General features: G+C 64.6%; 30 protein-coding genes, 3 tRNA genes and 1 pseudogene. 14 read left to right on the forward strand and 20 right to left on the reverse strand.

What is annotated here, in order from left to right:
• The 7 genes from PHI64_RS15110 to PHI64_RS15140 all read right to left on the reverse strand — a co-directional run.
• Window positions 1–9,199 (reverse strand): cadherin domain-containing protein (locus PHI64_RS15110; protein ID WP_299884264.1); only part of this gene is annotated, 9,199 nt, incomplete at its 3' end.
• A 4-nt stretch (window positions 9,200–9,203) separates the two neighbouring features.
• Window positions 9,204–10,109, reverse strand: a complete 906-nt coding sequence (locus PHI64_RS15115; RefSeq protein ID WP_299884265.1) for an efflux RND transporter periplasmic adaptor subunit — start codon at window positions 10,107–10,109, stop codon at window positions 9,204–9,206.
• A gap of 4 nt (window positions 10,110–10,113) precedes the next feature.
• Window positions 10,114–12,060 carry a preprotein translocase subunit SecA gene (locus PHI64_RS15120; RefSeq protein WP_299884268.1) on the reverse strand — a complete coding sequence of 649 codons (1,947 nt, stop codon included), beginning with the start codon at window positions 12,058–12,060 and terminating at the stop codon, window positions 10,114–10,116.
• Window positions 12,057–14,135 (reverse strand): PqqD family peptide modification chaperone, encoded by a 2,079-nt coding sequence (locus PHI64_RS15125; protein ID WP_299884270.1) that lies wholly within the window; start codon window positions 14,133–14,135, stop codon window positions 12,057–12,059. The genes PHI64_RS15120 and PHI64_RS15125 overlap by 4 nt, the downstream gene beginning before the upstream one ends.
• Window positions 14,136–14,205: 70 nt before the next feature.
• On the reverse strand, window positions 14,206–15,564 hold the full coding sequence (locus PHI64_RS15130) for an HlyD family efflux transporter periplasmic adaptor subunit (RefSeq protein ID WP_299884272.1): 1,359 nt from the start codon (window positions 15,562–15,564) through the stop codon (window positions 14,206–14,208).
• 241 nt (window positions 15,565–15,805) lie between these two features.
• Window positions 15,806–15,882: transfer RNA gene (locus tag PHI64_RS15135), tRNA-Arg, on the reverse strand.
• Between the two features lie 86 nt (window positions 15,883–15,968).
• Window positions 15,969–16,045, reverse strand: a tRNA-Arg gene (locus tag PHI64_RS15140).
• 161 nt (window positions 16,046–16,206) lie between these two features.
• Here PHI64_RS15140 and PHI64_RS15145 point away from each other — a divergent pair.
• The 11 genes and pseudogenes from PHI64_RS15145 (at window position 16,207) to PHI64_RS15195 (ending at window position 30,200) form a co-directional block, all read left to right on the forward strand.
• The gene (locus PHI64_RS15145; protein WP_299884274.1) at window positions 16,207–17,187 is read left to right on the forward strand and encodes an NADPH:quinone oxidoreductase family protein; all 981 of its coding nucleotides are present in this window, start codon (window positions 16,207–16,209) and stop codon (window positions 17,185–17,187) included.
• 114 nt (window positions 17,188–17,301) lie between these two features.
• A pseudogene (locus PHI64_RS15150) lies at window positions 17,302–17,412 on the forward strand (IS30 family transposase); the annotation flags it as partial.
• Window positions 17,366–17,746, forward strand: coding sequence for a recombinase family protein (locus PHI64_RS15155; protein ID WP_299884276.1), 381 nt, complete (start codon window positions 17,366–17,368; stop codon window positions 17,744–17,746). The pseudogene PHI64_RS15150 and the gene PHI64_RS15155, both read left to right, overlap by 47 nt.
• Window positions 17,747–17,889: 143 nt before the next feature.
• Window positions 17,890–18,723 (forward strand): SMI1/KNR4 family protein, encoded by an 834-nt coding sequence (locus PHI64_RS15160; RefSeq protein WP_299884279.1) that lies wholly within the window; start codon window positions 17,890–17,892, stop codon window positions 18,721–18,723.
• 344 nt (window positions 18,724–19,067) lie between these two features.
• Window positions 19,068–20,027 carry a LysR substrate-binding domain-containing protein gene (locus PHI64_RS15165; RefSeq protein WP_299884281.1) on the forward strand — a complete coding sequence of 320 codons (960 nt, stop codon included), beginning with the start codon at window positions 19,068–19,070 and terminating at the stop codon, window positions 20,025–20,027.
• Between the two features lie 285 nt (window positions 20,028–20,312).
• Entirely contained in the window at window positions 20,313–23,609 is a 3,297-nt protein-coding gene (locus PHI64_RS15170; protein WP_299884283.1) for a PAS domain-containing hybrid sensor histidine kinase/response regulator, read from the forward strand.
• Between the two features lie 128 nt (window positions 23,610–23,737).
• Window positions 23,738–25,825 (forward strand): formate dehydrogenase subunit gamma, encoded by a 2,088-nt coding sequence (locus tag PHI64_RS15175; protein WP_299884285.1) that lies wholly within the window; start codon window positions 23,738–23,740, stop codon window positions 25,823–25,825.
• 9 nt (window positions 25,826–25,834) lie between these two features.
• The gene (gene fdhF / locus PHI64_RS15180; RefSeq protein ID WP_299884287.1) at window positions 25,835–28,687 is read left to right on the forward strand and encodes a formate dehydrogenase subunit alpha; all 2,853 of its coding nucleotides are present in this window, start codon (window positions 25,835–25,837) and stop codon (window positions 28,685–28,687) included.
• Window positions 28,688–28,694: 7 nt separating this feature from the next.
• Entirely contained in the window at window positions 28,695–28,919 is a 225-nt protein-coding gene (locus PHI64_RS15185; RefSeq protein WP_299884289.1) for a formate dehydrogenase subunit delta, read from the forward strand.
• 96 nt (window positions 28,920–29,015) lie between these two features.
• Window positions 29,016–29,441, forward strand: coding sequence for a YbaN family protein (locus tag PHI64_RS15190; protein WP_299884291.1), 426 nt, complete (start codon window positions 29,016–29,018; stop codon window positions 29,439–29,441).
• Between the two features lie 57 nt (window positions 29,442–29,498).
• Entirely contained in the window at window positions 29,499–30,200 is a 702-nt protein-coding gene (locus PHI64_RS15195) for a VIT family protein (protein ID WP_299884293.1), read from the forward strand.
• Between the two features lie 424 nt (window positions 30,201–30,624).
• On the opposite strand, the gene PHI64_RS15200 is transcribed toward PHI64_RS15195, so the two are convergent.
• The 5 genes from PHI64_RS15200 to PHI64_RS15220 form a co-directional block, all read right to left on the reverse strand.
• Window positions 30,625–31,242 carry an MBL fold metallo-hydrolase gene (locus PHI64_RS15200; protein WP_299884295.1) on the reverse strand — a complete coding sequence of 206 codons (618 nt, stop codon included), beginning with the start codon at window positions 31,240–31,242 and terminating at the stop codon, window positions 30,625–30,627.
• A 9-nt stretch (window positions 31,243–31,251) separates the two neighbouring features.
• Entirely contained in the window at window positions 31,252–31,572 is a 321-nt protein-coding gene (locus PHI64_RS15205) for a cyd operon YbgE family protein (RefSeq protein ID WP_299884297.1), read from the reverse strand.
• The gene (gene petA / locus PHI64_RS15210; RefSeq protein ID WP_299884299.1) at window positions 31,559–32,188 is read right to left on the reverse strand and encodes a ubiquinol-cytochrome c reductase iron-sulfur subunit; all 630 of its coding nucleotides are present in this window, start codon (window positions 32,186–32,188) and stop codon (window positions 31,559–31,561) included. Before petA ends, PHI64_RS15205 begins: the two co-directional genes overlap by 14 nt.
• A 308-nt stretch (window positions 32,189–32,496) precedes the next feature.
• Entirely contained in the window at window positions 32,497–32,979 is a 483-nt protein-coding gene (locus PHI64_RS15215; protein WP_299884302.1) for a hypothetical protein, read from the reverse strand.
• Between the two features lie 142 nt (window positions 32,980–33,121).
• Entirely contained in the window at window positions 33,122–33,457 is a 336-nt protein-coding gene (locus PHI64_RS15220) for a cyd operon YbgE family protein (RefSeq protein ID WP_299884304.1), read from the reverse strand.
• Between the two features lie 363 nt (window positions 33,458–33,820).
• Here PHI64_RS15220 and katG point away from each other — a divergent pair, with 363 nt between their 5' ends.
• Entirely contained in the window at window positions 33,821–35,995 is a 2,175-nt protein-coding gene (gene katG / locus PHI64_RS15225) for a catalase/peroxidase HPI (protein ID WP_299884306.1), read from the forward strand.
• Window positions 35,996–36,072: 77 nt separating this feature from the next.
• On the opposite strand, the gene cydX is transcribed toward katG, so the two are convergent.
• Genes cydX through cydP form a run of 4 tightly spaced genes read right to left on the reverse strand, consistent with a single transcriptional unit; the run spans window position 36,073 to window position 39,095 of the window.
• A complete protein-coding gene (cydX, locus tag PHI64_RS15230; protein ID WP_299884308.1) occupies window positions 36,073–36,189 on the reverse strand; it encodes a cytochrome bd-I oxidase subunit CydX in 117 nt (38 codons plus the stop codon).
• 24 nt (window positions 36,190–36,213) lie between these two features.
• The gene (cydB, locus tag PHI64_RS15235) at window positions 36,214–37,353 is read right to left on the reverse strand and encodes a cytochrome d ubiquinol oxidase subunit II (protein ID WP_299884310.1); all 1,140 of its coding nucleotides are present in this window, start codon (window positions 37,351–37,353) and stop codon (window positions 36,214–36,216) included.
• Window positions 37,354–37,369: 16 nt separating this feature from the next.
• A complete protein-coding gene (locus tag PHI64_RS15240; protein WP_299884312.1) occupies window positions 37,370–38,923 on the reverse strand; it encodes a cytochrome ubiquinol oxidase subunit I in 1,554 nt (517 codons plus the stop codon).
• Complete coding sequence (gene cydP, locus PHI64_RS15245; protein ID WP_299884314.1) at window positions 38,913–39,095, reverse strand: cytochrome oxidase putative small subunit CydP; 183 nt, start codon at window positions 39,093–39,095, stop codon at window positions 38,913–38,915. Before cydP ends, PHI64_RS15240 begins: the two co-directional genes overlap by 11 nt.
• A 186-nt stretch (window positions 39,096–39,281) precedes the next feature.
• Between cydP and PHI64_RS15250 the strand changes: the two genes are divergently transcribed.
• Entirely contained in the window at window positions 39,282–40,613 is a 1,332-nt protein-coding gene (locus PHI64_RS15250; RefSeq protein ID WP_299884316.1) for a sigma-54-dependent Fis family transcriptional regulator, read from the forward strand.
• Between the two features lie 59 nt (window positions 40,614–40,672).
• On the forward strand, window positions 40,673–41,332 hold the full coding sequence (locus tag PHI64_RS15255) for a hypothetical protein (protein WP_299884318.1): 660 nt from the start codon (window positions 40,673–40,675) through the stop codon (window positions 41,330–41,332).
• Window positions 41,333–41,350: 18 nt separating this feature from the next.
• Here PHI64_RS15255 and bla read toward each other — a convergent pair whose 3' ends face one another.
• From bla to PHI64_RS15275, 4 genes are all read right to left on the reverse strand, one after another.
• Window positions 41,351–42,247 (reverse strand): class A beta-lactamase, encoded by an 897-nt coding sequence (bla, locus tag PHI64_RS15260; protein ID WP_299884320.1) that lies wholly within the window; start codon window positions 42,245–42,247, stop codon window positions 41,351–41,353.
• A gap of 16 nt (window positions 42,248–42,263) precedes the next feature.
• Window positions 42,264–44,216, reverse strand: coding sequence for a helicase-related protein (locus PHI64_RS15265; protein WP_299884322.1), 1,953 nt, complete (start codon window positions 44,214–44,216; stop codon window positions 42,264–42,266).
• A 170-nt stretch (window positions 44,217–44,386) separates the two neighbouring features.
• Window positions 44,387–44,480, reverse strand: a tRNA-Ser gene (locus tag PHI64_RS15270).
• Window positions 44,481–44,526: 46 nt separating this feature from the next.
• Window positions 44,527–45,756: an aspartate kinase gene (locus PHI64_RS15275; RefSeq protein WP_299884324.1), complete on the reverse strand. Its 1,230-nt coding sequence runs from the start codon at window positions 45,754–45,756 to the stop codon at window positions 44,527–44,529.
• Window positions 45,757–45,769 lie beyond the last annotated feature (13 nt).

A 45,769-nucleotide genomic window follows, 5' to 3' on the forward strand; every position in this document is an offset into this window, starting at 1 on the left:
TGTGCTCTTCCGATCTCGTCACGGCAATCGCCTGGGTGTCGGTGCTGCCCTGATTGTCGGAGACCTGGACGATCACGTCGTAGACGTTGTTGCCGCCGGCATCGGTGGGCGCTTCGAAATCGGGGGCGACGAGGAAGCTGAGGGCGCCGGTTGCGCTGTCGATCTGGAAGTGGGCGGCATCGGCACCGCCGATGATGCTGTAGGTCAAGGTCTGTGCAGGCTGATCGGCATCGGTTGCCGTCACGGTCATTACGGCCGTGGTGTTCTCGGCGACGCTGGCCGTGTTGCCGCTGGTGATGACCGGGGCGCTGTCATTGACCGATGTGACCGTCACGGCAATCGCCTGGGTGTCGGTGCTGCCCTGATTGTCGGAGACCTGGACGATCACGTCGTAGACGTTGTTGCCGCCGGCATCGGTGGGCGCTTCGAAGTCAGGGGCGACGAGGAAGCTGAGCACGCCCGTGCTGGTGTTGATCTGGAAGTGGGCGGCATCGGCACCGCCGATGATGCTGTAGGTCAAGGTCTGTGCAGGCTGGTCGGCATCCGTGGCGGTGACTGTCGTTACGGTCGTGGTGTTCTCCATGACGCTGATCGATGCGGTGCTGCCACCGCCATTGCTGGTGATCTCGGGGGCGTTGTCGTTGGCCGGGGTGATGGTGACGGAGAGGCTCTGGGTGCTGGTGAGGCCGGCCCCGTCGGCAACCTGCACGGTGACTTCGTAGGTGTTGTCGGCATTGGCGTCGGCCGGTGCTTCGAAGTCGGGTGGGGTGTCAAAGCTCAGCACGCCGCTCCCGGCGTCAATGTTGAAAAGTGCGCCATCGGCACCGCCGACGATGGCGTAGCTGAGGGTCTGGACGGGCTGGTCGGCGTCGGTGGCGGTCACCGTAGTGACTACGAGCGTGTTTTCGGCGTGGTTGATGGCGGCTGTCATGCCTCCGCCGTTGCTGGTGATCTGCGGCGCGTTGTCGTTGGCCGGGGTGACGCTGACGGACAGTGCCTGGGTGTCCACGCCACCGCTGCCATCCGACACCTGGACGATCACCTCATAGACATTGTTGCCGTCTGCATCCGTGGGGGCCTCGAAGTCGGGTGCGCTGAGAAAACGCAGTACGCCGGTATTGCTGTCGATGGTGAATTTTCCGCTGTCGCTGCCCCCGGCAATACTGAACACGGCCACCGGTCCGTCGGGGTCGGAGGCGGTGACGGTGGTGACGACAATCGCGTTTTCTTCCACGCTCTGGGTCGCCGTGGCGCCGCCGCCATTGGAGGTGATCAGGGGGGCATCATTCGCCGGTATGAGGGTGATCGTTCCGCCTGTGATGGCACTGCTGCCGCCGTCGCCGTCCTCGACATAGGCAAGCAGATGGCGGACGACCTCCGAGGGTGCATCGGAGACGTTCTGGTAGGTGATGTTGCGTGCTACAGACTGGACCGCGGCTTGGGTGGCGTTGGCGTTGAAGCTCACGACGAAGGGCACCGAGCCGTTCTGCCCTCCGCTCCAGCTGCCGATCTGTACGCCGCCGAAGCTCACAGTGTTACCGCTCACCCCGATCTGCCCTGTGCCGTTGCCTTCATTGCGCAGGGCAATGCGGTCTTCCATCTGCCCGCCGGAAGCGAAGTACACCACCAGCCGGCCGCCATCGAAGTCGGCAGAGTCGGGGTCGGTCACACTTGCCGTAGGTGCGACGATCACCGCGCCCGCATTCTCGGCGTAGTCCAGATTGCCGGACAGGAAGTTGAAGGACGGGTCGTCGTTGACGTTGGTCACACTGACGCTGATGGCCTGGCTGTCAGTGCCGCCAAAGCCATCGCTGGCGCGCACGATTACCTCGTAGAGGTTGTCGCCATTGGCGTCGCCCGGGTTTTCGAAATCGGGTGCAGCAGCAAACTCAAGCAAGCCGGAACTGGCGTTGATGGTGAAGAGGCCGGCATCGTTGCCACCAACAATGCTGTAGGTGATGGGCTGGGCCACCCCGTCGGGGTCAATGGCTGTCACCGTCGTCACCACCGTCGTGCCCTCGGCTACGGCGACCACTGCGCTGCTGCCCCCGCCGTCGCTGACGATCACTGGCGGATTGGTGGGAATGCTGGCGGAGAACTCCGAGGTTTCGATGAAATTGCTCGACGCGTCCAGGCGGGTGGCCGTGGATGAGATCCAGTACTGGCTTCCCGCCGGCAGAGCGCCGGCGTAGGTCGGGCTGAAGGTGGCGTTGCCGCTGGCATCGGTCAGTACGTCGACGAAACCGATGTAGCTGCGCCCTTCCCCGTAACCAGAGGCATGGGGGCTGGGATTGGCGAAGAACTCGATGCGGAAGCGGGTATTGGCCAGGCTGTTGAGGGTGCCGGACAAGGCGATGTCGCTGCCAGTGAGCAGCGCCGACACCAGCTCGGGCGTGTTTTGCAGGTTGTTTGCACCTACGTCCGCATCGCCCGGATCGTTGGCAGTGACCCAATCGCCCTCCAGATCGATGCCCAGGGAGCTGCTGCCGTAGATGGAATTGCCGATGATGACGACGCCGGTAGCACCATCAGACAGGCTCACTCCGGGGTGGAGCGGCCCGGAGTTGGCGATGATGTTGCCCTCACCCGGGTTGGATCCCCCGATCATCACTGTGGAGGCCTGGGAGACATGGATGCCCTGCCTACCGTTGCCCTGAGCGGTCACACCATCAGCAGCCACGCCGATCCAGTTACCGCGCACCACGGTTCCGGTTACGGTGGAGCCGTAGATTCCGATACCCTGCAGTGTGTTGCCGGAGATGATGTTGCGGCCCCCGGGCGTGGCATCTCCAATGACGGTATTGGTCGCCCCATCCCACACCTGGATGCCTTCCTCTCCGTTGGCGACGATGGTGTTGCCGTAAATTAAGGTGCCGTCGCTCGCCGTTTCCACCAGCACGCCATCACCGGCATTCCCGGAGATCAGATTGCCCCCACCGGTGCTCAGGCTGCCGATGGTGTTGCCCGACACACCCGCCAGCACTACGCCGCTTCCCCCATTGCCGATGTTGGCCGTGCCGGCTGCATTGGTGCCGATGTAGTTACCCGAGACCGTATTGAAGGCGGTGGTGGTGCTGTAGATCCGCACGCCAGCGCCGGCGTTGCCGGAGATGACATTACGCTCGGCAGGGGTAGTGCCACCGATCAGGTTATTCCTTGCCGATCCTGCAATCGATACCCCGTCACCGCCGTTGCCGAGGTCAACGCTGCCGGTATGGTCCAGGCCGACGTAGTTGCCCTGGATGATGTTGTTGGTGGCGATTGCGCCGCTCACCTCCAGGCCCTTGCCGGTATTGCCGGAGATGATGTTGCGATCCGCTGCCGAGGTGCCGCCGACGAGGTTGTTGCCCGACTCCAAGATGAACAGGCCGATGCCATTGCCCGCTGCGCTTCCTCCGCTCAGGTCGGTGCCCAGGTAGTTGCCGGCTATCGTGATGGAAGAAACCTGGTTGACGTGAATGCCGTACAGGCTGAAGTTGCCGATGACCAGCCCTCGTACACTGCTGCCGCTGCTTCCCAGCTTGAACTCCAGGCCCGTAGCGCCAGCGCCGGTTGCAGCACCATCGAGCATTACCAAGGGCGTACCGGCATAGCCTGTCTGGGAAGTGCCCTCGATGTGGATGACGGAATTGATTGCGGGCAGCACGCTGCTCAGGTGAATGATCTGCGGCCCGGAATCGATGGCGAAGGTGATGGTGTCGGCGCCAGCCGAGTTGTTGGCGGCGAGAATGGCCTCACGCAGCGAAATCTTGCCGTCGCCCCCCATGTCGGCGAGCAGTGCGGTGATGCTGGAAGTGTCGCCGTCGGCGATGTCGACGGCGGTGGTGACGACCAGCTCGTTGACCACGTCGTTGACGGTGACCGTGAGGGTCTGCGTGTCTGTCAGGCTGCCATCACTGACCTGGACGACAACCTGGTAGACATTGTTGGCATCGGCGTCGAGGGGGGTTTCGTAGTCGGCTGCCGAGATGAACTGCAGTACGCCAGTGTTCGGATTGATCGCAAAGAGGGCTGCGTCGGCGCCGCCAATGATGCTGTAAGTCAGGGGGCTGAAGGGAATGTCGCTGTCGGTGGCCGTCACCGTGGTCACTGCAGTGCTGTTCTCTGGTATGGAGATCGAGGCGCTGCTTCCGCCGCCATTGCTGGTGATCACTGGTGCGTTGTCGTTGACCCCGGTGATGGTGATGGCGAAGCTCGCGGCCGAGGCGCTGCCCGCTCCATCATCCACGGTGAAGGAGAAGCTGTCGGCGGTGTTCTCGCCGCCGCCATGGGTGTAAGTGAGCAGCTTGTTGTCCACGTCGGCCTGGGTGAACGTGCCGCCGGCGCCCAGTGCCACGCCGTTGCGGTACAGCGTGCCCACCGTGGGTGTGCTGCCCAGGGTGTAGACCAGCTGGGCGGCGGTGTTGTCCACGTCGGTGGTACGCAGCATGGCGTTGGTGATGATGTTGCCCACCGAGCCTTCGGCAAAGGTGGCGCCGGTATTGGTGACGAGGGTCTGCTCATCATTGACGGCGGTAACGGTCAGGGCGGCGGTATCGGTAGCGCTCGAAAAGGCGGTGGAGCCGCCATTGGTACTGGTGTTGGCCAACCCGCCGTTACTGCCGATGGTCCTGTCCCAGGCCCGGAAGCTCAGGGCGTTGGCAATGCTGCCGTTGAAGTTGCTGGCGGGAGCGAAGTACACCCGGGTCTGGGTGTCGGCGGCGAGCAGACGCGCACTGGCCGTAGAGGGCGTCCCCAGAGCGTTCCAAGTGCTCCCGCCATTGATCGTGTAATACCAGGTGCCGGAGGCGGCATTGGCGCCGATCACCGCCATGCCGGTGCTGGCACCGGCATCGGGGTCGGAAACATTGTCCCAGCCGCCGCCACCCGTAAAGTCCACGAGCGCCGAGACCAGGGTACCGACGGCCCCCACCGGTGCGCCGGCGTCTTCGGCAACCGGTGCCAGGACGACCGCCGGCGTGGCGTTGAGGATGGGGGCTTCATTGACGTTGGTGACGGTAACGGCAATGGCCTGGGTGGTGGAGAAGGTGCCGTCCGAGACCTGGACGATTAGCTCGTAGATATTGTTGGCGTCGACGTCGCCCGGCGCTTCGAAGTTGGGGGGAGCGATAAAACCGAGTACACCGCTGCTGCTGTCAATCGAGAAGCGCGCGGCATCATTCCCCCCGGAGATGCTGTAGCTCAATGTCTGGGCGGGCAGATCGGCATCGCTGGCGGTGACGGTGGTGACCGCAGTGGTGTTCTCCGCAATGCTGATATTTGCTGTTGCGCCGCCACCGTTGCTGGTGATCACCGGGGTGTTGTCATTGACCGGGGTGATGGTGACGGAAATCGCCTGGGTGTCGGTATTGCTGCCATCCGACACCTGTACGGTTACCTCATAGACATTGTTGGCCCCGGCGTCGGTGGGTGATTCATAGTTGGGGGCTGTTACGAAACTGAGCTGCCCGGTGCTGCTGTTGAGGGAGAAGCGGGCCGAATCCGCGCCGCCAATGATGGTGTAGGTAAGTGCGGGTGCGGGCAGGTCCGCGTCGGTGGCGCTTACCGTGGTGACGACGAGGGTGTTCTCGGCCAGGCTGATGGCCGCTGTTGCGCCGCCACCATCGCTGGTGATCACCGGTGTGTTGTCATTCACCGGGGTTACCGAGACGGCGATGGCCTGGGTGTCGCTCAGGAAGCCGTCGCTGACCTGCACAATCACGTCGTAGACGTTATTGGTGCCCGTATCGGTGGGCGCTTCGTAGTTGGGGGCGGTAATGAAACGCAGGGCGCCGGTGGTAGCGTTGATGCTGAATTTGGCCGAATCCGCGCCCCCCACGATGCTGTAACTCAACTCTGCGGCGGGGCTGTCCACGTCGGTTGCAGTGACTGTGGTCACCGCCGTGCTGTTCTCTGCGACGTTGACGCTGGCGGTGGCGCCGCCACCGTTGCTGGTGATGGTCGGTGCAACTGGCGCGGTGTACGAAATGATCAGATAGGGGCGCAGGCTGACCGTGGCGTATTCCGATGACGCGAAGGTCCAGTTGTCGGCGCCAGGGCTGGCCGAGGCCATCAGCCAACCCTGGTTGGCGCCGTTATCGGCCCACACCTGCACCGAGCTGGCCAGCCCGTTGATGGTGTTCCAGCCGGATACGCCGGCACTGAAGGTGGTCAGGGGCGAGCTGGCGGCCTCGCTGCCGTTCATCTGCACGCCAGAACCCAGGCTGCTCCAGGTTGAAGCCTCCGACCATGCCCCGAACATGGTGTACAGGGACACGGTGTCTGCAGCGTCCCGGTTGGTAACGTAGAAAGACAGGGATGCCGAGTTGATGGTGGCGCCGAAAGGGATCTGCCCTGCCCCGTTGCCAAACATGCTGTCGAAGCGGAGTAGCGCCTGGTTGACCGGCGAACCGTCGTCCACGATCACGGTGGTGGCGTTGCCGAAGCTGGTGCCGGTGGCCCCGTCGCTGACATAGGTGTCGACGGTGCCGGTGTAGCCGGCCACATCCTGCTGGAAGCGCACTGCACCTACCTGGATGGCGATGCTGTCGTTGGCGCTGAGGGCCCCACCGTTACCCGTGTTGCCCAGATCGCTGGTGGTGATGCTGAGGCTGGCTGCGCCGTTATAGCCCGCGGTGGGCGCATACGTCAGGCCTTCCAGGGCCGCGTTGATGTTGGCCAGACTGCCGGTGAAGGTCATCGTGCCGTCTGCCGTTCCGTCGCCGACGGTGAAACCCAGGCCGGTGACACGGCTCAGACTGAGCCTGCCGTTGGTGACGCTCAGGCTGACCTGCAGGTTGCTGCTGCCCGCGTCCACGTCGCTGATCGAGATGGGGTTGCCGTTGGCCGATGAGAAGATCAGGGATGTGCTGATGGGGGTGCTCTGGGGGCCCGGAACAGTGTGGATGGGGGCATCGTTCTGGGCCACGACGGCGATGGTGATGGTGGCTGGGTCGCTGGTCCAGCCGGTGCCGTCGGAGAGGGTCAGGCTCAGGGTTCGGCTGAGGGTTGACGGTGCTTCACTGGTATCGCGGTAGGTCACCGCCCTCACCAGGGCCTGGGTGGCGGCCACGCTGGCGTTGGCATTGAGGGTCACGGTGAGGGGCGTGCTCCCATTGCCGAACACCCCGCTGAAGGTGCCGATGAGCACTCCGCCGTAGGTGACGTTGGCCCCGGAAACGCCGATCTGCCCGGCGCCGACGCCATCGTTGCGGATGCCCAGCTCATCTGTTGCCGTGCCGTTGGTGGTGAGCTGAACGATCAGCTGGCCACCGTTGAAAACTGTGGTGTTGGGGTCGGTCACCGTGGCACTGGTGTCAGACAGGGGGGCAGCGTTCTCCACATAGGTGGCGCTGCCGGTGGACAGGGTCAGTACCGGCGGGAAGCCATAGGTGTAGCGCTGCATGAATACGCCGTCACCATCTCCGCTGCCGTTGCCCTGCCAGGCGATCACCATGCGGCCGTTCTGGTTGGAGATGATGCTGGGCGAATGCTGGTCACCTGTGGTGGTGGTGTTGACCTGCGTTTCGGCTGTCACGGGGTTTCCTGATGCATCGTAAAGACGCATGTAGACCCCCTCCAGGTTGCCGTCCTGGGCGGTGCTCTGCCAGGTGACCGCAAAGCTGCCGCCGCCTGTCATTGTCACCACCGGGTTCTGCTGGGCATTGGCGGTGGTGGTGTTGATCCGGAACTCGCCTCCCTGGGCGCCGCCGCTGCTGTCGTAGCGCTGGCCGTAGATCCCCTGGAGGCTGCCATCCTGGGCATAGCTTTCCCAGGTAATGACGAAGTTGCCGCTGCTGTCCATAGCAACGGTGGGCAGGTTCTGGTTGTCCGCCGTGGTGGTGTTGACATGGAACTCGCCACCCTGGGCCACGCCGCTGGCGTTGTAGCGCTGGGCGTAGATGCCGTCGCTGGGGCCCTCCTGGCCGTAGCTCTGCCAGGTGATGACGAAGTTGCCCGCCGAGTCCATGGCGACGCTGGGGGCTATCTGGTCGTAAGCGAGGGTCGTGTTGACCACGAACTCGGCGCCCTGGGCTACGCCGTTTGCGTTGTAGCGTGTGGCGAGCACCCCCCAGCTGTTGTTGCCCGAGGCCCAGGCCTGGTAAGTGACCACGAAGTTGCCGTTGGCATCCATGGCCACAGCAGGTGCACGCTGGTCATCTGTGGTCAGCGTATTGACGCGGAACTCGCTGCCCTGGGCCACCCCACTGGCGTTGTAGCGCTGGGCATAGATGCCGTAGTTGCTGCCGTCCTGCCCCATGCTCTCCCAGACCACGACGAAGTTGCCGTTGGCTGCCATGGCCACCTGGGGGTTGCGCTGGTTGTCAAAGGTGTAGGTATTGACCCGGAAAGCGTTGCCCAGGGCTGCTCCGCTTACGTCGTAACGCCGGGCGTAAATGCCCTGGCCGCTGCCATCGGCGCCGGAACCGTCGATCCAGACGACGACATAATTGCCGCTGCTGTCCATGCCCACAGTCTTGCCGGACCAGTGGTTGCCCTGGCTGCCGGTGGTGTTCTGGTTGACCAGGGTTTCGCTGCCCTGGGTGACGACACCGAGTACGCCCTTCCACTCGGCTTGCAGGCTGGCAGAGGCGAACGGCTGGGCTTCGATGCCGCCGGTCTGGCGTTCCAGGTCCCAGTCGCCGCCAAGCAGCGTACTGCCGGTGGCGTCGATACTGGCAGCCACGTCGGCTCCGGTCAGCTGGCTGAGGGTGGTGACGAGGGCCTCTCCGTTGCTCCCTGCGGCCACCTCACAGCCATAGAGGAGCAGGTCGCCGCTGTCCACGAGGGCGTCTCCCCAGCCGGCAATCTGGTCGGCCCGCTGCAGCAGCACGCCCATGTCCAGCCGGCTCGCGCCGAGCTCGATCAGGCCCTCGCTGCCGTGCCCCACCAGGTGCACCGCGGCCACGTCGTGATGCCCGGCCAGCGTGTCGGAGATCTTGGTGATCCCGTCCTCGTTCTGGTCGATGACGATGACTTCCAGGTCCCTACCCGCCTGGCGTTGGGCTTCCAGGTCATCGAGCAGGAGTTGCAGGTCAGGGGTCCGGGTATCCACGAACACCAGCTCGACACCGCTCCCCTCTGTGGTGCCGCCGTCACTGCCCTGCTCAAACCCCACCAGGGCCGAGACAAGCGCAGGGGACGGAAGCGGGTCCGCAGAATAGAGAATGCGCTGTTCGAAGGTTTCGATCAGCGCCCGGTGTCGATGATGGCTGTCCATGGTATCAGGGGCGCGGCTTTGGTCGCACCGTACTGAGCGTGGACTCCAGGCGCAGGCCACCCTGCAGGCGGCGTTCGGCGGCAGGCACGGATGGGGTCGGCTCGGCAAATGTGATCCTGCAACGCAGGCCGGCCGGCAGCCGGTTGTTGGGGTTGGGCAAATGCAGGCGCACCCGGAAGGTATTGCTGGCTGCATCAACCACCTTGTCTACCAGGGTCACTGCAGCTTCTTGGGGCGGGGTGTTGGGCAGGTCCGGCGCCACGCTGGCCAGATCGCCGGCCCGGATGCTGCCGAAGCGCGCGGCGGGAACAATCACCTCGACCCGCAGCGGGTCGATACGGGCGATCTTGAAGATCGGCTTTTCCTCGACGCGCTCGCCCTGGGCGAGGTAGCGCTCCACCACCACCCCATCGAAGGGGCTGCGGATGCTGCGCAGCCCGACCTGGGCCTGGGCTACGCCCAGTTCGCGCCCCCACACCCGCTGCTGCTCCCGGGCCTGCTGGAATTTCTGCTCACTGACCTGCAACTCGGTGCGAGCCTGATCAAGGGCCTGCTGGGCCAGGAAATTGCGCGCTACCAGGTCTTCGGCCCGCTTCAGCTTCTGCCGGGCAAAGTCCCGGTTGGCTTCGGCCGAGTTGAGATCCGCCTCGGCCATGGCGCGTGTCCGAGCCACTTCCGCAGTGGCGCGTTCCACGTCGCTGCGCAGCACGGCCAGCACCTGGCCCTTGCGCACCACATCGCCCCGGTCGACACGCAAGCCGTCGAGCACGCCAATGACAGGGCTGCCCAAATCAGCCACCCGGTCTGGCTCGACCAGGCACCCGAGGGCCGGTGCCGCGGGGCTGGACGGCGCGGCGCCAGCCAGCCCCGCGCAGCTCCACATCACCCAGGCCACAAACCATCTGTTCATAATTTCATTCTCCGGGACCGCCGAAGGAGAGTCCCCGCTCCCATTCACGATCCGCCTCCAAAAGCGCACGGCGAGCCCGCCTTTCCCGGCGGCCCTGCCTCCATTGGCCCAGGCCCAGCAGCGCATCCAGCAGCCACGGCCTCAGCCTGATTCGTCCGTCCCCCCCCTGCCCTGCCCAGCGGGTCAGGGCCTGCAGCCCGGACGCTTCGCTAACCCGCGACATGTCCAGGCTGATCCAGTGTTCCGTACTCCCCGGGTCACCCTGCCTGGCGCTGCGCCCCTCCAGCTGGCGGTCAATGCGCCGGGATGCGGTGAGCTGGCAGTTCAGGACATGCAAGCCCCCTGCGGCGGCCACACCAGCGGCCAGGGGAATATCTGTTCCGCGCCCCGCCATGTTGGTGGCCACGGTGACCTGCCCGGGCTCACCGGCGCATGCCACGATGGCAGCCTCACTGGCGTCGAGGCGGGCATTTAGCAAGGTGTGCGGAATCCCCGCCGCTGCCAGGCGGGCAGACAGGTTCTCGGATTCGGCGACCGAACTCGTCCCTATCAGCACCGGACGACCTGACGCACGACATTCGGATACCCGTTCGGTGACGGCACCCCACAAGGCATGACGATCGTCATATATACGGCAGGCAAGGGTCTTCCTTGAATTCGGCCGTCGTGATGGAACACACACCACATCCAGTCCGTAGATTTCTCGCAGCTCTCCCCGCGCCTCACGCAGCGTTCCACTCATGCCGCCGAGGCGGTGATAGCGGGGAAAGAAGCGCTGATAGGTGATCTGGGCCAGGGTTTCGGTATCCGGGGTGGGGCGGCATCCCTCTTTTAGCTCCACGAAGGTGTGCAAGCCCCGAGACCACACGCGCCCGGGCGCGGCGCGGCCGCTCACCTCGTCTACGATCTCCACCTGGCCGTCCCGGACCAGGTAGTGCACGTCCCGGCGGTAGACATGCCGGGCGGCCAGGGCGGTACACACCACCTCCTCGCGCAGGCGGCGGGAGCGCCAGCGGCCGTCCAGGGCTGCGCTCAGGGCCGTCAGCCGGGCGCTGCCCTCGGGGGTCAGGGTGACGCGCATGGCGGTAGCCACAGGGGTGAAATCCAGCCCCGCCACGAGTTCGCCGGCCAGGGCCCAGGCCTGCCAGGTGAGCGCCCGGGCCGGGCCGCTGCGCACCTGTCGGGAGAGGATCAGGGGCGTCATCGCTTCGTCGATCAACAGGCTGTCCGCTTCATCAACCAGGGCCATGCACAGGCCTCGCAGCAGGGCTTCACTGTGCCCCTGGGACGTGTTGCGGCGTTGCAGGTCGGCCCTTGCGAAGCCTCGGCGCTGCCCGTCCCGCAGGTAATCGAAGACGACTTCCCGGGCGGTTACATAGCAGATCGGTGCAGCATAGGCGTTGCGGCGCTCGGCCTCGCCCATCGGGCCGGTGACGAAGCCGGCATGCAGGCCGAGGCAGCTATAGAAGGGCGCCAGCCGGGTGGCGTCGCGCTCCACCAGGTAGTCGTTTGCCGTGAGCACGTGCACGGGCGTTCCGGCCAGAGCGCCCACGCTGGCTGCCAGGGCTGCGGCCAGGGTTTTGCCCTCACCTGTGGCCATCTCGGCCAGACGATTGTCGAGCATGATCAAGGCAGCGTGGATCTGTGTATCGTAGGCCTGCAGGCCAAGCCCCCGGTGGGCTGCCTCGACCGCCGCCGCCAGGGCTTCAACGCTCCGTTGGGGCGTCAGACCGTCACGGCCGATATGAGCCCGAAGCGTACGCAGTCGGGTGGCGAAGGCCCTGTCATCAAGGCTCACCCAGTCGCCGATAGCCTGGCGTACGGCGGTGATCTGGCGCGAATAGGGGGCGCGGGCCCAGGGCCAACGGATCTGTGGCGCTTCCCGTCGTTCCGGATAGCTTCCCCAGACCAAGCCCGGCAAAGGCATGCGTGAGCTCAGAGGGAGATTCATGGGCCGGGGCTAAACTGCCGCAGGAAGAGCTGCTTGAGCCGCCGCCCCCATTGCAGGGCGAGGGGCGCCCACTCATGCTCGAAGCGTACCCATGCCCTGCCCCCGGCCCGTTCGAGCACGATGTCATTGACGCCGACGTCGAAGATGAAGACCGGAGCAATGGCCTGCTGATGATCCTTGTCTGCCGGATCGACGGCGATGTCGCCACCGGCGTGCTCGCCAAGGGCGGCGCTAGGCAGTTTTTCGGTGGCCGCAGGCACGGCCCGCAGCAGACGCCCGGCATGGGATTCACCCGGTGCCTCGGCCAGCCGCACTGATACGGCCCGGGTTTCGCTGCGGACCAGGGCGGCTTCGTCCTGCTCCACCGCCACCCGCACCGTCGCCGCCTCGCCCGTGAGAATGTGGCCGAGCAAGGTGCCGCGAGGCACGAAGGCGCCTTGCACGTCGGCCTGCCTGGGCATCACCAGGCGCCCGGAGACGCCAGCGCGCAGCACCAGCTGGCCTTGCAGATCGTCGACACGGCGCAGCTGGGCGCGGAGGCGTGCCATCTCCTCCTCCACATTCCGGGCCTTGGCCGGGTCTCGCAGCATGGCCTGGTAAAGGTCCACGTCGAGGGCTTCGAGCTGACTGCGCAGCTTGGCCGCCTCGGCCACCAGCCGGCTGTCTGACATGCGGACCAGGATCTGGCCATCCACCACCTGTTCGCCGTTGCCTGCATCCAGGTGCTCGATGAAACCGTCGGTGCCGGTGCGCAATTGTGCCTGTTCGGGCACCCACACCACGCCGCGGCCCACCGTGGAAAACGGCATCGGCACCAGGCACAGCAGGGCCAGGGCGCCGATGCTCAGGGCCATTGCCCCCCGCACGGCACGCTGGCGCCCCGACGTTGGCAAGGCCATGGCGAGCAGACGGCGCCAGAAACGAAAAACCGGCCAAACCAGCATAGTGAAGGCGAGGCCGGCGCCGGCCATCAGCCCGAGGGGCATCGACCAGCTGCCGATCCACGTCACGATAGCGATCGACAGGCCCAGCCGGTAGATGGCCGAAGCCGGGGCGTAGAGGTAGAGCCATAAGCGCTCGCCACGCCCTGGTTCCGGCGACGCGAACTCGGCCAGACCGAGGCGTCGGTTGAAGATCACATAGCGCCACCAGGCCTGGCTGCGCGAGGCCAGGTTAGGCAGATCAAGCACATCGCAGAGCACGTAATAGCCGTCGAAACGCAGCAGCGGATTGCCGTTGAAGGCCAGCGTCGAGACGCCGCAGATGAAGGCCACGACCAAGGCCAGATCGCGAACCACGCCGGGCTCAACGAGCACCCACAAGATGACGGCCAGAGCCGCAACGACCAGCTCCACCAGGATTCCCATCCCGCTGACCATCAGGCGTTGGCTGGCGTAGCGGAAGGCTGACGCCGCCGAGGCATCGACGAAAGGCGCCGGCATCAGCAGCAACAGGCTCACCCCCATCTGATGGACCTCGCCGCCCAGGCGCCGGATGGCCAGGCCGTGGCCCAACTCGTGGACCGCCTTGATGACCGGGTAGAGCAGCCAGGCCATCAGCAGGAAGCGCGGCGTGCCCATCCAGGTGCGGACCTGCAGGGACAGCTCGGAGAAATTCATCGCCGCGGTGGTCAGGCCCACCAGGATCAGCACCATCCAGAGGATCAGCACCGGCCAGGAGAACATCGGGCGCAGCCACGGATCAAAACGCTGCAGCAAAGCCGTGGGGTTGCCCAGCCGGACCCGGAAAGACAAGGGGTTGATCGCCAGCCGCCGTTGTTGGCGCTGGGCCTGCTCCTCCCGATGGAAGATGGCCTCCACATCCGGGGTCAGCTCGCACTGGATCAAACCCCGCTGATTGAGCTGGACCAGCAGGCGCACGATCTCGTCCTGGGTCAGCGCCGAATCGGGATCGTGGGCCAGCAGCGCCTCGCTGATCTGCTCGGACGTATGTTGCCCGTCACAACGCCCGATAAAGGCGTAAGCCGCTGCATTCAGGCGATGAAATCGCCCGCTCACCGGATCGGCCAGCACATGCCAGACCTCGTTGCGGTAGATCTGGCGCGTTACCCGCACCTGAGCCCGCAGCCGAGGGTGGAGGCCGGCGACCCGTTACCACTGGCTGCTGAAGACGCTACCGCTCATGCTAGCTGCCCCACAGACCCCAGGCTTTGAGGCGCAGCCAGTCGGTCAGGCGGTGGGTCCAGGACCATAGCAATGGTGCTTCGCCTACCGAGATGCGAGCCACACCGCGTAGCCCCGGGCGCAGGCTGTCGGGCTGGTTTTCCAGGGTGGCCTCTACCTCGAAGACGTTCTTGCCCTCCACCGGGCTGGCCAGCGGGGTAATCCGCGCTATCCGCAGGGGCAGCGTGTCCCAGGGCAGGGCCGACAGGGCCAGGCTGCCCTGCTGCGCCACCCTGATCCGGGCGATATCCCGCTCATCCACTTCAATGATGACCCGGAAGCGATCCTTCGGAGCAATGGTCAGCAGCACATCGCCCCGCTGCACCGGCGCCCCCAGAGACTGGCTCAGATCGCCGCGGATCACTACTCCGTCAAAGGGGGCTTCCAGGCGGATGCGGCCCAGCTGCTCATCCACCAGGGCCAGCTGCGCCCGTGCTTCGTCGGCGCGGGCCTGGCTGATCACCAGCTGCGTCCGGTCGGCACGGGCCATCGCAGCGGCATAGCTGTTCTCGTGCTGGGCAAGCTCGCTGCTCCACTTGTTGCGTTCGAGCTGCAGATCCTGTTCGGCCAGCTCGGCAAGCACCTGCCCGGCCTTGACCGGATCCCCCGGCCTGACATGGTTATGGCGGATGAAGCCGTCGGCTGGCGCCACCAGAACGCGCTGGATGGCACCCTCCACGCGGGCGTTTCCGCCAACCCTATACTCCATGGGAACAGCCACCAGAATCCCAAGCGCCAGCAGCAGCCCGGCCAGGCCGAGCCGCAAGCGCCCGTTGTCGGGGGCACGCAGGTCTGCCCGGATGCGTCGTGCGCGGTCACGCAGGCGCTCCCGCCACGGCCGTTCGCTGCGCCGCATGAAATGCAGCACCGGCCCCAGCAGGGCCACGGCGTGTTCCCAGTCGGCGAGTTGCTCGGGCAGTACCGGCCCCACCTGGCGGAACTGGAGTTGTACGGCCCCCACCAACTGGCGTTTCACCACCAGCGGCAAGGTGCAAACCATCCCGCCATCGCGGCGCAGAAGTTCTTCGTGAGCGAGCACGATCTGCGGCACATGGCCCGGAGGGGCCGGTAGCACGACAGTAGCGGCCTGCTCAATGGACTCATCCATCGCCGCGCCGATCACCCGCAACATTTCGGTGCCGTTCGCGATGGCGCCGTGGGACAAGGCCACCACCCGGCTGAAGCGATCCTCGACAAAACCCACGGAAACGCGTTCGCAGCCGAGACGGGTTGCCAGTTCGGAGGCAAACGCTGTCGCTGACTCCGCCAGGCGGTTGTGGGACACCATCGCCGCCTGCAGGGCAAGCACGTCGAGCCTCATCGTTTCCGCTGCGGCGAGGGAGGGTGGTGCGTTCAGAGCTTCAGTCCTGAAAGAATGTCGTCCTCGTATTGACGACGCATTCCCGGGAAACTTTAAGCTTGCCGGCATGGGACTGTGTCATACGACACACTTGCCGATGGCTTCGTCCTGCGAAAGGGGACTCGATAGGGGAAGAACTGGAAAGCACGGAAAAGCAAAAAACAAGGGGACTGTGTTTCCACAGTCCCCTTGTTTCCGTATCTGGCGCGCCCGGCAGGATTCGAACCCACGACCCCTTGGTTCGTAGCCAAGTACTCTATCCAACTGAGCTACGGGCGCATCTTCCCAACATTCAACTCCCGCCAACGCGGAGGAGAAAAACTCTCCTGAGTTGATAAGAGCTGCAAAAACAGCTCTGGTAAAACTGGCGCGCCCGGCAGGATTCGAACCCACGACCCCTTGGTTCGTAGCCAAGTACTCTATCCAACTGAGCTACGGGCGCACTTGAGAGACCGAGATTATACACACGCTCGAAGAAATTGGAAGCCTTTCGTTGAAGATAGTTGTTTTTATCGTGGGGACCGTATTTTTGCCCCCGGACGCCGGGCACATTACGGGGCCGTACCCCCACCCTCCCCCACGCTACTAAGCAGGAGTCCCTCCATGCGCGCCTACATATGCAATGCCTTCGGCTCCCTCGACACCCATGGTCCCGGCGATCTGCCAGAGCCCCAGCCGGCAGAGGACGAGGTGATCATCGACGTGGTCGCCGCTGGTGTTAATTACTACGACACACTCATCGTGCAGGGTCGATATCAGATCCGTCCGAGCTTGCCCTTCTCCCCTGGAGGCGAGTTCGCGGGCACCATCGCCGCCCTGGGCGCCAAGGTGCAGGGGTTTCAGTCGGGGCAGCGCGTTCTGGCTTTCAATTCCTTCGGCGGCTATGCCGAAAGGGCTCGCGCCCGAGCTAGTCAGGTCTTCCCCTTGCCGGATGCAGTCTCCTTCGATCAGGCAGCGGCAGCCTTGGTGGCTTACGCCACAGCCTGGTTTGCCCTGTACGACCGGGGCCGCCTGAAGGCCGGCGAGACAGTGCTGGTGCTCGGCGCAGCGGGTGGCGTCGGCCTCGCTGCCGTTCAGATCGCCCGGGCTGCGGGTTGCAGGGTGATTGCAGCGGCCAGCACCGTCGACAAGCTCGCCCTGTGCCAGCAGGCGGGGGCCGCTGTCGGAATCAACTATCGCGAAACAGACCTGAAGGATGCTGTGAAAGCAGCCACCGCAGGCCGCGGTGCCGACGTAGTGATCGACGTGGTGGGCGGAGTCTTCACCGAGGCCGCGGTACGGGCGACTGCTTGGCGCGGCCGGGTGCTGGTGATTGGCTTTGCCGCCGGCGACATTCCGCGGGTGCCTGCCAACCTGCTCCTGCTCAAGGGCTGTGAGCTGTCCGGCGTGTTCTGGGATGAATTTCTGCGCCGCGAGCCGGAAGCCTGCCGTGCCCAGGTTGCCGCCATTCTGGCGGGCATTGCCGATGGCAGCCTGGTTCCACCCATCCACGGCCGCTACGCCATCGAACAGGCGGGGGATGCGTTGAAGGTGCTCGCCGAACGCCGGGTGACGGGCAAGCTCCTGATCACCCCCTGCGACTGAGCAGGCCGCGGGGCACGCTGTGCAGCGAACTGATCGCCCAATTGCGCCTCCCCCACAAGGCGCGAATGCCCCGCACACGGGCCAGGACAGGCGCGGCACGTTGCCGAACATATCTCCCAACGCCACCTGAACGCAATGGCCCGACAATTAAACAACCGTCCGCGCAAATGCCTCGCCTTTGAAACTCCAACAGAAGTCTTTGCGCGTAAAATCATGGACTTTTGACCTGGTGTTGCACGAGAGCTGGAAGGTTTCCGTCATCGCCATGAACGGTATGGTCTTCGACCTGCCCTCTCCGCATGGCCGGATGCTGGCGACGTATCTCTCCGGCATTCCCGAGGCCGAGCGTGATCTGATCAGCAACCGGGTCAAGTCTGGCCTCGCCGCCGCGAAGGCACACGGCCGGAAACTGGGCCGCAAGCGTGGCGAACGCCCAAAATCGGATCGGTTTGCCCCGAAAGTCATGGCATTGGTGATGGAAGGTCGCAGCCACCGCTGGATCGCTCGTGACCTCGCTATCAGCAAGAATACTGTCGCAGAAATAGCGCGGCGAGACTGATTGGCGAGCAAAAGCAAATAACGAAACGCTGTGCAATCTTGCCATTGAAAGGAACGGATATTTCGAGGCGCAGTGCACTTTTCGCGATGATAGCGGCTGTGATTGCCCCGTCAAAACACGCGGCGGCTGCCGAAGGAGACACAATGCAAGCACATGCTAGTAGTAGCCATCCCGTTGGTCGTTCCATTTGGAGTGTGCCAGTCTATCTGCCGTATCTCCAACCGAACTTAAGTGACGCAGCTATCGCCGAGGTAGAAAGCCGGCTGCATGTAAAGCTTCCAGAGAGCTATCTGGCTATTCTACGCCAACAGAATGGCGGCCCCACGCGCTGGACCCACCCAGAAACACCAAGTCGAGATATATGGGGTATCGGTCCGCATGGCCCTCATATTGGCGACGATGATTGCTGGCGTGAAACGACTCATCCAGACATATGGAGACCGGCGAATTTTCAAAAACTCATTCCGTTCGACAGCGACGGCAATTGGTACGTCTGTTTCGACTACCGCCACGACGCAGAGCCGTGCGTTACCTACGTTGATCTGGAAACTATGGAAGATCGACTGATCGCGCCAAACTTTACCGCATTTCTCTCGGCGCTTGAGCCTGATAAGGACGAGTTTGTCGGACTTGTGGGCATATCCGGCGAAACGGACATCAACGAATCCAGGGCGCGGCTTAACCAGCTCTTCAACACAAGCGCAAAAGAAGGTCAAGGCGTCGCTGATCTGGGCTATCCGACCTATTTTTGGCCCCATATAGCCAGTATTTCGCCTAACAGTGTCCCGCGCGGCTTTGTGCGCCCGGATGATCCCCGCTACGCAGAACTCAACAATCTCTTGCCGGGAGAAGCCCTTCGCTATCCCGAATTTCCCGACGTCAAGATACTGTTGAAACTGGTCTCAGACAATGCTGCCGACAAGGTCATGATCGCTGCTCGGGCAGTTGGCTTGAATTTGCGAAGGCTAAGTCTGTAGTTCTATCAGTTTGGCCGAAGGTGCTCAGAGGGCACCTCGAGAGCCCCTGTTTCCACCGAAATCACTGTTGTAAGTTGTTGATTTAACGATGCCAGGTGTTCATAAAGTGAGGTTTTTTGAGGTGCCCTGAAGTGTATTTTCGCCCCCGGCCGGAACCGATTCCATGAAGATCGGGCATCGAATCAAAGACTCCAGGGAGCGCACTGCAGGAATCTCGCAGCGAATACCGGGTCGAGCGGGAACTGCCCGCCGATGAGCTACAGTTCCAGGCGGTGTCTATCGCAAGTTCACGCCCGCCCGCCGGGAAGCCCTGCTCACGTTTCTGCAGCATTGGTGATGAGCGCTTGTATACAGCGGCGCTGCACCAGCCCTTCCCCTCACCCGCCCGCCTGACCATGATTACCCGCAAGTATCTCTATCTCATCGCCCTTGCCCGGGAGAAGCACTTCGGTCGTGCCGCCGAGGCTTGCCATGTTTCAGCATCCACCCTGTCGGCGGCCATCCGCGACATCGAATCGGAGCTGGGGGTCACCATCGTGGAGCGGGGCCAGCAGTTTTCCGGGCTGACCGCCGAGGGCGAGCGCGTGCTTGAGTGCGCCCGCCAGATGGCTGCCCGGGCCGAAGGTTTGCGCCAGGAGCTCGCCCAAATGCAGGACGGCCTTACCGGTCGTCTGCGCCTTGGGGTGATCCCCACTGGCCTCACCGCGGTTGCCACCCTGACTGCAGCGTTTTCCCGCCGGCACCCACAGGTGAACGTGGAGGTGTCATCCCTGAGCACGCAGCAGATCTTGGCCGGGCTGCGCAACTTCGAACTGGATGGCGGCATCGCCTACCTGGAATCCACGAGCCCGGACTTGGACGCGTACCCGCTGTGGTGCGAGAACCATGTGCTGCTGACTCCCCAGAGCGGCCCGTTTGAAGGGCGCGACTGCGTTACCTGGCAAGAGGCGGCGCAGATTCCGCTGGGCCTGCTCACTGCCAACATGCACAACCGTCAGACCATCGATGCGGTTTTTGCCAGCCTGGGGCAGAAGCCGCAGCCCACCCTCGAGACTGATTCGATCATCAGCATCCTGGCCCATGTCAGTGCCGGCCACTGGTCGAGCATCGTCCCCCGGGCAGTGCTGGATCTGATTGGCGTCCCCACCGGCACCCGGGTCTTCGACCTGCGCGAGCCGGTTGTCGAATGGGCGACCGGCCTGCTTGTCCTCAACCGGCAACCCCGCTCGCCGATGGTGGACGCCCTGATGAATGAAGCGCGCGCCCTTGGCCATGGCATGCAGAACGGTACCCGCACCGGATGACGCCTCTCCGGCGCCATTCGGGCGGTGGCCCCAATCTGGCGCAGATGCAAATGGCAAAACAGCCAAACACGGCAAAAACATGGACTGGCGCACTGTGTTGGTGCAGAATTGCGGCCTTATACCTCTTTGTTAATAGATCTGGTTTGCAGGCCGTTACCCACACCTGTTCTCCGGCTCTAAGCCGTATTTCCCCTTGCATTCAGTGATCAAGCTCCAGTGGTGAAGGAACCCGGACTCCAGTCGACCGGGGCTCCGGCGAAGGCATCCAGGCAATGGCTGCGTTTCGTGTTTCCCCTGATCGTCCTCTCCGTGCTGATCGGCATGATCGGCAGCGTGGGCTACCGCTACCTGAGTGAGGAAATCCGCCGCGAGACCCACCGGACCCTGGCGGTCATCGCCGAGCAGAAACGACAGCAGATCGAAGTTGCGCTTGGGGCCACCCGCATTGACGCCGGACTTTACTTCTCCCGGCATTCACAGCTCGAGATGCTCTACGGCCAGTGGCTGGACGGAGGTCGTCGCAACGCTGCGATCCTTGAGCGCATGCAGTTCCTGATGGCCGAACTGTTACGGGTTCGAGGCTGGAGCGGGCTGGCGGTGCTCGATGGGGACGGCAAGCCGTCCCTGGTCGTTGGCGAAGCTGATTTTCGCGACCACGCTGACCAGGTCCGCAGCATCCTGCAGCAACCCCGCATCGAGCTCGTGGATCTGCATCGGGACAGCCATGGCCAGGTGATCTACGGCATTCTCGCCCCCATCGGGGGGGCGGGGAGCACTCCGCGGGGGGTTGTCTATCTTGCCTGGCGGGCCGACAAGGCGCTGTACCCGCTGGTCGAATCCTGGCCGGTCCCCACTCGCACCGCCGAGACCTACCTTGTCCGGCGTGACGGCGAGGGGGTGCGCTTTCTGACGCCCTTGCGGCATCGCCATGATGCGGCCCTCACCCTGACCCGCCCCCTTGATGCCCCTAACCTGCCTGCCGCGCGGGCGGTAAAGGGGGAGCACGGCATCCTCGAAGGCGGACGTGACTACCGTGCCGTGCCGGTGCTGGCTTACGCCGCCGCGGTAGCTGGCACGCCCTGGCTGATGCTCGCCGAAATCGACGAAACCGAAGCCTACGCCGGCATCCGCACCATGGCCTGGGCCACCGCCCTGGTGGTCGGCTTCGGCCTGCTGTTGGTCTATTCGGCGAGCTACCTGCTGTGGCGCCGCAACCGGGAGCGCCAGGAGTTTGTTGCGCTGAAGGCCCAGCGGGCCGCCGAAGCACGCTTCCGGGTCATCTTCGAGCAGGCTCCCCTGGGGGTGGCGCTGCTCGACTCGCGCAGCGGCTGCATCACCGAGACCAATTCGCGCTACGCCGAGATCGTCGGACGCCCGCCAGAGGTACTGCCCGGCCTCGATCCGGTGCGTCTGACCCACCAGGACGACATCAACGAGACCCTGGAGCAGATCGCCCGCCTGGGGCGCAAGGAGATCAGCGGCTACCGTCAGAACAAGCGCTATCTGCGCCCGGACGGCTCGGTGGTATGGGCCAGCGTCACCTGTGCCCCCGTGCAGGTGGACACCGAGGAAGCCCCCCGCTACCTGGCCATTGTCGAGGACATCACCGCCCGGCGCATGATGGAAGAGCGCTTGCGCATCAGCGAGGAGCGTCACCGCCTGCTCGCCGACAACGCCATCGACGTGATCCTCACCATGGACCTGGACGGGCGTTACGCCTATGTCAGCCCCTCGGTCGAGAAGCTGCGCGGTTTCACCACCGAAGAGGTCATGGCGCAATCCATGGAGGACGCCCTTACCCCTGAATCCCTTGGCGTTGCCCGGGCCTACTTTGCCCGGCTGCATGCCAACTTGGCCGCCGGGCTGCCGCCGGAGCTCTTCCGGGGCGAGCTGGAGCACCGCTGCAAGGACGGCTCGACGGTGTGGACCGACGTGACTGCCAGCCCGCTGCTGGGCACCGACGGGCATTTCGTGGAAATCCTCGGGGTGATCCGCGATATCAGCGAGCGCAAGCGCTACGAACACGAGCTGCGTCAGGTCTATGACGCCGCCGAGGCCGCCAACTCGGCCAAGAGCGAATTCCTGGCCCACATGAGCCACGAGATCCGCACCCCCATGAACGCCGTGCTCGGCCTGGCCCAGGTGCTCGAACGCGAACCCCTCGCCGACAACCAGCGCGATATGGTCGAGCGCATCCGCAGCGCTGGCCAGTCGTTGCTCGCCATCCTCAACGACATCCTCGACCTGTCCAAGATCGAGGCCGGTCAGCTGCGCATCGAATCGCGCCCCTTCGACCTGGCCGCCCTGCTCGCCAATCTGGACAGCCTGATGGGCCAGGTGGCCCGGAGCAAGGGCTTGTCCCTGCGCCTCGAAGCCCCCTCCAACCGCCTCGGCCCCCTGCTCGGCGACGGGCTGCGCCTGGAGCAGGTGCTGTTCAACCTCACCGGCAACGCCATCAAGTTCACCGAGCAGGGCGAGGTGGCGGTTCACATCAATACCCTGGAGAGCAGCGCCAGCGAACTGCGCCTGCGCTTCGAGGTACGCGACACCGGCATCGGCATTGCCCCCGATGCCCTGGCCCGCCTGTTTGCCCCCTTTGCCCAGGCCGACGCCGGCATCAGCCGCCGCTTTGGCGGCACCGGACTGGGCCTGTCCATCTGCAAGCGCCTGGTGGAGCTCATGGGCGGGGCCATCGGCGCTGAAAGCCAGATAGGCCAGGGCAGCAGCTTCTGGTTCGAGCTCCCCTTCACCCGTGGCTGTGAAAGCGAAACCAGCACGCTGGCCGACGCTGCACCGCGCCCGCCCGCCGGTCCGCGGCTGGTGGGGGCCCACCTGCTGGTTGTGGACGACAGCGCCATGAACCGGGATCTGGTGGAGCGCGCCCTGCACCTGGAAGGTGCCACCGCCACCCTGGCCGCCGACGGCCTGCAGGCGGTGCAACTGCTCCAGACCCGCCCCGAGCGCTTCGACGCGGTGCTGATGGACGTTCAGATGCCGGTCATGGATGGTCTGGCCGCCACCCGCATGATCCGTGGTCAGCTCGGCATGATCGAGCTGCCCATCATCGCCTTCACCGCCGGCGTGCGTGATGACCAGCAGGCCGCGGCCCGGGCTGCCGGTGCCGACGATGTGCTGGCCAAACCCATGGACCTGGAGCAGATGGCCTTGCTGCTGTCGAAGTGGATTCAGCCCCGCCAAGCCGTCTCCCTGCCCGAGGCCCGGGTCGAAGAAGCCGTCGAAGCTTTTCCGGAGATCCCGGGTATGGACAGCGAGCGTGCCAGCCAGCGCCTGAGCCGTGATCGGGACATGTTCATCGGTCTGCTGGAACTCTTCGTCCATGACAACGCCAACGCGGGGGCCGAAACCCGCGAAGCTCTGGCCGCGGGCGACCGGGAAGCTGCTGCCCGACGCATGCATACCCTGGGCAGCAACGCCGGCTTCCTCTGCGCCCTCGACCTGATGGCGGCGGCGCGAGCCCTCGAACAGGCCATTGATCAGGGCGAAACGGCGCTGGATGAACGCCTCGATGCCCTCGAAGAAGGCATCGCCGATCTGGTGGCCGCCAGCGCCCCCTGGCGCTGACGGGGCGGCGCCTTCGCCCCAGCCGAACACCTCTTCGATATTTCCTGATTCCCCCACCCCGGGCGGGGGCATACCATCCTTGACGAATCCGCAGCGCGCCCTGCCTGCTGCTCTGATCAAGGAATGCCATGCCCCAGGCCACCGCCACCTTTTCCCCCCTGAGCGACAACGCACGCGAAGCGATCCAGCGCGCAATTGATAGCCACGCGTCCCGCCCCGGTGCGCTGCTGCCCATCCTCCACGCCATTCAGGACGCCATCGGTTGGGTACCGGCGCAGGCCGTGCCCCAGATCGCCACCGCCCTCAACCAGAGTCGGGCCGAGATCCACGGGGTGATCAGCTTCTATCACCACTTCCGCAGCACGCCCCCGGGGCAGACGGTGGTGCAGGTATGCCGTGCCGAATCCTGTCAGGCCAGGGGAGGCCTGGCCCTCGAAGAACACGCCAAGCGCAGTCTGGGCATAGACTGGCATGAGACCACTGCCGACGGTGCGATCAGCCTGGAGCCGGTATATTGCCTGGGCAACTGCGCCTGTTCGCCGTCGATCCGCATCGGAGACGAAGTCCTGGGGCGAGTCAGCTGCCAGGGCTTCGATGGCCTCGTTGATGAACTGAGGGCCGGCCGGCCCAACCCGGCGGACGCACCGCAGGCGGCATGTACCTCCGGTGGCATCCGCGTCTTTGTACCCCTCGATTCCGGTGCCCTGGCCGTAGGCGCTGATGACGTCGCCCAGGCCATCGCCCACGAGGCCGCCGCCCGGGGCATCGACGTGGAGCTGATCCGCAACGGCTCTCGCGGGCTGTACTGGCTGGAGCCCCTGGTGGAGGTGGAGACCCCCGCCGGCCGGCTCGCCTATGGCCCGGTGAAGGCTGCCGACGTCCCTGCCCTCTTCGACGCCGGTTTTCACACCGGCGGCATGCACCGCCTGGGGCACGGCCTGACCGAGCACATTCCCTTCCTGGCCGGCCAGGAACGGCTCACCTTTCGGAGGGTCGGCCTTACGGCGCCCCTGTCCCTGGACGATTACCTGGCCCACGGCGGCTTCCAGGGCCTCAAGAAGGCCGTGGCTCTGGAAGGCGCCGCCATCGTCAAGGAAGTCACCGACTCCGGCCTGCGCGGCCGTGGTGGCGCGGCCTTTCCCACTGGCATCAAGTGGAACACCGTGCTCCACGCTGCCGGACCGACCAAGTACGTGGTGTGCAACGCCGACGAGGGTGACTCCGGCACCTTCTCCGACCGCATGCTGATGGAGGGCGACCCCTACTGTCTGATCGAGGGCATGACCATCGCCGGCCTGGCGGTGGGCGCCACCCAGGGCTACATCTACCTCCGCTCCGAATACCCCCACGCTTTCCATACCCTGCAGAAGGCCATCGACCTGGCCCGGACTGCCGGCTGGCTGGGCTCCGACGTGGCCTGTTCCGGCCGGGCCTTCGAGCTGGAAGTGCGCCTCGGTGCCGGCGCCTACGTGTGCGGTGAAGAGACAGCCATGCTCGAAAGCCTGGAAGGCAAACGCGGCATCGTGCGCTTCAAACCGCCGCTGCCAGCCATCCAGGGCCTGTTCGGTCGGCCTACCGTCATCAACAACGTGATGAGCCTGGCCGCGGTGCCGCTGATCCTGGCCCGGGGTGCCGCCTATTACCGGGACTACGGCATGGGCCGCTCCCACGGCACCCTGCCCTTCCAGCTGGCCGGCAACCTGCGCCACCCTGGGCTGGTGGAGAAGGCCTTCGGCATCACCCTGCGCGAGCTGCTGCTGGATTACGGCGGCGGCTCTGCCAGCGGCCGGCCGATCCGCGCCGTGCAGGTGGGCGGCCCCCTGGGCGCTTTCGTACCCGAGAGCCAGTTCGACGTGCCCCTCGACTACGAGACCTACGCCGCCATGGGCGCCATGATCGGCCACGGCGGGCTGGTGGCCTTTGACGACAGCGCCGACATGGCGCAGCTGGCCCGCTACGCCATGGAGTTCTGCGCCACCGAGTCCTGCGGCAAGTGCACGCCCTGCCGCATCGGCTCCACCCGGGGCGTCGAGGTGATCGACCGGATCATCGCCGGCGAGGCCCGCGACGCCAACCTCGCCCTGCTCGACTCCCTCTGCGACACCATGCTCCACGGCTCCCTGTGCGCCCTCGGCGGCATGGCTCCGTATCCGGTGAAGTCCGCCTTGACCCATTTCCCGCAGGATTTCGGCATCACGCCGGTCACTGCCGAGTAAGGAAGCCCCATGTCCCTGCCCCGCGATACCGACTACGGCACCCCGGCCTGTGATTCCGCGCAGTCCGTCAGCCTGCTCATCGACGGCCAGCCCGTGTGCGTGCCCGCCGGCACCAGCATCATGCGTGCCGCCGGCCAGAGCGGCTGTGCCATCCCCAAGCTGTGCGCCACCGACAGCCTGGAACCCTTTGGCTCCTGCCGCCTGTGTCTCGTCGAGGTGGACGGCCGCAAGGGCTTTCCGGCGTCCTGCACCACGCCGGTGGAGGCCGGCATGGTGGTACGCACCCAGACCCCGAAGCTCGCCGAGCTGCGCCGCAACGTAATGGAGCTGTACATCTCCGACCACCCCCTGGACTGCCTTACCTGCCCCACCAACGGCAACTGCGAGCTGCAGGACATGGCCGGCGTGGTTGGCCTGCGCGAGGTGCGCTACGGCTTCAAGGGCGAGAACCACTTTGAATGCAGCCAGAAGGACGAGTCCAACCCCTATTTCAGCTACGACCCTGCCAAGTGCATCGTCTGCAACCGCTGCGTGCGGGCCTGTGAGGAGACCCAGGGCACCTTCGCCCTCACCATCTCCGGCCGAGGCTTCGATTCCCGCGTGTCGCCGGGGCAGAACGAATCCTTCATGGACTCGGAGTGCGTGTCCTGCGGCGCCTGCGTCAATGCCTGCCCTACGGCCACCCTCACGGAAAAATCGGTGATCCAGCTCGGCCAGGCCGAGCGCAGCGTCACCACCACCTGCGCCTATTGCGGCGTCGGTTGTTCATTCAAGGCCGAGGTGAAGGGCAACCAGGTGGTGCGCATGGTGCCAGCCAAAGATGGCGGCGCCAACGCCGGCCACGCCTGTGTCAAGGGCCGCTTTGCCTGGGGCTACGCCACCCACGCTGACCGCATCACCACCCCGATGATCCGCCCGAGCGTGGACGCACCCTGGCAGAAGGTCAGCTGGGACGAGGCCCTGGCCTACGCCGCCGGTGAATTCAAGCGCATCCAGGCAAAATACGGCCGCGGCGCGGTGGGTGGCATCACCTCCAGCCGCTGCACCAACGAAGAGACCTATCTCGTCCAGAAGCTGGTGCGAGCCGCCTTTGGCAACAACAATGTGGACACCTGTGCCCGGGTCTGCCATTCGCCCACCGGCTACGGCCTCAAGCAGACCCTTGGGGAATCCGCCGGCACCCAGGATTTCGCCTCGGTGCTCAAGGCTGACGTGATCGTGGTGATCGGCGCCAACCCCACCGACGGGCACCCGGTCTTCGGCTCGCTCCTCAAGAAGCGTATCCGCCAGGGGGCAAAGCTGATCGTCGTCGATCCCCGCGCCATCGATCTGGTGCGCTCGCCCCATGTGGCCGCGGCCCATCACCTCAAGCTGCTGCCCGGCACCAACGTGGCCATGGTCAACGCCCTGGCCCACACAATCGTCACCGAAGGCCTGGTGGCCGAAGCCTACGTGGCCGAACGCTGTGAAGGCCCCGCCTTCGAGGCCTGGCGCGAGTTCGTGTCGCGCCCCGAGAATTCGCCGGAAGCGGCCGAGGCCATCACCGGTGTGCCGGCGGCCGAGATCCGAGCCGCCGCCCGTCTGTATGCCACCGCCGGCAACGGCGCCATCTACTACGGCCTGGGTGTCACCGAGCACAGCCAGGGCTCCACCACCGTGATGGGCATCGCCAACCTGGCCATGGTCACCGGCAACGTAGGCCGCCCGGGTGTGGGCGTGAACCCCCTGCGTGGACAGAACAACGTGCAGGGCAGCTGCGACATGGGCTCCTTCCCCCACGAGCTGCCCGGCTACCGCCACGTCTCCGACACCACCACCCGCGCCCTCTTCGAGTCGGCCTGGAATGTCAGCATCGACCCGGAACCGGGCCTGCGCATTCCCAACATGTTCGAGGCGGCGCTGGACGGCAGCTTCAAGGGCATCTACATCCAGGGCGAGGACATCGTCCAGTCCGACCCCAATACCCAGCACGTGGAAGCCGCCATGGCGCAGATGGAGTGCGTGGTGGTGCAGGACCTGTTCCTCAACGAAACCGCGAAGTGGGCTCACGTGTTTTTGCCCGGTTCCAGCTTCCTGGAGAAGGACGGCACCTTCACCAATGCCGAGCGGCGCATCTCGCGGGTGCGCAAGGTGATGCCGCCCGTGGCCGGCAAGGCCGACTGGGAAGCCACCCTGGCCCTGGCTGACGCCCTCGGCTACCCGATGAGCTACGGCCACCCGTCCGAAATCATGGACGAGATTGCCCGCCTCACCCCGAGCTTCCATGGGGTGAACTACGATCTGCTCGAAAAGAAAGGCAGCATCCAGTGGCCGTGCAACGAGGCCGCGCCGGAGGGCACGCCGACCATGCATGTGGGCGGTTTCATCCGCGGCAAGGGGCGCTTCATGCTCACGCCCTTCGTGCCCACTACTGAAAAGATCACCCGTCGCTTCCCGCTGATCCTCACCACCGGACGCATCCTCAGCCAGTACAACGTGGGCGCCCAGACCCGGCGTACCGCCAACGTGGCCTGGCACGACGAAGACCGGCTGGAGATCCACCCGGTGGATGCCGAAGACCGGGGCATAAAGGACGGTGATTGGGTCGGCATCGCCAGCCGGGCCGGAGAGACGGTGCTGCGCGCCACGGTGACGGAGCGGGTCCAGCCGGGCGTGGTGTACACCACCTTCCACTTCCCGGAATCCGGTGCCAACGTGATCACCACCGACAACTCCGACTGGGCCACCAATTGCCCCGAGTACAAGGTGACGGCGGTACAGGTGACCCTGTGCGCCCAACCCTCGGAATGGCAGCAGCGCTTTGCCGCCCGCCGCGAGCAGCAGCAGGGCTTCCTCAAACCCGCCACCACCGACGCAGGCTGAGAGCGCCATGAATACCGACTACGTACTGCGCATGGCCAACCAGATCGGCGACGCGCTGGGCATCAATCCCGATCAGGAGCAGGCCGTCCGCGACCTGGCCGAGCATCTCAAACGCTTCTGGGAGCCACGCATGCGTGGTGCCTTGCTGACCCTGGCCGACACACCAGACGGAGCGGCGCGCCTCTCGCCGCTGGTGTGCCAGGCCGTGGCGGTTCTGCGGCCACCGCCCTGATGCGGGCTTTCCGGGCTGGTCCGGTGCCGGGCCCTCGCCCTATACTTGCGGGCCGGGCCACTGCGAAGGGCCCCGCGACCTGCCTGAACACCGCCGATGCCTCTGCCGGAAGACTCCCCAGCCACCGTTGAAACTGCGTTGTCCCCCGGCTTGTCCCGTGTGCAGCGCATCCTGCTGACTGCCGCTGGGCTGCTTGCCCTGTTCCTGGGCGTGCTCGGGATTGTTCTGCCCGGCCTCCCCACGACCCCCTTCGTTCTCCTCTCCGCCGCCTGCCTTGCCCGCTCGTCACCCCGTCTGCACCACAAGCTCGTCACCAACCGGCATCTCGGGCCACTGGTGCGTGACTGGGAGGCCAATCGCTCCCTGCCTTTGAAGATCAAGTGGCTGTCCACGTCTATCATGAGTGGCATGGTCGCCTTGTCAGCCTGGCAGTTCAGCGGGCGTCCGGGCTTGCAGGCCCTGGTGCTGGCCCTCGGTGTCGTGGGTTGTATCGTGGTCTGGCGAATTCCAACCCGGCGCTGAGTGGGCCCCGCTACAGTGCCTTCAGCGCGCCCACTCGCTTTCTGCAAGACCTCCACCATGATTCCAGGACATCGCCACCACGAACACCATCGCAGCGACCGCATAGGCTGGCTGCGTGCCGCCGTGCTGGGGGCCAACGACGGCATCGTGTCCACCGCCAGCCTGGTTGTGGGCGTGGCGGCTGCCAGTTCCGACCATGCCGCTGTCCTGCTCACCGGGGTTGCCGGGTTGGTGGCCGGTGCCATGTCCATGGCGGCGGGCGAGTATGTCTCGGTGCACTCCCAGGCCGACACCGAAAAAGCTGATTTGTCGCGGGAAAAGGTCGAGCTCGAAAACACGCCTGAAGCTGAACTGCGGGAGCTGGCCGGGATTTACGTCGGGCGCGGGCTCGACCCGGAGCTGGCCCGGCAGGTGGCTCAGCAACTCACCCGCCATGACGCCCTCGGCGCCCATGCCCGGGATGAGCTGGGTATCTCTGACGCCCTTTCAGCGCGCCCGGTGCAGGCTGCGCTGGCCTCTGCTGCCAGCTTCGCCGTCGGCGCCGCCCTACCCCTGGCCGTGACCGCTTTGATGCCCGGTGAATGCCTGATCCCCTCTGTCTCCGTCACCAGCCTGCTCTTCCTCGGGCTGCTGGGTGCCATAGCGGCGAAGGCCGGTGGAGCACGGCCGTGGATCGGCGCCGTCCGGGTCGGCTTCTGGGGGGCGCTTGCCATGGCCATCACGGCAGGGGTGGGGCGTGCATTCGGTACGGTGATCTGAGGCGGGGCTCAACGAGAGTGTGAAGATTTTCACGTTGGAGACGTTGGCGAAAAAATAATTGCTGCATTGCACAATATTTTCGTCTAATATCTGAATCGTCTCCTCCACCCTCCTCCTTTGGTGTGGATTTCAACCCGAGCGCCCCGCGGCCCTCGGGTTTTTTTCTGGGCGCAGCGTGTGAAGCGTGCCCTCTCCGCGGCTGAAACGACGGCACGCGCACATCGATTCAGGTCAGGCATGGGCGCGGTGAGACACAGCATCCGGCAACCATTCACTCAATAGTCTGCCGGCCTCGGTCGCTGCATGGAGGGAGCCAGCTCGAAGTGGTTGGAGCGACTCGGATGGCTCAGCACGGTGTTGATCCTGGACTGCAGATCGAACATGGGGCAGCCCCGCCGACGGTGAAGCCTATGACGGCGAACCGCTAGGTGCGATAGCGACTGACGAAGCGATCCCGCGAGTGGGGCAGGAAGAAGGGGTTTCTGCGGCGCTCCTCGCCGATGGTGGACACCGTGCGGCCATGGAAGTCATGCCCCGGAAACACCAGCGTCTCGTCGGGCAGCATGAAAAGCTGGTTCAACACCGAATCGTAGAGGCGCCCCGGGTCGCAGTCGCTGTCCCCGGCCTGACTGCAACCACCCAGTTCGAGGGCATCACCACAGAAAACCCGGTCCTGCCACAGGTAGCTGACGCTGCAAGCGGTATGGCCCGGGGTGGCGATCACCCGAATCCACTCCTGCCCGACCGGCAACTGCTCTCCGTGCGTCACGGCGCGCTGGCCGGGCAGGCTCCGCCCTCCCCTACCGACAATCACCTGGGCTCCCGGATAGAGGTCGGGGAGGCTGTTGCCGGGGTCTGTATGGGCATGGGTCAGCAGGATGAAGCCCAGGTCGAAGCCGCGTTCTGCCAGCAGTGCGCTCAGCAGCAGGGCTTGGCAAGGATCGGGACGGGGATCGATGGCCACCGCTTGGCCGGTGGCAGTATCCGCGAGCAGGTAGCTCATGGCTGCGTGGTCGGGCTCGAAGAACTGGCGAAAGTACATGGCGGGCTTTCAGTGGCCTGCGATCTGGAACATGGCGAGCACAAGGGCTCCCAGGCAGGCAGGGCTGGACAGGAACATCCGGGCGATACGAGGCAGCCGGGCCCCAAGGCCCAGGCCGCTGGCAAAGCCGGCACCCATGGACCACAGCAACAGGATGGCGGCAAGGGGATCGGCTGCGCCCCAACGATCCTGGCTGACATGGGGAGCGAAGAGCAGCAGACCGGCCACCACAAGGCCTGTCAGTACCGACAGGATGCGGACGCCCAGGTCTTGGCTCGTGCCGCCTCCGCTGGCACGTCCGTCTGCAGACGAATCATCAGGCGGAGCCATTGTCTTCGCCAATGCGCAGACGCGCGTCGCTGAGGTAGGTGTAGGGCGGCACTTCCAGATTGGTGGGGGCCGGCTTGTTCTTGAAGACCCGACCGGCAAAGTCGAAGGTGGAGCCATGACAGGGGCACAGGAAGCCACCCGGCCAGTCGGCACCCAGGGCCGGGTTGCCAGGCTGGAAGGCTGACGAAGGCGAGCAGCCCAGGTGGGTGCAGATCCCCACCGCCACAAAAATCTCCGGACGCCGCGACCGGTGCGGGTTGTGGGCGTACTCCGGTTGCTGGGATTCCACCGCAGACCCCGGATCGGCGAGGTCTCCCTCGGCCGTGGCGAGGGCGGCGAGCATCTCCGGGGTGCGATGCAGGATCCACACAGGCTTGCCACGCCATTCAACCACCATCATTTCACCCGGTGCGAGCTTGTCGATATCCACCTCTACTGGTGCGCCTGCTGCCATTGCCCGCTCGGACGGGGTGAGGCTGGCTACGAAGGGAACGGCGGTTGCGGCGGCCAGTACGCCTCCCACGCCCGCCGTCGCGATCAGCAACTGGCGTCGGCCAGGGCTGCATGGGCTTGAGATGTGGGGGCTTCCGAGCGTGGAGGCGGGGGTGCTTGCCATGAGGTTTCTCCTGGGGACTGGGGTGCCGGGGTCGGACACCAAACATAAGCGAGTGCTTATCAAGTCCTGTGCCAGAATTCTCCTCCAGGGGAAATCCATTTGTTTACAGATGCCTGGAACTTCAGAGTGCTGCCGAAACCCGGGAGCGATACGGCAGTGGCAGTGCTTTGGCAGCAAAGATGTCTTGTCTCTGACAGTCGTGGCAGCCCTGCCCCCTTCTTCGTCGATATGATTGACGGTCCCTTACGCAAGAGCTCTTCAATCTGCCCCCATGGCCGAATGTGTCGTGATACCTGTCCGTGACGGGTTCATTTGAGCCCGATGGCCTGCATCAGCTGGCCGGCGTTGTGGGCGTACTCGATGGCGGTGACCTTTCCATCGGCCACGCGCAGGATGGTCGCAGCCCCTTTCTGACGAGGTAGGTCGGCAAGCTGCGCGGCGTCCCGCCCAAGCCCGACTGCAAAGGGCATCTCCCGCAGTGCAGGCAGGGCAAACATCCGGGTGACAAGCGCCGGCATGGCGCTGATGTCGGCAAAGTAGACTGCCTTGAGGGTGGCGAGTACCCCTTCAGGCTGTGCCGCCAGTACTTCATTGATCAGATCACTGCCAGCCTTGTCAGCGGCGAAAAGGACGGTCCGCGTGTCGGCGCGGGTCGATACCAGCTTGCCGTGCTGGTCCTCGAGACTCAGCGCAGGCAAGGGGTTGCCGGGCAGTACAGGCGCAGCGCCGGCCACCAGAGGCAGCGCCAAGCCAACGAGTAGCAGCGATCTGAGTGTTCTCCTGAATTTCATGGTTCTTCCTTTCCTCTCTGTTGTTGAAACCCATGGCCTTTTCGGCAGGAACCCGTTGCAGTCATGCACGGACAAACCAGGGTGTTATGAACAGTGGATGGCGCCAAGGTTTCATGGGCGCCCGCCGGTTTAGGTACTCGGATCAAGCATGGAGCTTGAGAACCGTGGCAAGGAGCAGCGCCAGGAGACAGGTCCAACCCGAAAACAGCCATCGCCAGACCGGCTGGACAGGAATGAACCCCACTCCGCGTACGAAACCGGCGGTCATGGCCATGAACAGCGCCAGGGCCAGTCCGTGATCAGCTTGCGCCTTTGAGTCGGTCATCAGCGAGGGGTAGAGGGTAGCCGCGAGCATGATCGTCAAGGCAACCATCAGGCTGGGTAGGTGGATCCTGCCGGTGGGTGTCCTGTCAGGGAGTTCCGGTTCATCTCTGGGCTTCATATTCGGCATGACAAGGAAAAAACCAGATTTTGCCAATCAATCATCGTGCCAATTTTTATGCTGGGAACGGAGTCAATGAAATCAAGCAGCTGGAGATCTTTACTGGCAATCAAGGCGGGCATTTCTGCCATCTTGGCAGATGTTTCACTGCCAGAATCCGGCTATTGGCAGAACCTGAATCCACATAGGCAGAGGCGATCCAGAGCATCAATTGAATTAATTAGCGCTAATGTATGCTGTTTCAACGGTCGGGACGTCTGCTGAATCGGGTGTCTCTGATGGGGGTCTGCAACTGGCCAGATTCCCGCAACAAGGTGCACGGCGCGCGGCTATCCCCACGCGCAGGGCCTTTCCGGCGCAGCAGCAAACGCACACATGCCAGGACCACAGGAGACGATGATGAACGGAAACAACACGAAACCGGCGGGTCAGTGCCCGGTGATGCACGGTGGCAATACGGCCGTTGGCAACTCGAACATGGACTGGTGGCCGAAAGCCCTGAACCTCGACATCCTCCATCAGCACGACAGCAAGACCAATCCCTTGGGGGCCGGCTTCACTTACCGAGAAGCCGTCAAGAAGCTCGACGTGGATGCGCTGAAGAAAGACCTGCACACCCTGATGACCGACAGTCAGGACTGGTGGCCCGCCGACTGGGGCCACTACGGCGGCTTGATGATCCGCATGGCCTGGCATGCGGCGGGCTCCTACCGGGTGGCTGATGGCCGCGGTGGCGCCGGCACTGGCAACCAGCGCTTTGCCCCCCTCAATTCCTGGCCTGACAACGCCAACCTGGACAAGGCTCGCCGCCTGCTGTGGCCAATCAAGCGGAAGTACGGCAACAAGCTCAGTTGGGCCGACCTGATCGTGCTCGCAGGCACGGTGGCCTATGAGTCCATGGGCCTCAAGACCTTCGGTTTCGGCTTCGGCCGTGAGGACATCTGGCACCCCGAGAAGGACACCTACTGGGGTTCCGAGAAAGAATGGCTGGCGCCCAGCGACAACCCCAACAGCCGCTATTCGGGCGAACGGGATCTGGAGAACCCCCTCGCCGCCGTGATGATGGGCCTCATCTACGTTAACCCGGAAGGCGTCGATGGCAAGCCCGACCCGCTCCGGACGGCCCAGGATGTACGCGTGACCTTTGCGCGGATGGCCATGAACGACGAGGAGACCGTCGCCCTGACCGCGGGTGGCCACACCGTCGGCAAGGCCCATGGCAACGGCAGCGCCGCCAATCTCGGCCCTGCACCGGAAGCTGCGGACGTGGACGAGCAGGGCCTGGGCTGGAACAACCACAGCACCCGTGGCGTAGGCCGCGACACGGTGACCAGCGGCATCGAGGGTGCCTGGACCACCCACCCGACCCGATGGGACAACGGATACTTCACCCTCCTCCTCAACTACGACTGGGCGCTGACGAAGAGCCCGGCCGGCGCCTGGCAGTGGGAACCGGTGAACATCCGTGAAGAGGACAAGCCGGTGGACGTGGAGGACCCGTCGATCCGCCACAACCCCATCATGACCGATGCCGACATGGCCATGAAGATGGACCCGGAGTATCGCAAGATCTCCGAACGCTTCTACAAGGACCCGGCCTATTTCTCCGAAGTCTTTGCCCGCGCCTGGTTCAAGCTGACTCACCGGGACATGGGCCCCAAGGCGCGCTACATCGGCCCGGAAGTGCCCCAGGAAGACCTGCTCTGGCAGGACCCGGTGCCAGCCGGCAGGACCGACTATGACGTGGCTGCGGTGAAGGCCGCCATCGCCGCCAGCGGCCTCCCGGTGAATGAGCTGGTTGCCACCGCCTGGGACAGCGCCCGCACCTTCCGAGGCTCGGACATGCGCGGCGGCGCCAACGGTGCGCGCATTCGCCTTGCCCCCCAGAAGGATTGGGAGGGCAACGAGCCGACCCGTCTGGCGAGGGTCCTCGCCGTCTATGAAAAAGTTGCGGCCGACACTGGCGCCAGCGTGGCCGATGTGGTCGTGTTGGGCGGCAACCTGGGCATCGAGCAGGCGGCCAAAGCGGCAGGTTTCGACATCAGCGTGCCCTTTGCACCGGGCCGGGGCGATGCCACCGATGCCATGACCGATGCGGAGTCCTTCGACGTGCTGGAGCCGGTTCACGACGCCTACCGCAACTGGCTCAAGAAGGATTACAAGGTCAATGCCGAAGAACTCATGCTTGACCGGACCCAACTGATGGGGCTCACGGCCCACGAGATGACGGCACTGGTGGGTGGCATGCGTGTGCTCGGAACCAACCACGGCGGCAGCCACCACGGGGTGTTCACCGATCGTGTGGGAGCGTTGACCAATGACTTCTTCGTCAATCTCACCGACATGGCCTACACCTGGAAGCCGGCTGGCCGGAACCTGTACGAGATCATCGAGCGCAAAACCGGCGCTGTGAAGTGGACGGCCACCCGCGTCGATCTGGTCTTCGGCTCAAACTCGGTGCTGCGTGCCTACGCCGAGGTCTATGCCCAGGATGACGGCAAGGAGAAGTTCGTCCATGACTTCGTCGCCGCCTGGACCAAGCTGATGAATGCCGACCGCTTCGACCTGAGCTGATCCCGACCGTCCGGCAAAAGGCCCCACGCCATGTTTTTGCCTGGCGTGGGGCCTTTTACGTGCAGTGGCAGCAGCGCTCACTGCTCCTTTTTCGAGACGTTGTTGCGGCCGTCTGCGTGTTCTGCCCACAGGGCATTGAGAATGGCCAGGAAGACGGCAAAGCCGATGCCCAGAATCCAGGTGAAGTACCACATGTGATTGACTCCTTGGAAAGCGGCTTAATAAGCCGAGTGGCTGTTCTCGCGCACGTAGGCGGCGGTGACCTTGCCCCCCATCACCCGGTAAGCCCAGCTCGTGTACAGGATGATGATCGGCATGAAGATCAGCGTGGCCCACAGCATGATGCTGAGGGTCAGCTGACTGGATACGCTGTCCCACACTGTCAGGCTGGCACGCGGGTCGAGGGACGACGGCATGATGAAGGGGAACAGGGCTGCCCCGGCGGTACCGATGACGCCAACGATGGCCAGCGCCGACGCCCAGAAAGCGGCCATGCTGCGGCCCGAACGCGCCAGCGCCTGGGCGGCAAACACACCCACGATGCCGAAGGCGGGCAGCAGCAAGGTCGCAGGATAGATCCGATAGTTGGCAAACCAGGCGCCCGCCTCCCGGACCACCGTCTTGGCCAGGGGGTTGGGCAGCGCCCCGCCCTCCACCGCCGACTGGATGACATAGCCGGGAATCCCCATCCACAGCCACACGCCCGCCGCGACAAAGCTCAGCACCATCAGCCCGCCAAAGAAACCGGCAGCCCGCAATGCCCGCCACTGGATCTCGCCCTGGGTACGGTGCACCAGATAGATGGCGCCATGGAAGGTGATCATGGCCGTGGACACGACCCCGCAGAGCAGCGCAAAGGGGTTGAGCAAGGCCCAGAAACTGCCGGAGTAGGTGGACACCAGGTGGTCATCGAAGCTGAAGGGCACGCCCTGGAACAGGTTGCCGAAGGCCACGCCGAAGATCAGCGGCGGCACCGCTCCACCCACGAACAGGCCCCAGTCCCAGGTCTTGCGCCAGGTGGGCTTGCTGATCTTGCTGCGGTAATCGAACCCCACCGGGCGGAAGAACAGCGCCCACAGCACGGCCAGCATGGCCCAGTAGAAACCCGAAAAGGCGGTGGCATAGACCAGCGGCCAGGCGGCAAAGATGGCCCCGCCGCCGGTGATGAACCACACCTGGTTGCCGTCCCAGTGGGGGCCGACGGTGTTGATGACCACCCGCCTCTCCGTGTCGTCCTTGCCGACAAAGGGCAGCAGCGTGCCAACGCCCATGTCGTGACCATCCATGATGGCGAAGCCCACCAGCAGCACGCCGACGAGCAGCCACCAGATCAGTTTGAGGGATTCATAGTCGAGCATTTTGCGTGTCCTCGGTTCAGGCGTGGGCCTCGTTGGCGTAGCGGCCGGTGCCCAGGCTGCCCGGGCCCTGCTTGGCAAACTTGATCATCAGGTACATCTCCACCACCAGCAGCACGGTGTAGAAGCCAACGAAACCGGCCAGGGAGCCGTAGAGACTCTCGACGCTGAGGGTGGAGACAGAGAGATGGGTGGGCAGCACGCCATAGATGGTCCAGGGCTGGCGCCCGTACTCCGCGACGAACCAGCCGACCTCGCAGGCGATCCACGGCATGGGCAGGGAATACAGGGCCGCGCGCAGCAACCAGGGCTTGTCGGCAAAGTCACCCTTCACCGAATGCCACAGGGCCAGCCCGAAAAGCAGCAGCATCGCAAAGCCCAGGGCCACCATCAGGCGGAAGCTCCAGAACATAGGCGCGACGCGGGGAACGGTGTCATTCACGGCCTTCTCGATGATCTCGGGCGTGAGCTGGTCGAAGTGGCTGACGTACTTCTTCAGCAACAGACCGAAGCCCAGGTCCGCCTTGTGGGCCTCGAACCCGCGGCGGGCGGCTGCGTCGTTCTGGTCGCGGCGCAAGGCATCAAGGGCCGTCACCGCCTCGATACCTGAGACGATGCGTTCCCGGTTCCTGGCCTTGATCTCCTTGATTCCGGGAATCTGCTTGTCCAGGGAGCGGGTGCCGATGATCCCCATCACCCACGGGATTTCGATGGCGAAGTCGTTCTTCATCTCCGCTTCGTTGGGGATGGCGATGAGGTTGAAGGGTGCGGGGGCCGGTTCGGTCTCCCACATGGCCTCCATGGCGGCCAGCTTGGTCTGCTGGGCCTCGCCCACCGTGTAGCCCGATTCGTCGCCAAGAACGATCACCGAGCACACGGACGCAAAGCCGAAAGCCGCGGCGATGCCGAAGCTGCGCTTGGCAAATTCCACGTCGCGACGACGCAGCAGGTACCAGGACGAGATCGACAGCACGAACATGGCACCGGTGACATAGCCAGCCGATACCGTATGCACAAACTTGGCCTGGGCGTCCGGATTGAAGACCACAGCCCAGAAGTCGGTCATCTCCATGCGCATGGTGACGTAGCTGAACTCGGCACCCACCGGGTTCTGCATCCAGCCATTGGCAATCAGGATCCACAGGGCCGAAAGGTTGGTCCCCACCGCCATCAGCACCGTGACCAGCAGGTGTTGGCGGCGGGAAAGGCGATCCCAGCCAAAAAAGAACAGGCCGATCATGGTTGATTCGAGGAAGAAGGCCATCAGCCCCTCGATGGCCAGGGGCGCACCGAAGATGTCCCCCACGTAGTGGGAGTAGTAGGCCCAGTTGGTGCCGAACTGGAACTCCAGGGTGATGCCGGTGGTGACACCCAGGGCAAAGTTGATGCCGAAGAGCTTGCCCCAGAAGCGGGTCATGTCCTTGTAGAGGGGCTTGCCGGTCATCACATACACCGACTCCATGATCACCAGCATCCACACCATGCCGATGGTCAGGGGAACAAACAGGAAGTGGTACAGGGCGGTGGCGGCAAACTGCAGCCGGGAGAGGTCGACCAGTTGTTCACTGACCATGGGGGGCTCCTTGGACGACAGGGTTCGGGGCGAACTGCCTGGACAGCGCTGCCGGATCAAGCTGCGTGCCCTTGTCGCGCACGAAGAACCACCACAGCAGCAACAGGGCGAAGAACTTGATGACAAGCACCCAGCCCAAATGGCGTCGCAGGACAGAATCGGATGAAGTCATGGCATTGGCAGTCCGATGAAGTATCGTTTATTGCTAATCAAGAGCCGTGCCACTCTCTCGTTTTAAGAAAATTCCTTTATTTACCAATGTCGTGATTGAAAATTGGGCGGAGCTTCGAGGGTGCCGGTTTGACCGCCAAATACCGCCATGGCAGTATTTGGCAGCAAAACTGCCAGCCTCTCCCCCATGACAAATCGGCTCCGCCCTCTACCGGAACTGGTCTCCTTCCTGGAGACCCTGCCCGAGCCCCACATCCTGTGCGACCGCAGCTACCGTATCCTGGCCGCCAATGCCGCCTACAGGGCCAATTGCGGGCGGCCGGACGACCTGATCGGACGCAAGTGCTTCGAGGTATCCCATCACTATCCCGTGCCCTGCGACCAGGCCGGCGAGTCCTGCCCGTTGGCCCACAGCCTGAAGTCCGGACAGCGGGAACGGGTGGTGCATTTGCATCACACCTCGGCAGGGGAGCGTTACGAGAACATCGAGCTGTCTCCGATCCGCGACAGCAGCGGGGAGATCGCCTACTTCATCGAGAAGCTCGAACCCTTGCCCGTGGCCCGGGGACTGGCCGGCACCCAGGGACTGATCGGGCGTGCATCGACCTTTCGGACCATGCTGGAGCTGGTGGCCCGGGTGGCCCCCTCGGAGGCCACCGTGCTGTTGCAAGGCGAGTCGGGCACGGGCAAGGAGCTGGTGGCCCAGGCCATCCACGACGCCAGCCGGCGCCGGGACGGGCCCTTTGTGGCCGTGGACTGTTCGGGCCTCACCGAAACCCTGTTCGAGAGCGAGCTCTTTGGCCATGAACGGGGGGCCTTCACCGGCGCCAGTGCCCGCAAGACCGGGCTTGTCGAAGCCGCCAGTGGCGGCACCCTGTTTCTCGACGAGATGGGGGACATTCCCCTGAGCATGCAGGTCAAGCTGCTGCGCCTGCTGGAAACCGGCACCTATCGACGGGTGGGCAGTACGGAGCTCATGCGTGCCGACATCCGCCTCATCTCGGCCACCCATCGCCCTCTGAAGAGCCTGGTCGAAAATGGCCAGTTCCGCCAGGACCTGTACTACCGCATCAACACTTTTCCGATCTGTCTTCCGCCCCTGCGTCAGCGCCAGGACGACATCCCCTTGCTGGCCGAAGCCCTGCTTGAGCGCGTCGCACCGGACCGCAAGCTGCGCATTGCCGCCGACACCCTGGCCTGCCTGCGCACTTACGGCTACCCGGGCAATATCCGGGAGCTGCGCAACATCCTCGAACGGGCGAGCCTGCTGTGTGATGGCGATACGCTGCAGCGGCGGCATCTGCCCGACGAGCTGCAGCATCCGCAGGGCCCCTCCTCCGCCCTGTCCGAAGCCATGCTCGCCGCTTCCGCTGCCCATGAACGTTCGCTCGACCAGCCCGAACCCGACGACGTGGATCTGGCCGCCGCGCTGCGCAGCCACAGGGGCTCCCGCAAGGCCCTCGCAGCCAAGCTCGGCCTCAGTGAGCGGACCTTGTACCGCCGGCTGAAGAACCTGTGATGGTCAGCGCCCCACCCTGGTGCGTCACCACTGCATACGGGAGGGCCGCGTGTCTTTCGATGGCCTCGGCGCTGGTCGCCCTTACCCTGGGCTCATCTAGCGACGCGACCGCTGCCGACCGCTGCGATCAGCTGCCCAGCCCCTCGGTGATACTGAAACGCCACGAGGAGCCTATCACCCTGGACACCCGCAGCAGCTATCGCACCCTCACCCTGATCGGCCCGCGCAACCTGCCGGCGACCAGGCAGGTATTGGGGCTTACCCGCGGCGTGGCCACGGTGCGCTTCGAGTCCCGCATCACCGCCTATACCGACCCCGGCGGCCGCTGGGAATGCGCCAGCCCCCAGCTCAAGGTGACCTACGGCTTCAGCCCCATGACGGTTTACGTGGCCAGGGAATTCCCCCCGGGCAGCTGTGCATACAAGGAGATCCACGAACATGAGCTCCGCCACGTGCGCGCTTACCAGGCGCATTTGCTGAGGATCGAACAGGAGCTTGCCGACACCCTCAAGCGCCGCTTCGTCACTGACGGCCCCTGGCGCGGCCCCGTCGGACAGGCCCGTGCGCGCATCCAGCAAGAGCTGGAGGAGCGCTGGGCACCCTACATCCGGCGAGAGCTGAACAAGGTAGATGCCGCCCAGGCCCTCATCGACACCCCCGAGGAGTACGCTCGGGTGACCGCAAGCTGCGGTGGCGAGGTGAAGCGGCTGACACGATGAGGGCGGCGAGCATCCTCATCAGTCGGCCCGGAGCGCACCCAGCGCAATGTCCCGGACGAGCGTGCCGATACCCGCAATGACGGCCTCCCGGGCCGGAAGGTCTGCGCTACTCTCCGCCAGGTAGGCCGCAACGACGAGAGGGGCTCGACCGGGGGGCCAGACGACGCCGATGTCGTTGAGGTCGGCTTTGTAAGTGCCGGTTTTCTCTCCGATCTTCCAGCTGCCGGGAAGCCCTGCGCGAAGGCGCTTCAGGCCTGTGGTGTTGTCGATCATCCAGCGCGCCAGCAGATAACGTGAGCGGGCCGACAAGGCATCGCCCAGGAGCAGCGTGCGCAGGGTTGTGACCATGGCCCGTGGCGAAGTTGTGTCCAGCGGCGCGTCCGGATGCCGGACGTTGAGATCCGGTTCGATGCGATCCAGGCGGGTGACCGGATCACCCAGCTGGCGCAGGTAGGCGGTCAGGGCGGCCGGCCCGCCATAGCTGGCCAGGATGAGGTTGGCGGCGGTGTTGTCGCTGGTCGTGATGGCCGCCTCGCAAAGCTGGGCCAGGCTCAGACCACCTTGCTCCACATGACGCTCGGTGATGGGTGACCAGGGGATCAGCTCATCCCTGGCAAAGCTCACGCGCCGCTCCAGTGACTCCAGTCCCTGATCCACCCGATGCAGCACAAGGGCACTGGCCAGCGTTTTGAACGAGCTGAGCATCAGAAAGCGCTCATCAGCACGATGGCCGTACTCGACCCCGGTAGCGGTATCCAGGATATGGACGCCAAGGCGCCCCTGCGACACCGCTTCGAGGGCCTGAACACGCAAGAGGAAATCACTTGATGGCCCGGCCGCCAGGCTCGGCACAGGGCTGCCGCCACCGAGCAGCACGAGCGCAGGGATCAGCGCGATGACATCACGTCGCTTCATGGAGTATCTCCGCCTCTCAATGCCGCACCGGCCAGTACCAGCTGGGTATGCCCTTGCGACCACCGCCGACACCTTGCCGGTAGCGGCTGCGCAGATGGCCGTCCACCACCGAGATCCATGGGGCCAGGTGCATGTCGGCCAGTTCCAGGTCGACAAACAGCTCGGGCAGACGGTAGGCGAACCAGCGATAGGCCGCCAGCAGGCGGACCGTGGTCTCGGCCTCTTCAAGGGACGCCCGCCGCGGCGAGTCGGGCAGGAAGTCCAGCCGGATGGACTTGCCCTGGTTGGCCGCATAGGCCCAGCCCCGCCACACCCCGTCGATGGTCTCGTTCTGGGCGGCCATGGGTGCCATGGAAAAGACATGTTTGAGGTGCAGTGACAGCTTCTTCATCCTGTCCAGCTGCCCTGCCCTGGCCAGCTGCTCTTCCGGAACATGGGGCCGGAAGAAGCCGTCGCCGCAATCGGCATGGAGCTGGAACAGGGACAGCAGGGCTTCAAGGCGGGTGTCACCAGACATGGCGGCCAGCTGTTCCAGGTAGGCGCTGCCCGGCGTGATCTGGAAGCCCATGGTCTCCAGCGGGGGTTGCGGCGCCTTCATCAGCGAGGTCACCACCTTGTGCTCGGCGGGGGTCAGGCCGGCCACCAGGCCTTCTTCTTCCTGGTGCCCGAAGCGTCCGGCCCGGCCGCCGATCTGCTGAAGCAGCGACGGAGACAGGGTGCCGCGGGTGGTGCCGTCGTACTTCTGGACAGCGGTGAACACCACGCGCTGGATGGGGAGATTCAGGCCCATGCCGATGGCGTCGGTAGCCACGAGAATGTCGGCATCGCCCCCGGCGAAGCGGTGCGCCTCGCGCTCACGCACCTCGGGCGACAGGGCACCGTAGATGCAGGCCACGGATTTGCCCAGGGCCAGCAGGTCGTCGCGCAGATTGAGGGCGTCACGCCGGGAGAACACGATGAAGGCGTCCCCCGGCCGGGCCCGGCGCAGAGCCCCCGCCGCATCATTGGCCAGGGGCTGGCCGACGGACAGCGGATGCTTGCGTGCCTTGCGCCGGATTTCCAGGGGCAGGCCCAGACGTGCGGCCAGGGCAATGATCGCCGGCTCGGCCGACAGCGCGCCGACCAGCCACACCTCACGGGCGTTGGCACCGACGACGGCCTGAGTCCATGCCCAGCCCCGGTCCGGGTCGCTGAGCATCTGGATCTCATCGATGACGGCCACCTCGATCTCGGTACCCGGATCAAGCATCTCGATGGTGGACGCAGTCACCCGGCTGCCTTCGACGATGCGGCGCTCCTCGCCGGTGATCAGTGAGGCGCTGACACCGAACTCCTCGTTGAGGCGGGTAAAGGCCTCCAGGGCCAGCAGGCGCAGTGGCCCCAAGTACACGCCGGATGATGCGGTAACCAAACGCTCAAAGGCATCGTGGGTCTTGCCTGAGTTGGTGGGCCCGAGTACGGCGATCAACTTGCGGGCCCGGCGCCGCACCGGAAAGGTGTCGGGATAGTCGGAGAGCTTGAGGCTGCGCCCGATCTGCTCGGCCAGATCCCGGTGGCGCTGCTTGGCGCGCAGGTCATTGAGGGACTGGGCCAGGCCCTTGCCGACCGCGCCCAGGTCCAGATCGCCACAGGACCAGAATTCCCGAAGCTTGCGCAGATTGGGCTCCAGCCCTTCGGCCTTGCAGGCCTCGAGATAGCCGGTGATGTCGACAATCGCCGCCTCCAGGGCCTGCTCCAGCCGGGCGCCTTGATCTTGCAGCATGCGCTGTTCCAGGGCATCCCGAACCTCACCGGTCCGGCGCCGCCAGTGGGCCTCCTGCCCCAGGCACGAATCCGTGATGTAGCCGAAGATTCGGTATTCGTCGTCGAGGATCACAACCCGCCGCCCCGCAGCCAGCCACACACGGTGGCCGCTGATGGTCCGGGAAAAGCGCAGAGCCTGTCGGGATGAGCTTTGTTGATCGTTCATGAAAATCCTGAGTGATGACACGCCCGGGGATGACGCCATGCGTTTACTCTGCATGTCTGCATTGGCCCGGAGCAAGGACGCCGTGGGCGATTATCGACGACGGGGAGATCTCTGCCGTACAAAAGCAAAAAGCCCTGATTTCTCAGGGCTTTACGCTTACTGCAGGTTCTTGGCGGAGAGTGAGGGATTCGAACCCTCGATGCAAGTTTTGGCTCGCATGCTCCCTTAGCAGGGGAGTGCCTTCGACCTCTCGGCCAACTCTCCTCCGCAAGAGCTGCGCATTATAGACATGCTGCAGCTCCTCGTCAAATCAAGCTGTAGCTTGATCCAGACCGAAGGCGCGATGCAGCACGCGCACGGCCAGCTCCAGGTATTTCTCGTCGATGGCGACGGAAATCTTGATTTCGGAAGTGGAGATCATCTGAAGGTTGATGCCTTCTTCAGCCAGGGTGCGGAACATGCGGGAGGCCACGCCCGGATGGGAGCGCATGCCGACCCCAACGATGGAGACCTTGGCCATGGTGCGATCACCCTGGATCTGGCGGGCGCCGATGTGGGCCTGCACACCTTCGAGGATCTTCATCGCCTTGTCGTAATCGGGGCGATTGACCGTGAAGGAGAAGTCGGTGGTGCCGTCATGGCCGACGTTCTGGATGATCATGTCCACGTCTACATTGGCATCAGCCACAGGGCCGAGGATCTGGTAGGCGATGCCCGGCTTGTCGGGGACGCCCAGCACGGTGATCTTGGCTTCGTCACGGTTGAAGGCAATGCCGGAGATGATCGGCTGTTCCATGTTCTTGTCTTCCTCTACGGTAATCAGGGTGCCCTCGCCTTCCTCCTGGAAGCTGGAGAGAACGCGGAGCTTCACTTTGTACTTGCCGGCAAATTCCACGGAGCGGATCTGCAGCACCTTGGAGCCGAGGCTGGCCATTTCCAGCATCTCTTCAAAAGTGATGGTGTCCAGCTTGCGGGCTTCCGGAACGACGCGGGGGTCGGTGGTGTACACGCCGTCCACGTCGGTGTAGATCTGGCACTCGTCGGCCTTGATGGCCGCCGCCAGGGCAACGCCCGTGGTGTCGGAGCCGCCACGGCCGAGGGTGGTGATGTTGCCGGCTTCGTCGACACCCTGGAAACCCGCCACCACGACCACGGCGCCGGCGTCGAGATCGCGGCGGATGTTGTCGCCGTCGATGTCGAGGATGCGGGCCTTGGTGAAGGAGTCATCGGTGAGGATGCGCACCTGGCCGCCGGTGTAGCTGCGGGCCTTGACGCCCATTTCCTCGAGGGCCATGCAGAGCAGGCCGATGGTGACCTGTTCGCCGGTGGAGATCACCACGTCGAGTTCACGGGGGCTGGGGTTGGGGCTGATTTCCTTGGCCAGGGCGATCAGGCGATTGGTCTCGCCGCTCATCGCGGAGAGGACGATCACCATCTGATCTCCCTTGGCGTGGGACTTCGCGACCCGCCTGGCCACGTTCTTGATCCGTTCGGGGTTTCCGACGGAGGTGCCGCCATATTTCTGAACTATGAGCGCCATCTTGACTTCTAAG

The sequence above is a fragment of the Zoogloea sp. genome (genome assembly GCF_028689785.1).
GTDB lineage: Bacteria > Pseudomonadota > Gammaproteobacteria > Burkholderiales > Rhodocyclaceae > Zoogloea.

What these genes read in the sequence shown, in the direction of transcription:
- PHI64_RS15115 (WP_299884265.1), bottom strand. Translation starts at nt 10,109, where the DNA reads ATGAACAGATGGTTTGTGGCCTGGGTGATGTGGAGCTGCGCGGGGCTG.
- PHI64_RS15120 (WP_299884268.1), bottom strand. Translation starts at nt 12,060, where the DNA reads ATGAATCTCCCTCTGAGCTCACGCATGCCTTTGCCGGGCTTGGTCTGG.
- PHI64_RS15130 (WP_299884272.1), bottom strand. Translation starts at nt 15,564, where the DNA reads ATGAGGCTCGACGTGCTTGCCCTGCAGGCGGCGATGGTGTCCCACAAC.
- PHI64_RS15145 (WP_299884274.1), top strand. Translation starts at nt 16,207, where the DNA reads ATGCGCGCCTACATATGCAATGCCTTCGGCTCCCTCGACACCCATGGT.
- PHI64_RS15160 (WP_299884279.1), top strand. Translation starts at nt 17,890, where the DNA reads ATGCAAGCACATGCTAGTAGTAGCCATCCCGTTGGTCGTTCCATTTGG.
- PHI64_RS15175 (WP_299884285.1), top strand. Translation starts at nt 23,738, where the DNA reads ATGCCCCAGGCCACCGCCACCTTTTCCCCCCTGAGCGACAACGCACGC.
- fdhF (WP_299884287.1), top strand. Translation starts at nt 25,835, where the DNA reads ATGTCCCTGCCCCGCGATACCGACTACGGCACCCCGGCCTGTGATTCC.
- PHI64_RS15185 (WP_299884289.1), top strand. Translation starts at nt 28,695, where the DNA reads ATGAATACCGACTACGTACTGCGCATGGCCAACCAGATCGGCGACGCG.
- PHI64_RS15190 (WP_299884291.1), top strand. Translation starts at nt 29,016, where the DNA reads ATGCCTCTGCCGGAAGACTCCCCAGCCACCGTTGAAACTGCGTTGTCC.
- PHI64_RS15195 (WP_299884293.1), top strand. Translation starts at nt 29,499, where the DNA reads ATGATTCCAGGACATCGCCACCACGAACACCATCGCAGCGACCGCATA.
- PHI64_RS15200 (WP_299884295.1), bottom strand. Translation starts at nt 31,242, where the DNA reads ATGTACTTTCGCCAGTTCTTCGAGCCCGACCACGCAGCCATGAGCTAC.
- PHI64_RS15205 (WP_299884297.1), bottom strand. Translation starts at nt 31,572, where the DNA reads ATGGCTCCGCCTGATGATTCGTCTGCAGACGGACGTGCCAGCGGAGGC.
- petA (WP_299884299.1), bottom strand. Translation starts at nt 32,188, where the DNA reads ATGGCAAGCACCCCCGCCTCCACGCTCGGAAGCCCCCACATCTCAAGC.
- PHI64_RS15215 (WP_299884302.1), bottom strand. Translation starts at nt 32,979, where the DNA reads ATGAAATTCAGGAGAACACTCAGATCGCTGCTACTCGTTGGCTTGGCG.
- katG (WP_299884306.1), top strand. Translation starts at nt 33,821, where the DNA reads ATGAACGGAAACAACACGAAACCGGCGGGTCAGTGCCCGGTGATGCAC.
- cydX (WP_299884308.1), bottom strand. Translation starts at nt 36,189, where the DNA reads ATGTGGTACTTCACCTGGATTCTGGGCATCGGCTTTGCCGTCTTCCTG.
- cydB (WP_299884310.1), bottom strand. Translation starts at nt 37,353, where the DNA reads ATGCTCGACTATGAATCCCTCAAACTGATCTGGTGGCTGCTCGTCGGC.
- PHI64_RS15240 (WP_299884312.1), bottom strand. Translation starts at nt 38,923, where the DNA reads ATGGTCAGTGAACAACTGGTCGACCTCTCCCGGCTGCAGTTTGCCGCC.
- cydP (WP_299884314.1), bottom strand. Translation starts at nt 39,095, where the DNA reads ATGACTTCATCCGATTCTGTCCTGCGACGCCATTTGGGCTGGGTGCTT.
- PHI64_RS15250 (WP_299884316.1), top strand. Translation starts at nt 39,282, where the DNA reads ATGACAAATCGGCTCCGCCCTCTACCGGAACTGGTCTCCTTCCTGGAG.
- PHI64_RS15255 (WP_299884318.1), top strand. Translation starts at nt 40,673, where the DNA reads ATGGCCTCGGCGCTGGTCGCCCTTACCCTGGGCTCATCTAGCGACGCG.
- bla (WP_299884320.1), bottom strand. Translation starts at nt 42,247, where the DNA reads ATGAAGCGACGTGATGTCATCGCGCTGATCCCTGCGCTCGTGCTGCTC.
- PHI64_RS15265 (WP_299884322.1), bottom strand. Translation starts at nt 44,216, where the DNA reads ATGAACGATCAACAAAGCTCATCCCGACAGGCTCTGCGCTTTTCCCGG.
- PHI64_RS15275 (WP_299884324.1), bottom strand. Translation starts at nt 45,756, where the DNA reads ATGGCGCTCATAGTTCAGAAATATGGCGGCACCTCCGTCGGAAACCCC.